39 protein-coding genes, 6 tRNA genes and 1 pseudogene are annotated in these 46,444 nt (G+C 41.0%); 19 read left to right on the top strand and 27 right to left on the bottom strand.

What is annotated here, in order from left to right:
• Window positions 1-1,093: 1,093 nt before the first annotated feature.
• Window positions 1,094-2,734, top strand: coding sequence for a response regulator (locus tag MTF64_RS04400; RefSeq protein WP_248450700.1), 1,641 nt, complete (start codon window positions 1,094-1,096; stop codon window positions 2,732-2,734).
• 55 nt (window positions 2,735-2,789) lie between these two features.
• Here the strand turns inward: MTF64_RS04400 and msrB are convergent, their stop codons facing one another.
• The 7 genes from msrB to MTF64_RS04365 all read right to left on the bottom strand — a co-directional run bounded on the left by msrB (window position 2,790) and on the right by MTF64_RS04365 (window position 11,653).
• Entirely contained in the window at window positions 2,790-3,230 is a 441-nt protein-coding gene (gene msrB, locus MTF64_RS04395) for a peptide-methionine (R)-S-oxide reductase MsrB (RefSeq protein WP_064384881.1), read from the bottom strand.
• 341 nt (window positions 3,231-3,571) lie between these two features.
• On the bottom strand, window positions 3,572-4,012 hold the full coding sequence (locus MTF64_RS04390) for a hypothetical protein (RefSeq protein WP_004588867.1): 441 nt from the start codon (window positions 4,010-4,012) through the stop codon (window positions 3,572-3,574).
• Between the two features lie 11 nt (window positions 4,013-4,023).
• Entirely contained in the window at window positions 4,024-4,530 is a 507-nt protein-coding gene (locus MTF64_RS04385) for a DUF2919 domain-containing protein (protein WP_248450699.1), read from the bottom strand.
• Between the two features lie 9 nt (window positions 4,531-4,539).
• On the bottom strand, window positions 4,540-6,558 hold the full coding sequence (ligA, locus tag MTF64_RS04380) for an NAD-dependent DNA ligase LigA (protein ID WP_248450697.1): 2,019 nt from the start codon (window positions 6,556-6,558) through the stop codon (window positions 4,540-4,542).
• Window positions 6,559-6,630: 72 nt separating this feature from the next.
• Window positions 6,631-7,386, bottom strand: coding sequence for a cell division protein ZipA (gene zipA, locus MTF64_RS04375; RefSeq protein ID WP_004588864.1), 756 nt, complete (start codon window positions 7,384-7,386; stop codon window positions 6,631-6,633).
• 72 nt (window positions 7,387-7,458) lie between these two features.
• Window positions 7,459-10,854, bottom strand: coding sequence for an AAA family ATPase (locus MTF64_RS04370; protein WP_248450695.1), 3,396 nt, complete (start codon window positions 10,852-10,854; stop codon window positions 7,459-7,461).
• A gap of 67 nt (window positions 10,855-10,921) precedes the next feature.
• Entirely contained in the window at window positions 10,922-11,653 is a 732-nt protein-coding gene (locus tag MTF64_RS04365) for an RNA methyltransferase (protein ID WP_248450694.1), read from the bottom strand.
• A 162-nt stretch (window positions 11,654-11,815) separates the two neighbouring features.
• On the opposite strand from MTF64_RS04365, the gene MTF64_RS04360 reads away from it, so the two are divergent.
• The 3 genes from MTF64_RS04360 to MTF64_RS04350 are packed head-to-tail and all read left to right on the top strand — an operon-like array spanning window position 11,816 to window position 14,342.
• Window positions 11,816-12,925, top strand: coding sequence for a YjgN family protein (locus tag MTF64_RS04360; protein ID WP_024034168.1), 1,110 nt, complete (start codon window positions 11,816-11,818; stop codon window positions 12,923-12,925).
• Between the two features lie 9 nt (window positions 12,926-12,934).
• Window positions 12,935-13,957 (top strand): M48 family metallopeptidase, encoded by a 1,023-nt coding sequence (locus tag MTF64_RS04355; RefSeq protein WP_248450693.1) that lies wholly within the window; start codon window positions 12,935-12,937, stop codon window positions 13,955-13,957.
• Window positions 13,944-14,342, top strand: coding sequence for a DoxX-like family protein (locus MTF64_RS04350; RefSeq protein ID WP_121637721.1), 399 nt, complete (start codon window positions 13,944-13,946; stop codon window positions 14,340-14,342). Before MTF64_RS04355 ends, MTF64_RS04350 begins: the two co-directional genes overlap by 14 nt.
• Window positions 14,343-14,394: 52 nt before the next feature.
• Here the strand turns inward: MTF64_RS04350 and speB are convergent, their stop codons facing one another.
• Window positions 14,395-15,318: an agmatinase gene (speB, locus tag MTF64_RS04345; RefSeq protein ID WP_029772730.1), complete on the bottom strand. Its 924-nt coding sequence runs from the start codon at window positions 15,316-15,318 to the stop codon at window positions 14,395-14,397.
• 3 nt (window positions 15,319-15,321) lie between these two features.
• Window positions 15,322-17,235 (bottom strand): biosynthetic arginine decarboxylase, encoded by a 1,914-nt coding sequence (gene speA, locus MTF64_RS04340; protein WP_248450692.1) that lies wholly within the window; start codon window positions 17,233-17,235, stop codon window positions 15,322-15,324.
• 252 nt (window positions 17,236-17,487) lie between these two features.
• Here speA and MTF64_RS04335 point away from each other — a divergent pair, with 252 nt between their 5' ends.
• On the top strand, window positions 17,488-18,351 hold the full coding sequence (locus MTF64_RS04335; protein WP_126007632.1) for an alpha/beta fold hydrolase: 864 nt from the start codon (window positions 17,488-17,490) through the stop codon (window positions 18,349-18,351).
• 2 nt (window positions 18,352-18,353) lie between these two features.
• The gene (locus MTF64_RS04330; RefSeq protein ID WP_064384866.1) at window positions 18,354-18,959 is read left to right on the top strand and encodes a TetR/AcrR family transcriptional regulator; all 606 of its coding nucleotides are present in this window, start codon (window positions 18,354-18,356) and stop codon (window positions 18,957-18,959) included.
• Between the two features lie 44 nt (window positions 18,960-19,003).
• On the opposite strand, the gene MTF64_RS04325 is transcribed toward MTF64_RS04330, so the two are convergent.
• The 4 genes from MTF64_RS04325 to MTF64_RS04310 all read right to left on the bottom strand — a co-directional run bounded on the left by MTF64_RS04325 (window position 19,004) and on the right by MTF64_RS04310 (window position 23,490).
• On the bottom strand, window positions 19,004-19,336 hold the full coding sequence (locus MTF64_RS04325) for a YnfA family protein (protein ID WP_029772735.1): 333 nt from the start codon (window positions 19,334-19,336) through the stop codon (window positions 19,004-19,006).
• Window positions 19,337-19,458: 122 nt separating this feature from the next.
• Window positions 19,459-20,328, bottom strand: coding sequence for an MYG1 family protein (locus MTF64_RS04320; protein ID WP_054983440.1), 870 nt, complete (start codon window positions 20,326-20,328; stop codon window positions 19,459-19,461).
• A gap of 268 nt (window positions 20,329-20,596) precedes the next feature.
• Window positions 20,597-21,067, bottom strand: a complete 471-nt coding sequence (locus MTF64_RS04315; protein ID WP_004588851.1) for a GNAT family N-acetyltransferase — start codon at window positions 21,065-21,067, stop codon at window positions 20,597-20,599.
• A 158-nt stretch (window positions 21,068-21,225) separates the two neighbouring features.
• The gene (locus MTF64_RS04310) at window positions 21,226-23,490 is read right to left on the bottom strand and encodes an EAL domain-containing protein (RefSeq protein WP_248450690.1); all 2,265 of its coding nucleotides are present in this window, start codon (window positions 23,488-23,490) and stop codon (window positions 21,226-21,228) included.
• A 368-nt stretch (window positions 23,491-23,858) separates the two neighbouring features.
• Between MTF64_RS04310 and cysZ the strand changes: the two genes are divergently transcribed.
• Window positions 23,859-24,590 (top strand): sulfate transporter CysZ, encoded by a 732-nt coding sequence (gene cysZ / locus MTF64_RS04305; RefSeq protein WP_024034179.1) that lies wholly within the window; start codon window positions 23,859-23,861, stop codon window positions 24,588-24,590.
• Between the two features lie 49 nt (window positions 24,591-24,639).
• On the opposite strand, the gene MTF64_RS04300 is transcribed toward cysZ, so the two are convergent.
• The 14 genes and pseudogenes from MTF64_RS04300 to hemA form a co-directional block, all read right to left on the bottom strand.
• A complete protein-coding gene (locus tag MTF64_RS04300; protein WP_248450689.1) occupies window positions 24,640-25,170 on the bottom strand; it encodes a hypothetical protein in 531 nt (176 codons plus the stop codon).
• Window positions 25,171-28,485: an Ig-like domain-containing protein gene (locus MTF64_RS04295; protein WP_248450687.1), complete on the bottom strand. Its 3,315-nt coding sequence runs from the start codon at window positions 28,483-28,485 to the stop codon at window positions 25,171-25,173.
• Between the two features lie 17 nt (window positions 28,486-28,502).
• Window positions 28,503-29,588, bottom strand: coding sequence for a 23S rRNA (cytidine(2498)-2'-O)-methyltransferase RlmM (gene rlmM, locus MTF64_RS04290; RefSeq protein ID WP_248450685.1), 1,086 nt, complete (start codon window positions 29,586-29,588; stop codon window positions 28,503-28,505).
• A 17-nt stretch (window positions 29,589-29,605) separates the two neighbouring features.
• The gene (locus tag MTF64_RS04285; protein WP_198401364.1) at window positions 29,606-29,974 is read right to left on the bottom strand and encodes a DUF423 domain-containing protein; all 369 of its coding nucleotides are present in this window, start codon (window positions 29,972-29,974) and stop codon (window positions 29,606-29,608) included.
• Window positions 29,971-30,606, bottom strand: a complete 636-nt coding sequence (locus MTF64_RS04280) for an alpha/beta family hydrolase (protein WP_024034183.1) — start codon at window positions 30,604-30,606, stop codon at window positions 29,971-29,973. The genes MTF64_RS04285 and MTF64_RS04280 overlap by 4 nt, the downstream gene beginning before the upstream one ends.
• A gap of 2 nt (window positions 30,607-30,608) precedes the next feature.
• Window positions 30,609-31,505, bottom strand: a complete 897-nt coding sequence (locus MTF64_RS04275) for a transcriptional regulator GcvA (protein ID WP_004588843.1) — start codon at window positions 31,503-31,505, stop codon at window positions 30,609-30,611.
• A 128-nt stretch (window positions 31,506-31,633) separates the two neighbouring features.
• Window positions 31,634-32,488, bottom strand: coding sequence for a 3-deoxy-8-phosphooctulonate synthase (gene kdsA, locus MTF64_RS04270; protein ID WP_054983446.1), 855 nt, complete (start codon window positions 32,486-32,488; stop codon window positions 31,634-31,636).
• Between the two features lie 9 nt (window positions 32,489-32,497).
• The gene (locus MTF64_RS04265) at window positions 32,498-33,751 is read right to left on the bottom strand and encodes a DUF819 family protein (protein WP_138579197.1); all 1,254 of its coding nucleotides are present in this window, start codon (window positions 33,749-33,751) and stop codon (window positions 32,498-32,500) included.
• Window positions 33,752-33,765: 14 nt separating this feature from the next.
• Window positions 33,766-34,593: a tetratricopeptide repeat protein gene (locus MTF64_RS04260; protein ID WP_004588840.1), complete on the bottom strand. Its 828-nt coding sequence runs from the start codon at window positions 34,591-34,593 to the stop codon at window positions 33,766-33,768.
• Between the two features lie 283 nt (window positions 34,594-34,876).
• Window positions 34,877-35,251 carry a SirB2 family protein gene (locus tag MTF64_RS04255; RefSeq protein ID WP_248450683.1) on the bottom strand — a complete coding sequence of 125 codons (375 nt, stop codon included), beginning with the start codon at window positions 35,249-35,251 and terminating at the stop codon, window positions 34,877-34,879.
• A gap of 320 nt (window positions 35,252-35,571) precedes the next feature.
• Window positions 35,572-36,507: pseudogene (locus tag MTF64_RS04250) on the bottom strand (DUF3369 domain-containing protein); the annotation flags it as partial.
• Between the two features lie 57 nt (window positions 36,508-36,564).
• Window positions 36,565-37,404 (bottom strand): peptide chain release factor N(5)-glutamine methyltransferase, encoded by an 840-nt coding sequence (prmC, locus tag MTF64_RS04245; protein ID WP_004588837.1) that lies wholly within the window; start codon window positions 37,402-37,404, stop codon window positions 36,565-36,567.
• A 2-nt stretch (window positions 37,405-37,406) separates the two neighbouring features.
• A complete protein-coding gene (gene prfA, locus MTF64_RS04240; RefSeq protein WP_004588836.1) occupies window positions 37,407-38,492 on the bottom strand; it encodes a peptide chain release factor 1 in 1,086 nt (361 codons plus the stop codon).
• A gap of 7 nt (window positions 38,493-38,499) precedes the next feature.
• Window positions 38,500-39,756: a glutamyl-tRNA reductase gene (hemA, locus tag MTF64_RS04235; RefSeq protein ID WP_004588835.1), complete on the bottom strand. Its 1,257-nt coding sequence runs from the start codon at window positions 39,754-39,756 to the stop codon at window positions 38,500-38,502.
• Between the two features lie 83 nt (window positions 39,757-39,839).
• Here hemA and lolB point away from each other — a divergent pair, with 83 nt between their 5' ends.
• The 12 genes from lolB (at window position 39,840) to MTF64_RS04175 (ending at window position 46,302) form a co-directional block, all read left to right on the top strand.
• Window positions 39,840-40,427, top strand: a complete 588-nt coding sequence (gene lolB, locus MTF64_RS04230; RefSeq protein WP_004588834.1) for a lipoprotein insertase outer membrane protein LolB — start codon at window positions 39,840-39,842, stop codon at window positions 40,425-40,427.
• A 2-nt stretch (window positions 40,428-40,429) separates the two neighbouring features.
• The gene (gene ispE / locus MTF64_RS04225; RefSeq protein ID WP_054983449.1) at window positions 40,430-41,287 is read left to right on the top strand and encodes a 4-(cytidine 5'-diphospho)-2-C-methyl-D-erythritol kinase; all 858 of its coding nucleotides are present in this window, start codon (window positions 40,430-40,432) and stop codon (window positions 41,285-41,287) included.
• Window positions 41,288-41,377: 90 nt separating this feature from the next.
• Complete coding sequence (locus MTF64_RS04220; protein ID WP_004588832.1) at window positions 41,378-42,325, top strand: ribose-phosphate pyrophosphokinase; 948 nt, start codon at window positions 41,378-41,380, stop codon at window positions 42,323-42,325.
• Between the two features lie 151 nt (window positions 42,326-42,476).
• A complete protein-coding gene (locus MTF64_RS04215; RefSeq protein ID WP_004588831.1) occupies window positions 42,477-43,091 on the top strand; it encodes a 50S ribosomal protein L25/general stress protein Ctc in 615 nt (204 codons plus the stop codon).
• Window positions 43,092-43,109: 18 nt separating this feature from the next.
• Complete coding sequence (gene pth, locus MTF64_RS04210; RefSeq protein WP_024033868.1) at window positions 43,110-43,694, top strand: aminoacyl-tRNA hydrolase; 585 nt, start codon at window positions 43,110-43,112, stop codon at window positions 43,692-43,694.
• A gap of 33 nt (window positions 43,695-43,727) precedes the next feature.
• The gene (ychF, locus tag MTF64_RS04205) at window positions 43,728-44,819 is read left to right on the top strand and encodes a redox-regulated ATPase YchF (protein WP_248450681.1); all 1,092 of its coding nucleotides are present in this window, start codon (window positions 43,728-43,730) and stop codon (window positions 44,817-44,819) included.
• Between the two features lie 763 nt (window positions 44,820-45,582).
• Window positions 45,583-45,659: transfer RNA gene (locus tag MTF64_RS04200), tRNA-Met, on the top strand.
• A gap of 67 nt (window positions 45,660-45,726) precedes the next feature.
• Window positions 45,727-45,811 (top strand) — tRNA-Leu (locus MTF64_RS04195).
• 40 nt (window positions 45,812-45,851) lie between these two features.
• Window positions 45,852-45,926, top strand: a tRNA-Gln gene (locus MTF64_RS04190).
• 5 nt (window positions 45,927-45,931) lie between these two features.
• Window positions 45,932-46,008 (top strand) — tRNA-Met (locus tag MTF64_RS04185).
• A 94-nt stretch (window positions 46,009-46,102) separates the two neighbouring features.
• Window positions 46,103-46,187 (top strand) — tRNA-Leu (locus tag MTF64_RS04180).
• A gap of 40 nt (window positions 46,188-46,227) precedes the next feature.
• Window positions 46,228-46,302: transfer RNA gene (locus MTF64_RS04175), tRNA-Gln, on the top strand.
• The last annotated feature ends 142 nt before the right edge of the window (window positions 46,303-46,444 follow it).

Raw genomic sequence — 46,444 nt, 5'->3', positions numbered from 1 at the left:
TAGCTCAGTTGGGAGAGCATCGCCCTTACAAGGCGAGGGTCACTGGTTCAAGTCCAGTATCACCCACCACATATAAACACTTCTTAATAATTATTATAAAATCCTATTTGGGTAATTAACTCAGTTATAAGAAAAAGAGAGCATCGCCGCCCTTTACAAATAATGGCGAGAGTCACTGGTTCAAGCCAAGTAATCACCTACCACATATAAACACTTCTAAAGCATCTAAACTCTTCTTAATAATTATTATAAAATCCTATTTGGGTAATTAATCCAGTTGTAACAAAAAAGAAAGCATCGCCGCCCTTTACAAATAATGGCGAGGGTTACTGGTATCTAGCCAAGTAACCACCCACCACATATAAACACTTCAAAATACCTAAGTTAAAAACTTCCAAAAATATCACTCTTAATTTGTCTTGTGCAAAACGATTAATCTATACGCTATAAAATTATATAAAGGTAATTAACTCAGTTATAAGAAAAAGAGAGCATCGCCACCCTTTACAAATAAAGGCGAGGGTTACCGGTATCAAGCCAAGTAATCACCCACCACATATAAACACTTCTAAAGCATCTAAACTCTTCTTAATAATTATTATAAAAATCCTATTTGGGTAATTAACTCAGTTATAAGAAAAAGAGAGCATCGCCGCCTTTTATAAATAATGGCGAGGGTTAACGGTATCAAGCCAAGTAATCACCCACCACATATAAACAATTCTAAAGCATCTAAACTCTTCTTAATAATTATTATAAAAATCCTATTTGGATAATTAACTCAGTTATAAGAAAAAGAGAGCATCGCCGTCCTTTACAAATAAAGGCGAGGGTCACTGGTTCAAGCCAAGTAATCACCCACCACATATAAACACTCCACAAAAACCTAGATTATTTTAACTATTATTTAGAGCTGCTTTTTACCTATTAATTAAGCAATGGTTTTAAATCGCTAAGGCCAAGATAATATGAAGCCATCTAAACGTATGAAAATAACTTAATCTTCTAATAACCTCGGCTAATAGTTAAATTCCCTTGTAAGCAGCTAAACTGTTGATTATAGTCTGTGATAAATCAAACAACATGTAAGCCAATGCCAACTAAGATCTACGCCAAAGCCAAAATACTGATAGTGGAAGAGCAGCCCCTCGCTCAAAGCTATATGAAACAGTCGCTAGAAAGGCTTGGCTTTCGGCAGTTGCACTTTGCCGATCATGCAATTGCAGCAAAAGAGCAATGTTTGGCTGAGCAATTTGATTTAATTGTATGTTCGTTTAATTTAAGCAAACACCAAGACGGCTACCAACTCTACGAAGAACTCCGTGTTAAGCAACTGATAAAAAACTCCACTGCGTTTATTTTTATTTCTGCAGAAACCAGCGGTGCGCTAGTGCATAGCGTTTTAGAGCTTCAACCCGACGACTTTTTGGTAAAGCCATTTACGGTACAAGAGTTAAAAACGCGGATTGAGCGTATTCTAAAACGTAAAAATGAGCTACAGAGCATTTATACCTTAGTAGATGATGGCAACGACTCTAAAGCAATAAAAGTAATCGATGCCACTTTAAATAAAAAAAACAATATATACAGCCCTATCCTCCTTCGCTTAAAAGGAGATGCATTGCTTAGGCTAAACCGCAGTGAAGAAGCTAAAGACTTTTTTACCTCGGTGCTAGACATACAAAAATTTGCCTGGGCCAAAGTTGGTTTAGTAGAAGCGCTGATTGCTAATAATGAGCATATTCTTGCTCAGCGCATGTTAAAAACCATGCTTGAACGCCATGAAACACGTTTAGTTGCACTGGATTTACTCGGCCGATTAGAAATAAAACTAAACCAATTTGAATTGGCGCAAGATTTTTTAAGCCAAGCAGTCGATATTGCGCCACGTAATATCCAAAGACAAAAGTCGTTAAGCAATGTTTCGTTAATAAACCACGATTACGAAAAAAGCTATTTAACCCAAAAAGACATAGCCAGCTATGCGCGTCATTCTATTCATGACAGCCCCGACATCTATCTCAATGCAGCCCGTGCCGGTATAGACTTTGCTTTAACCACAGATCAAACAGACCAAATACAACGTATTTCGCGTCAAACTAATAAATACATAAATGATTTAAAAAAGCAGTTTCCTAACAACGCAAACCAATCTCAAATTGATGTACTTAATGCGCGTTTGCACTATTTAAAAGACGAGCACCAAAAAGCCAAGCGCTTGATAGAGCAACTCGACGATGACGATACGTTAATACGCTCTGTAGATGGGGCGCTTGATAAAGCAAAAGCGTTTCACGAGCTTGGTTTTCATCAAAAAGCACAAACATTATTTAGCCAAATAATTAGCCATTGTGAGCGCCACCCCAATATGAGTGATACAACTTACCTGCGTTACATTCAACAGCAGCAAAGTGAGCGCCGCGACATTAAAATGGGCCCTAAAGAGCTTAACAACCATGCAGTAACTCAATTTAATAGAGGGCAATTAAATACGGCGTTAGAGGCGTTTACACAAGCATTTAGAGTTATGCCGCGTAACCCAAGCATTGCGCTTAATTTATTACAGTGTTTGTTTGATTCGACAAAACAAAAAGGCGGCACTTTTAACTTGGTTATTGCTAAAAAGTGTTACGCCCTTTTGAGTAACTCTACACTGCAGCCAGATCAGTCGCAGCGATTAGATAAAATTTTGCATATGGCAAAAGAAATGAAACTCGATATTCAATCCCCCTAGCGCTAACTAGCGGCTAGAAATAGCTGTTTATCTTGATTGAAAGCTAACTATATAATTAAAGCTTTTTCATTGCAGCGGCATTTACACAATAGCGCAAACCCGACGGTGCTGGCCCATCAGGAAAAATATGCCCTAAGTGTGCATCACACACATTACACACCACTTCAACGCGCTGCATACCATGGCTTAAATCGTTCACATAACCAATTGCATCGACAGTTGCAGGCTGCGTGAATGATGGCCAGCCTGTGCCGCTATCAAACTTTTCATCGGCATCAAAAAGTAAATTATCGCAGCATACACACGCGTATTTACCCGGTTCTAGTAATGTGCAACTTTGTGAGCTGTGAGGGCGTTCTGTGCCCTTTTTACGTGCCACATAATATTGCTCATCACTTAGCATTGCCTGCCATTGCGCGTCTGTTTTTACAACCTTTTCGCGTGGCGTAGGATTGCCATTATTGGCAAAATTTATAACATCATTCCAAGTAAGCATAATAGCCTCCTTCGGTATTAATAAGTGATTAGGGTCTGTTGATCTTTTAAGGTTAAATTTGCAGCAGTCTGTTTGGTATTTAGGCAAGGCAGAGCCTATGCAGTGTGGTTATTCCCCATAATTGGGCGATAACGTAGCATTAATGCCAAACAGGCGCTGCCCAACGGGTTCTTCCTAGGGGCTATTTACTCTTTGTTGCCTACATGGATGTAGGTAAAGGGCGTGAGCAGGACGCGGAAGCTTTGCTCAGCTTTTACTTAGCCCACTAGGTTACAAACTTCGCGCCGCGATTAAATAGCCCCTAGTTTGAACAAACTTTAATCCGCAAAGTTCAACAGCCCCTAACTAAAGCGAATAGTTTGCTTTTCTTGATCTGAAAGTATGCGCTTCATGTAGGCGTCTATGTCATTTTTTTGTGCGGGTAAACTTACACTAAATTGTCGCTCGTTATTGCTATGAATAATAAGCTCATCGTTCTTACTTTCTATATGTTCAATGTTGCCAATAACAAGCCATTGCGGGCCAAATTTTTTATCAAAAAAACCTGCCAAGCTAAATAACATTAAGTGCTGTGCATCGCGCTGAATAAAATTATCAAGCGTATTGCGCTTTTTAAAGGCGGGTGTCAGCCTGTAACAACACGAACAAAACACAAATAACCATAATCCTATTACGGCAGAAAACCAAATATGATCAGTTAACGATGTAAACAACACCAAAGCGCCTAAAATAATGCCAATACCAAGCACTACAATGGCAATTTTTTTATTAATGTTATCCATTTAGCTCCCTTTTATTTAGCGTTTTTATCATCTGCTTTTTCGGTAGGCTCTGGCCAATCGTTAAAAAACACCTGCAAATAACGACTCTTTGCCAAGTACCACATTACCCAAAACACAATCACCATTTGCACAGCTAAAAATAGTGAAAACCTGTAATGACTATGTGCAGCTTGTATTGTTAACCAGCTTAAGTCAGTTATTGCGCACACCAGTAACGGCCAGCGCATGTAGCGCCACACCATCGCTAAACGCGCACTTTGCTTATGAGAGTCGCGCGGTCGTCTTAAGCAAAATAAAAAAGTGGGCACTATCGCAATAGCGCCAATCGAAATTGCGATAAAAAAATCGTTTTTAGATTTAAAAAATAGCGACATTAAATCAAGCTCAGGGCGACGACTCAGCGCCGCTATAACCCAAATAAAATACGCACGTAGTAACACCAATAAACTTAGATGAAATGCAATTGGCGTACGGTAGCTTCCGTATTTATCCCAGTACTCGGGTCCATATCGGCTCATTTTATTACCCTAAGCATTGTACTTATCAAACAGTGCAATTAAGTCGTCTTCGCTAAGTATGTCTATACCTAAATCTTGTGCTTTAGTTAATTTAGAGCCGGCTTTTTCGCCCGCCACCAATGCATCTGTTTTAGCCGACACACTACCGGCTACTTTTGCACCTAACTGTTGTAAGCGTGCTTTAGCATCGTTTCGGTTTAAAGTATTAAGAGTGCCAGTTAATACATAGGTTAGCCCAGCTAAGGGTTGCTCATCCTCTGAAGGCGGCGTTAGTGCTGGCCAATTAATGCCTTGTTCAATTAAAGCATTAACCACATCTACATTATGTTGCTCATCAAAAAAGCCACGAACATGAGTTGCTACAATAACCCCTACATCACTCACTTGCGTAAGGCTTTCAATACTGGCTTGGGTTACCTTTTCAAGTGTTAAAAAATGATTTGCTAAGTTTTGCGCTGTGGCCTCGCCAACCTCACGAATACCCAGCGAATATAAAAACTTTGCAAGCGTCGTTGTTTTTGAAGCTTCAAGCGCATCTACTAAGTTTTTAGCCGACTTAGGACCCATACGCTCAAGTGACTCAAAGTGACCTTGTTTTAATATAAATAAATCTGCGGGGGTTTTTACCAGCTCTCTATCAACCAGCTGATCAACTATTTTGTCGCCTAAGCCATCTATATCAAGCGCTTTGCGTGATGCAAAATGCTTTATCGCTTGTTTACGCTGAGCTTGGCACACTAAGCCACCGGTACAACGAGCCACGGCCTCGCCTTCTACTTTTTCAACGTGTGAGTCACAAATGGGGCAACTGGCAGGAAATACAATGTCGCGTGCATCATCTGGGCGTCGCTCAAGTACTACTTGTGTAATTTGCGGAATAACATCGCCGGCGCGGCGTATAATTACTGTATCGCCTACCTTTACGCCTAAACGGGCTATTTCATCGCCATTGTGCAGCGTTGCGTTTGATACCGTAACACCGCCTACAAATACAGGCTCTAAACGCGCTACCGGCGTTATTGCGCCTGTGCGGCCAACCTGAAATTCTACATCAAGTAACTGGGTTATTTCTTCTTGCGCAGGAAACTTATAAGCAATTGCCCAGCGCGGTGCACGTGCAACAAACCCTAAACGCTCTTGTAAGGCTTTTTGGTTTATTTTAATTACTACGCCATCAATTTCATATTTAAGCTCGCTTCTGCGCGTTAAAATATCACTGTAGTAATCTAAAGCCGCTTGCGTACCTTCAACTAACTTTGTTTCTGGGCACAGCGGTAAACCCCAATCGGTTAATTTTGCCAATTGTTGGTAGTGATCCTCAGGGATTGTGCCATCGGCCACCAGCCCTGTGCTATACGCATAAAACATTAGCGGGCGCTTAGCAGTAATTTTTGAATCAAGCTGGCGTAGGCTACCTGCGGCTGCATTTCGAGGATTTACAAATACTTTTTCGCCACGTTTTTCGGCTTCGCTGTTTAGCTTTTCGAACCCTGCGCTATCCATAAATACTTCGCCACGTACTTCAAGTTCTGCGGGGTAATCGCCACGCAGCTTAAGGGGCACGTTACGGATTGTTTTTACATTTTGTGTAATATTCTCGCCAGTAAAACCATCGCCACGAGTTGCGGCCTGCACAAGCACACCATTACGGTAAATAATCGACACAGCCAAGCCATCTAACTTAGGCTCACAACAAAAAGTGAGCTCATCTTGGCTCATTAAACGCTCTTTAATACGGCGGTTAAAGGCGCTAAACTCTTCTTCACTAAAGGCGTTATCAAGCGATAACATAGGCACTTGGTGAGCAACTTGTTCAAATTTACTCAGCGCAGCGCCTCCGACCTTTTGAGTGGGTGAGTCAGGCGTTAAAAATTCTGGGTTTTCTCTTTCAAGGGCGCTTAACTCGCGCAATAGTCTATCGTATTCTGCATCAGGAATACTGGGTGTATCAAGGACATAATAATTGTAGTTGTGTTGCTCTAACGTACTACGAAGATGATTAATTTGCTCACTAATGCTGCTAGACATTTAAACCTCAAAAAACATAAAAAAAGCCACTTTTAGGTAAGTGGCTTAATAAAAATAATGTGTGCGTATAAATTACGCAGAAAATGCACGAACCTGCTCAACATATTGACGAACGCGCTCAACGGTCATTTCTTCACGCTCGGCATCTAAAATTTGTGCACCAAATTCATCGGCAATTTTCTTAGCTGCGCTATGTAACATATTAAAGGCAGCTAGCCCGTCGCCTTCACAAGGTAAAGTCATAAATAAGCTAACCCCTGCGGTGCTAAACTGTTCCATATTATCAATATCAAACGTACCTGGGTTATACATATTTACTAATCTAAATAACACTGGACCTTGCCCTGCAGGGTCTATGTGGCGATTAAAAAAGCCTTCTTCTGAATATTTAAATCCTAAGGTATTTACTGCAGGCAATAACTTACTGCCTTGCATGCTTAGCCCCTCAGGCATTTGAATATGCACAATAACAAAGTCAGACACATCTGCTGGCGCTTCTTTTTCGCTCTCTGGCTCTGGTTCTAGCTCTGGCTCTTGAACTACTTGCAGGTCGTCTTCAATGGGTGTTTGCGCCACGCTAGTATCTATTTGCGGCTCGTTTGCATCAAAGTTTAGCTCACCAAATTGCGGCTCATCTCGCTGGGCAACAACCGGCTCTTTAGGTTCAACTGGTGTATGCGAAGGTGTATCTTGCATTGGTTCAACCCGCTCTGAAGGCGCTACCTCTGGGCTGTCTTTTTTTCTAACTGACCATAAACCATGTACTAATAAGCCACCTATGACAAGTACACTGATCACAATTAAAACCAATCTTAGTTCTTCGGCCATCCCCTCACCTTTTATTATTTGTTATGCCTAAACCCGTGTATTAATTAACACTAATACGCTTAAAATAAACTGTTATGTGTGTGCAAGTTGCACTGCTTGTTCTATATCTACTGCTACCATGCGTGATACGCCTGGCTCTGCCATAGTAACGCCAGTTAAACGCCCTGCCATTTCCATCGCAATTTTATTATGACTAATATAAATAAACTGCACCGATTGTGACATTTCTTCAACCAAACGGCAAAAGCGTACCACGTTAGCATCATCAAGCGGCGCATCTACTTCATCCAGCATACAGAATGGAGCTGGATTGAGCCTGAATATAGAAAACACCAATGATAATGCGCTCAGCGCTTTTTCTCCACCACTTAACAGATGAATTGTCGAATTTTTCTTGCCTGGTGGCTGTGCCATTATACTAACACCACTTTCGAGTAAATCGTCACTGGTTAATTCTAAATACGCGCTACCACCGCCAAATACTTTTGGAAATAGCTCGGCAAAGTCGTTGTTCACTTGATCGAAGGTAGCTTTAAAGCGTGTTTTGGTTTCGCTGTCAATTTTACGAATCGCCCCTTCAAGCGTATTTAGCGCTTTGGTTAAATCCTCAAGTTGATTATTAAGATAATCACTGCGCTCTTTAGCTTGTTCAAACTCATCTATTGCGGCTAAATTAACTGGACCTAGCTTATCTAATTGATGCACAAGCCCACTGATCTGATTTTGCGCTGCATTTAAACTCAGTGAATCAGGCAGTGTATCTAAAACACTTTTTAAACTTTGCTTTAATTCTTCAAGCGGCTCAAGTGCTGCCTGCGCTTTTATAATTAGGCTTTGCTCTTCAATGCTTAGCTTTTGATGTTGTTCTTGCAAACCTGTCAGCTCACCTTGAGAGTGCTTAAGGCTGGCTTGTTTACTTATAAGTGTTTGCTTTGCCTCGTTAAGCTTTTTTTGTAACGCGACCAAGCTAGCTTCGCCCTGTTGATGCTTTATTAAAAGCTGTGCTATTTGCTCAGTGAGCTCTTGCTCGGGTATAAGCAACGCTTCCATTTGCGATTGCAGCTCTTGCGCTTCTTCTTGCGCACTAATGAGCTCTTGCTCAGCATGATTAAGCTTTGTTTGACTAAGCTGCCACTCACTGTGTGCTTTTTGCTCTTTTAACGTGGCCTGATGCGCTTGTGTTTTATATTGCTCAAGTGTAGCTGCAGCTTGGCTGTATGCTTTATTACTGCGTGTGCAGGCGGCGTCGGCGCTTGCCAGTTCGTCAGCTAAATTATGTTGCTGTTGATGTAACACTTCAAGCGCACTGTTGTGCTCATCGCGCGTTTTTAATAATTGTGATTGTTCAGTGGTTAATGCACGCTTTTGTTGCTGGTACTTTTCTAGTTGCTGTAAAAATTGTGCTACTTGCTCTTTTAACATGTCGCTGCGCGTAGTGGCCACGGCAATGTTTTGTGCTAATTGATGAATTGCGTTTTTAAGTACCGCTAACTCATCACTCAGCTTTTGCTGCTGTGTTTTTAGCGCATTAAGATTCTCAAAATCCCTTGCAAGGGTATTTTCGGCCTCTACTAAACTCGCTGTTTTTTGCTTTAACTGTGTGTGTTTTAAAAGTTGTGAGTTTTCGGCGTTTTTGTCTGCGCTACGGTGCCAGTTTCGAGCATGTAAAGCACCGCTTTTATCCATAACCGCAATATAAAACGTATCATTTAACGCAGCGAGTTCGGCGTTTTCGCTGTACGCAATACGGGTCAATAAATCGGGATAAACACCCTCAGTAATCAACGCCGCAACGCTATTTACTGGTATTTCACTTTTGTGAGGCCACACACTATTGTTGCTTTGCACATCAGCTACGTTTAGGTGCTCAAGCGTTTGCAGTGCCTGTTCAACTATATGTTCAAACCCTGGCTTTACTTTTAATTGATTAAATAAAGTGTGCTGCTTATTGTCATCTTCAATCCCTAAACTGCTTTTAAGTCCAGCAATGCGAGCTTTTAGCTCATTAACGTGCTGTAAGCTTTGCTGATGCTGTTGCTCAGCGTCATTTACTAAATCGGTTTGCTCTTTAAGCGCTGCGGTGCATTGTGTTTGCGCCGTTTGCATACTGGCAAGCTCTTGAGTTAGGGTTTGTTTGTATTTTTGTTGCTCGGCTAGTTGCTGCTCTAATTGGCTACTTTTAATATCGTCAATTTGGCTATTTAGTTGGCTAAGCTGTGCGTTTACATGGGCTAAGGCTTGCTCTGTTTGCTTAACACTATTTTGCTGAGCCTGTACTTTATTATTAAGCGCGTGCTGTTGTTGATTAAGGCTTTGCCATGCGTTTGTGTGCTTATTTTTTTCATCAGCTAAATCTGCAAGTTTAAGGGTAAGCTCTTCAACTTGTTCGCTGCACTCTAAACTGTACTCGCTTATCTCTTGGTGGCTCACAGATAACTGCTCACACACATTTTGTTGCTGTGTTTTTAGCGCTTCACTTTGCAGCTTTCGCTGCTCAAGCTTAACCACACTTTGTTTAAGTGTTTGCGTTTGCTGTTTAATATTAATGTGTTGTTGTTCGGCGCGGGTCAACTCTGTGTGGGTAACGTGTTGCTGATGCTGCGCATCGTTAAGCGCATCTTGCTCTGCATTTACTTGAGCCTCTAGGCTTGCAAGCACATCGTCGTGGCCTGAGTGAGCCGTTTTAAAAAAGGCGATTTGCTCATTAAGCTTTTTGATTTGCTCACTTTTTTCAAGCTGTTGTTGATGCAGCTTTTGCCATTTTAATACAGCCACTTGGCCTTTTAAGGTACGCTCTTGCGCTTTTAAATCGCGGTATTTTTTCGCATCAACCGACTGCACAGCCAGTTTATCTAGTTGCGCTTGTAACTCTTTACGCACATCAAGTAAACGCTCAAGGTTTTCGCGGGTACTTTTAATTCGGGTTTGCGTTTCGCGGCGGCGTTCTTTGTATTTAGACACACCCGCGGCTTCTTCTAAAAATACGCGTAGCTCTTGAGGTTTGCTCTCAATTAAACGCGAGATCATCCCTTGCTCTATAATTGCGTAACTACGCGGGCCAAGCCCAGTACCTAAAAATATATCGGTAATATCGCGCTTACGGCATTTGCTCCCATTTAAAAAGTACAACGATTGGCCATCGCGTGTTACTAAACGCTTAATCGCTATTTGGTTTCTGTCGGCAAATGTATTAGGTAAATCACCTTGGGTGTTATCAAAAATAAGCTCTACTGAGGCTTGCGAGATTGGTTTACGATTAGTTGAGCCATTAAAAATAACATCGGTCATGGCATCGCCACGCAAGTTTTTAGCTGAGCTTTCACCAAGCACCCATCGCACAGCGTCAATCACGTTTGATTTGCCACAGCCGTTAGGCCCAACAACACACGTCATTTGATCAGGGAATGGAATTTTAGTGGGCTCTACAAACGATTTAAAGCCCGCTAATTTAATAGTGCTTAAGCGCATCTTATTGTTATTACCGATTATTATTGTTATTACTTACAAACAATTTAACTCATAAACAGTTAAAAAGTTAAGCTTGGCGTTTAAAGTTATCTAAAATAATACCTGTAGCCATTGCCACATTAAGTGACTCTGCCTCACCAAAAGCCGGTATGGTTATTTTGTCGCTTACTAATTTTGCACACTGCTCGCGTATGCCATGCGACTCACTGCCCATAAGCAATACACCCTTTGCGCTAAAATCCGTTGTATGTACGCTTTGCCCATCTAAAAATGCCCCGTAAATAGGCATATTTAATGTTTGTAAGTATTCAGGTAGCTCTACTTGGCTTACCGACACTCTGACAAATGAGCCCATGGTAGCGCTAATTGTTTTAGGGTTGTAAGCATCGGCGCTGTCGGTACTTGTTACTATATGTTTAATGCCATACCAGTCGGCAACTCTGATAATAGTGCCTAAATTGCCCGGATCAGAAACCCCATCAAGCGCCAGTATTAAGCCGGTATTATTAGGTAAATCAGCCTTTGGCATATCAACCACTGCAATGGCCGCGTTATTACTCACTAAGGTACTGACTTTAGTCAGCGACTCTTCTTCTGCTGGCGTAAAATCTACTTCTGGAAACTGGTTTTGGTGAGTATTTATAAACGCCTGTGTTGCAAATATATCAACCGCCTTTAATGGGCTGTTTAACAACTCAAGTGCGTTTTTTTCACCTTGTACAAGGTATTGATTATATTGCTTTCGGTACTTTTTTTGGCCAAGTTGGCGAATAAGCTTGAGTTGGTTTTTTGAAATCATAACAGCCCCATAAAATTATCGCCCTAGTATACCAGAGATGATTTAAAGTGCAGCACCACATATATTAAAAGCAGCGCCATTATAGGCTGTAAGGCTTTTAAAGATTGAGCTTTGCACCAGATTTAGGTAAATTAACAAAAAAACAACATGGATATAATTTTAATGGAATCAATACACCCTACTCCCCCAGAAACCACCCCTGCAGTAAATGAACCTGCTGCCCCTATTTTTAGCGGTAAAGTACAGTTTAGCGGTAAAGGCGGTGAGTTTTTTGGTATTTGGATAGTCAATATTTTACTGAGCGTACTTACTTTAGGTATTTACTCGGCTTGGGCAAAAGTGCGCACAATGCGATACTTTTATGGCCACACCCGCATTGACGGACACAGCTTTGACTACTTAGCCACCCCTATGCAAATTTTAAAAGGCCGTATTTTAGCGGTTATTGTATTTTTAATTTACTCCTTTGGTAGCAGCTTTTTTCCTCTTGTAGGTTTACTATTTGCGGTTGCTTTTATCTTTTTAATGCCGTGGATTATTAACCAAGGCCTGCGCTTTAATATGCGTATGACCCGTCATCGAAATGTACGCTTTGCATTTAAAGGCGATTACGGCGAAGCCTTCATTAACTTTATTCTTTTACCTATTGCCAGTATTTTTACCCTTTATTTATTAATGCCGTATGTTTTAAAACGTATCGACACGTACATACATAGCAATATTAGCTACGGTGACACGCCATTAACCGTAAACCTTAAAGGTGAAACCTACTACTTAACCGCCCTTATTTGCTTTGTGGTGAGCTCTATCACTATGGTGATATTTATGGCTGTATTAGGCTTATTTGGGCTTGATTTAATGAATGTAGAAAACCAACAAGCTGCACAAGATCCAGCCAAAATGGGCATTATGTTTGGTGGATTAATGATTGCTTACGTATTTATGATTGCGATAGTAACCGCTGTGTGGGCTGCGGCTATTCGTAACCATATTTTTGATAACAGTCAATTTGAAGACGTAGCATCATTTAAATCAGAGCTTAAGCCTATTCCTTTTGCCATATTACTATTAACCAATATGCTGGCAATCGTGTTTTCTTTAGGGCTTGCCTACCCGTGGACCAAAGTGCGTACATCGAGAATGCTTGCCGAGGTTACTACCGTTAATATTTACCCTAGTGCGCTAAATTTAGTGGATACCGCGCAACAAGAGCAGTCATCGTTTGCTGAAGAAGCAGCCAATGTATTTGATATTGACCTATCGCTAACCTAAGAGCTTATTATGCACGTACAGGGACATTACTTCCCCAAAGCATCAAGCAATTACCAGCAAGGTGTCGCTAACATTAGCGACACCTGTGTTGAGATTAGCTACGATGACCAGCTTATTTCAAGCCATGCAATAAGCGATATAACACTCACTTCTGGTCTAGCTGGGCTTGCTGATGAACTAAATTTTAATGATGGCAGCCGCTTTATTCCTACTGATGTAAATTATCGCTGGCCTTTTAAAGCAAATAAGCATGACCTACTAGAGCGCCTTGAAAAAAGTAAATGGGCTATTATCGCGGCCATTATTTTTACACCGCTTTTTATGTGGCTAATGCTTTATAAAGTTGTGCCCGCTATTGCTGTTTACAGTGTTGATACCCTGCCGCGCAGTGTAGTAGAGCAAATGGGTGAACAAAGCTTTACCCTAATTGAAAAGCTCGCGCTTGATGACAGTGAGCTGCCTAATGAGCAACAAACTAAAGTACAACAACATTTTAATACCATGCTTAATGCGCTCTCGCTTGAGCCATCGGTTTATAGGTTATCGTTTTATAAATCAGAGGCCTTTGGAGCGAATGCGTTTGCAATGCCCCATGGACGTATTGTCGTAACCGATGAGTTAGCAAATTTATTAGCCGATAAACCCAACGCACTAAAAGCCGTATTACTTCACGAAATTGGCCACGTAGTCCAGCAGCATAGCGTACGCATGACCGCGCAATCGGCAGCCAGTACCATTGTACTTGCGGTTATATTTGGTGATTTAGAAGGCATAGCAGAAGTGGTACTAGGTACGGGGGCATCTTTTGCACAGCAAGGGTTTTCTCGTGATATGGAGCGCGAGGCAGATAGCTATGCACTCATTAAACTTGAAAACTTAGGGTATTCAAGCAACGACTTTGCCGATGCCATTGAAGCATTACAAGGTGCGCACACCAGCGAAAACGAACATCTTGAAAAGGTAAATAATTTGCTCGAATATTTATCTAGCCACCCAAGCGCACAAGAGCGAATAGACAATGCGAGGAAATAACCCCGGTTATATACAAATTGCTCGCTATATTGTGGGGCTGAGTTGGATATACCACGGCTTTTTTCCAAAGCTTTATCATATTGCCCCGCTTGAAAAACTAATGACTGGCAGTGCGGGTTTTTCAGCAGAAGTGTCTGACTTAATTACACGTTCGGCGGGTATTGGCGAAATTATATTTGGCGTGTGCTTATTAGTGTTTTATAAAAATAAGCACATCGTTATTTTAAATGTTTTAGCGCTTTTAGGGCTTTTGTTAGCGGTTGTAGTAATGCAGCCACAATTACTCATTGAAGCATTTAATCCAGTAACAACTAACCTGCCGCTTATTGGCTTAAGTTTTATTTGGTTAAAAGAAATTAAGCTGCAAAATAATCGACACCTCTAAAATAAAAAAGGTATGCCAGTGCATACCTTTTTGTAGTGCTTAACTTATAGCGTTAATACTTATTTTTATGTGTCCACAGGTGCAATAATTCACTGGCAATTGTTGCTGCGGCAATAGCGGTAAGCTCACTTTGGTCGTACGACGGTGAAACCTCTACCACATCCATACCCACCATATTTATGCCTTTTAGTGCGCGCAGTATTTTAAGCACTTTATCAGATGTTAAACCACCGCATACAGGTGTGCCTGTACCTGGTGCAAATGCTGGGTCTAAACAATCTATATCAAACGTTAAGTAAACGGGTAAGTCGCCTACTCGCTCACGTATTTGCGCTGCTATTTCATTGGCGTGCAAATCGTTAGCTTGCATTGCATCAATCACTGCAAACTCATGTTTGCTTTGATCAAAGTCGGTACGAATACCAATTTGGATACTGTGCTCTACATCAATCAGCCCTTCCATGGGTGCATGATAAAACATAGTGCCGTGATCAAAGCGCGAGCCATTGCTGTATGTATCAGTGTGCGCATCAAAATGAACCAGTGCCATTTTGCCATGAATCTTTGCATGCGCGCGCAATAGCGGAAGCGTTACAAAGTGATCGCCACCAAGGCCTAACAGCGTTGCCCCTTGGCGAAGTATTTGCTCTGCAGCCATTTCTAGCTGTGCCGTAAAATACTCAGGATCGCCTACCGGATAAGTAAAGTCCCCCGCATCAGCAACCGTTAAACGCTCAAACAAAGGAAATGTCCACGGGTATTTAGTGTCTTCCCAGGCTAAATGTACCGACGCTCTGCGAATAGCATCGGGCCCTAAGCGTGCACCGGGGCGGCCCGATGTTGCTAAATCAAAGGGTAAGCCTAGTACAACGACATCTGCATCAATGGCATTAATGTTTTGCACCATAGGACGACGTAAAAACGTCATCCCGTTTGAATACAATGAGTGGTCAACATGACCAAACAAGCTAGACATTGCTTATAACTCTTCTAAATAAGTGTAGCCATTCAGGCCGCTTTGCAACTCGTCTAAAACGCTTTGCTGTTCATTTTTATCTATTTTTGCAGACACTAACTGCGCGTACGAATGTTGAAAGCTCTCAACATCTAAATGTACATAGCGCATCATATCGGCTACCGTATCACCTTGGTTTATCTCACTAATACTGGCAACGCCTTGCTCATCCATATTGATAATAGCGCTGTGCGTATCGCCAAATAAATTGTGCATATCACCTAAAATTTCTTGGTACGCACCCACTAAGAAAAAGCCCATTAAGTAAGGCTTATCTGCACTGTACTCAGGCACGGGTAATGTGCTTTCAATGCCTTGGCCATCAACATAGTGCTCAAGCGCGCCGTCTGAATCACAGGTAATATCAAGTAATACAGCACGTTTTTTTGGTGCTTCGGTTAAACCACTTAATGGCAATACCGGAAACACTTGATCAATCCCCCACGCATCAGGCAATGATTGAAAAAGCGAAAAGTTTACAAAAAACTTATCGGCGAAACGCGCGTTCAACTCGTCAATAATCGGGCGATGAAAACGGTTTTTGTTATCCATGTGTTTGTTAAGCTCATAACAAATACGTAAGTTAACTTGCTCTGCCCACGCACGCTGCGTTAAATCTAAAAGCCCAAGTGCAAACTGGTTATGCGCCTCTGCTAAATCCCCTTGGCTGTCGTGGTAAATTTCAATCAGTGCGCGGTCATCCGTTAAATCGGTTAACTGCACAAACGATGCCCACATATTATTTAATAAAAGCGGTGCATCGCCAGCAGGCGCTACTAACTCTTCTGGTGTGTAACTTTCAGTACCAATAACATTAGAAATAAGCACGGCATGGTGCGCCGTTAGTGCACGCCCCGACTCAGAAATAATCGTCGGCATGGGCTGCGCGTATTGCTTACATGTATCACCTATGGTGTACACAATATTATTTGCATACTCAGCTAAACTGTAGTTCATTGAATTATGTGATTGGCTGCGGGTACCATCGTAATCAATAGCTAAACCGCCCCCTACATCTAAGCACTCAATGTTTGCACCTAATTTGCGTAGCTCACAGTAAAAACGCGCGGCCTCACTTACACCTAAACGCACATCACGAATGTTTGCCATTTGCGAGCCTAAGTGAAAATGCACAAGTTGCATTAAATCAAGTTGGCCTGCCTCTTTTAAACGATTCACTACATGCAAAACTTGCGACGCTGATAAACCAAATTTTGATTTTTCGCCGCCACTTGCTTGCCACTTACCTTTGCCTTGCGATGCTAAACGAACGCGAATACCAATACGTGGTTTAACATTTAGCGCTTTTGCTTGGCTAAGTACCATGTCGAGCTCAGAAAGTTTTTCAAGCACTATGTATACTTTGTGGCCTAGCCTTTCGCCAATCAGTGCTAAACGCACATACTCTTTGTCTTTGTAGCCATTACATACAATTACTGCACTGGTTTTTTCTGCCATTGCCAAAACAGTTAATAGCTCCGGTTTGCTGCCCGCCTCAAGGCCTAATTGTTTTTTTTCTAATTCGGCTTGGCTTGCTACTATTTCTTCAACCACTTCGCGTTGTTGGTTTACTTTAATTGGGTAAACTAATAAGTAATCTTTTGGGTAACCATAGTTTTCAATCGCGGTATTAAACGCGTCACATAAACTGTGCACACGATGATGTAAAATTTGTGGAAAGCGCACTAAAGCCGGTAAGCTTAAGCCTTTTTCTTGAAGTTGTTTTGCAATATCTGTAAGTGCAATAGTTTGCTCTGGGGCGTGAGCCTTTGGCGCAACATACACATCACCTTGATCATTAATACCAAAAAAACCTTGGCTCCAATGACGAACATTGTAACTCGTGCGAGCTTGTTCTAGTGATGTTGTCTCTTTCATTTATCTTTCTCTTGTATTTAATGAATGCCGGTTCGGCTAGTTGCGCGCATTAAAAGAAAAATAGACTTTTAAGTCCAACAAGTATTTTTACTCGTAACGAGTGATTTTTAGTGTTGAGAGAAAAAACCCCTACACCTTAGCTTTTACAGCTAACCGCCTTTAGTAAAGCAAGCTGGTTATGCGGCTAAAAAAATAAGTACAGCTGTTCTTTTTTAAGATAAAATAGAACAACTGTACTTATTTGGTATAAACATGAAACAAATTTATTTTAATCAAAACAAGCCACCTAAATTTTCTAAAATAACAAAGGCTGCCACTTTTGGTTTGACCAAAACATTTCCTAAACTCAGTGCCCGCCTTGCCATGAAGGTATTTTGTAATCCGCATAGCCGACGCCAATACGAATTTAGAACATGTATACAGCCAATTAATATTAAACTTACTACCGAGCTTGGCGCTGTAAACCTGTACTATTTTAGCCTAGCGGAAAACACTAAAACGGTATTTTTATCTCATGGCTGGGCCGATAGCACTAATCGGTTTACTGCTTTAATAGATGAATTGCTTGAAAAAGGCTTTAATGTTTACTCAATTGATCACATAGGCCATGGCTATTCGCACGGCAATACCTCGCACTTATACGGGTATATGCAGGGGCTAACAGCGGCTTTTGAGTACTTTAATGGGCAAAATATTACAATTAATAGAGTCGTTACACACTCTATGGGCGGTGTTGCTTTGTTAAACTTAGCGCCTCATTATTTAGAGAATAAAAAAATTGTGATGATCTCTGCCCCTGCACAAATATTTGAAGCCATGTTTGCTAAGGTCAGGCAAGTGGGTATTTCTGAGCTCATGCTAGAAAATATGCTTAATAGGGTGTCAGACAAATATGGTATTAGCTGGCAAAACCTTCACCCTGATCATTCTAAAAATAAAATTAACGAAAACATGTTGTTTATTCATGATAAAAATGACTCAGTGGCAAGCTTTGAGGCAATAAAATTATTAACTGAGAACACACCCGCAACACTTGTGGCCACACAAGAGCTGGGGCACGTGCGCATTTTAAAAAGCCAATACGTGTACGACCAAATAACACGCTTTATGGATTAACGATGAAAAAAAGTGAGAGCACAAAACGCAATATTTTGCACAAAGGAATGGCCTATGCGGCTGCACATGGTTTATATAGCTTGTCGATAGGAAAAATAGCGGCAGTGACTAACATGTCGCGTACTGGGGTGATCTCACACTTTGCCAATAAAGAAGATATGCAAGTGGCTATTTTGGCCTACACCGAAGAAGAATTTAGAAAACAGGTTGTTGATATATCTGTTGATGAAGATGCGTTAATTCATTTAAATAATTTTCAGCAACGTTGGCTTGAGTGGCTCAATTTTTTAGATACGGTATCGCCTGGTAAGCAGGCAAGTTGCCCGCTCATTAAAGCGTCGGTAGAGTTTAAAGCAAGCCCGAACTGTTTGGTAAGGCAGTTTATGCAAGACCAACACTTAAAAATGATTAACTACCTCACTAAACTTGCAGTTAACTGCCAAGCACAAGGCTACTTTAGCCAAGACAAAGAGCCGAGCATTTTTGCGTATGAGTTTTATGGCTTATATACCGGGCATGTTGTACAAACAAGCTTAATAGATAATCCAGCTTTAACGCTTACTTATAAAAAAGTAGTTGGCAATTTAATTGCACGATATATGCGTTAACAGTGGCCTGTAAGGCGTTTTTTACCTTTAATATGGCTTAATTTTTATGCGCTTTTAGGTGCAAAAATAATAATAGCCATGCCCAGTAAGGCAACCGCCCCGCCCACTACATCCCACATTGTAAGCTTTACGCCATCAACTGCCCATAACCACAGTAAAGCCACGCATATGTACACACCGCCATACGCGGCATACACCCGTCCAGCGGCTGCTGGGTGTAACGTTAGCAACCACGCGAATAGCGCTAAACTGATTGCTGCAGGTATTAATAGGAATATGGATTTATCTTCTTTAAGCCAAAGATAAGGTAAGTAACAGCCAATAATTTCTGCCAGTGCGGTAATAATAAATAGCGCGATAGTTTTTACTTCAAACATAAAACCTCACGTGATTTAAATAACGAGAGCATAATAAAGCTAAGTAACTGCAAACTAGTTACTTAGCTAAAATAGTGCGAATTCTGGGTAAAAAATTTTTACCCATATTTAAGTAAAACAGGTTACTCAGCTAGGGCCGCGTCGGCCAGCTTCATTGTACTTTCGAACGATTTAGTACCGGCTATAAATAAACCATTGTGGCAAAATACAGCGTCGTCTAAGCCTGTTTCAGCTTGAAACTCTTCATCAGATAAACCAGCCCACGCTTTAGGCAGTGACTTTCTATCTTCAAACGAGCCTGGCTCTACTGGTACAGTTTGAATAATCCATTGGCCGTTTTGCGAAGGGTAAACCATAAATAAAGCGTCGCTTGATAAATGGTGTACTGTTTTTTTCCATGGTGTGTATTTTTCTAAAATAATCACGCGGGGATCTTTTGCCTCTTCTATTGCTTTTGCAACAATATCTTTGGCGTTAATGCTTCCTTTTGCTGAGGCAATAAAACGGGTTAATAAACGCGCTGCAAACTCAACGGCTTCATCAAAGCATTCATCAAAGTTGCCTTCCTCTTCCCATGTTGGATTAAACATAGAAAGCGTTTGGCTAAGCGTTATGCCCTCAACCACACCCTTAACGTAACCACAATCTATGGCATCAATTGTAGAGACTAAACCAGCGTCAACTCTATCAGCCACCGCTTGGTTATTATCACACAGTGCTAAACCATACTTTTTCCAAATTAAGCCAAATGACGAGTATGGCGTGCCATTTTCGCGCTCGCCTGCGCCGCCGCGTTGGTGGTGATCAAAGCGTCCTGTGTCAGGGTTGTATTCGCCACCTACATCAACAACAATATCGGCACTTTCTATTACTGCTTTATCGCGGGTTCGTACCAAGTTAAAGGCAGGCAATACATGCTTAAGTACCGCAATACTAAACACGTCATCGGCATGGAAATTACCACTGTGGGTTACTACTGTTAAATCGCTCATTGGTTTTGGGCTACTTTTAAAAAAGATAAAATTCTCACTTATGAAGTGCTAAATAAAGGTTTATACCCGTTTGCTTAATCAAGTAATTTATTTTGAAGCAAAAAAGCTTGTTTATAGCCAGGTTTTGCCTCTTAAAATCATTAAGTATTACTGTGCACAGGTATTAAATATACGTGGCGAATTTTATACGAAGATAGCAGTGAAAAACAGTGAAGTATTTTTTGCGCCTACAGAGTCAGCTATAGGCACACAGTAGTAAATAGCTTATTTATTCTGGCTCAGGGCTCAGGGCAAGCTCCATAAATACACTTTGTGGGTTATCTTGATACGAGCCAAAGCTTGCACAGCGCGCAAAACCTAAATCTTCATATAAACTAATTGATTCGGTTTGCTTTGGGCCTGTTTCTAATCGGATAAGTGGAATTTTTGTTTCGCCGGCGTAATGCAGGAGGTTTTGCATTATGCGTCTTGAAAAACCTCTACCACGGTAACTTGGTTTTACGTATAAACGCCTTATTTCGCCATATAGCGCGCCGTCATTTTGCTTAACAATAGCGCCACAGGCAATAATGCCATCTTCGTTTTTTAAACCAATTGCGTAAACGTTGTCTTTGCTTAATTCTTCTAATTTGAGAGATTGGGCTGTAGCCACGGGGTATAAGGAGTTTATCAGTCTATCTATATCTGCAAACACATTAACTACATCAGGATCCTTAGGGGTTAATTCGACTAACTGCATCTCTTGTCGTCCATTTTATTATTTTGAATCGTTATAGTGGCTTCATAATATATACTTAATACGCGTGTTCCTAGTGTTGTTTAAACAAAATGTTTTAATAAGGTAAAAATAGCTTTATTAAAACGTTAGCTTAATTTACAAAAACGACGCACAGCCTGCTAAGCACTTAGGCTTTGCTTTTTTAATTGATGGGCATGCCACTTAATATAGTTACTGGCATTCATAGGTTTTGCGACTAAATAGCCTTGTATACAATCTGCATTGAGAAAGTTTAGTAACTCAAATTGCGCCTCTTGCTCTACACCTTCAGCAACAACAGTAATGTCTAAACTTTTGCCCAGGCTTATAATCGTATTAACAATATTAAAGCCTTTGCCTTTATCTAAAATCTTATCGATAAAACTTTTATCAATTTTTATTTCCTGTACGGGGAAAGCATTTAAATGGGCTAAACAGGAATACCCTGTACCAAAGTCGTCTATAGAAAACACAAAACCTTGTTCTTGTAGCTCCGTCATTTGCTTTATTGTGCTGTCAATATCGCCCGATAGCATGGTTTCGGTGATCTCAAGTTTAATATGCTGCGGTTTTATGTTGAACTCTTTAATTGTAGAGCAGAGCTCACGGGTAAGCTGCGCAGAATTAAACTGTATATGACTAATATTTATAGATACGCTAAAGTGCTCATCTATCATGTTTTTTTCATTAAGTTGATTAATAAGGCTGCATATATTGCGAAGCACTATGTTTTGCAGTTTTTGAATCAGCCCATATTGCTCTGCAATAGGAATAAACTGATTAGGCGCAATAACCCCTTTATTAGGGTGTATCCACCTTATCAGAGCTTCTGCACCTACTATCTTCCCTTGCATACTAATTTGCGGCTGAAAATACGCACAAAACTCGTTATTTGCGATTGCTCTTACAATATCCGTTTCTAATTCGGCTTGGTTTTCGAGTAAAGTTTGCAGTTTAGGGTCATAAAAGCTGCAGCTATTGCCACCTTTTGCCTTAGAGCGGTACATAGCTGTATCTGCAAATTTTAATATGTTATCGGTGGCTGTGTGCTCTTCGTTAATTAAGCAAATACCTATACTGCAGCTAACTTGAAATGCCAGCTCCCCTATTGCAAACTTATCATTAAACACGCCTTGTACTTTTTTAGCGACTATTTCGGATTCAATACAGGCTTGGTGGTTATGCTCGCCAATGTATTCGAGTAAAATAATAAATTCATCACCGCCCACTCTAGCTAAAGTATCAGATGATCGTATTACGCCACCTAAGCGTTTTGCTAATTCTATTAATACTTGATCTCCGGCGCCGTGGCCTAATGAATCATTTATTCTTTTAAAGTTATCAACATCTAAAAACAGCAATGCGCCCGTTTTTTTGGTGCGTTTAATACGCTCCACACACTTTGCTAGGCTGTCGCTGAGCATTCGTCTATTAGGGAGCCCTGTTAGTGGATCAAAAAACGCAAGCCGTTGAACTTCTTGCTCGGCTTTTTTGCGAAGGGTTACATCTCTTGCCATCCACACTACGTGCTTAAGTTCTGGTTTTTCTGGCTGGTAGTTAGTAAGTGCAGCCGCTCTTCCTTCAAAGGTTATGTGGCCTTTGGGCACGGCTAAATCGTACTCAAATATTTGCATTTCATTGGTGAGAATGGTTTTTTTAATAATCCCCATGATCATGTCGGCATCTTTTTCTGGGAACAAGTCTTGCACATTTTGACCAATTAAATCGGTGGGCGATTCAAGTAATAAGTCACTCGAGGTACCGTAAATATCAGTATAGACGCCCTCTTCGTTCAAAATCAAAATAAGATCGGGCATCACTTGCGTAAATGCTTTAAATTTTTCATTACTTTTTTGCAGGTCTGCCACTAGCTGCCTAGCTTTGAGCGACTCTGCGTTTTTTTCTAGTGCTATGCTAGAAAAGTGTACAAAATAATCAATGAGTTCTAAATCTTGCTGTGTAGGTGCTTTAGGGGTGCCGTGGTAAATAGCAAAAGTGCCTAATATTTCATTGGTGGTTGAAATAATCGGGGTTGACCAACAAGAATATAAACCGTACCTGTGCGCTAAATCTTTGTAATCTTCCCACAAGGGCGATAGGTCAATATTTTGCGCAATAACTCGCTCATTTTTATAGGCTGCGGTGCCACAAGACCCTACATTAGGGCCTATAAACACACCATTAATGGCCTTTAAATATTCATCGTCAATATTTGGGGCAGCACGATGAAATAACTGATTACCTGTTAAAGACAGTATTGAGCATCTTGCAGAGCTGTCTTCAATAACTTGCTCTATAGCTAAACAAATATCTTGTAAAATATCGTCTAAGGCAATGCCTAACGCGATTTTAGATAATATATCCTGCTGGTGAGATAACAATTGTTTTAGTTTTGCAGTATTCATACTTCACCATGCATCTAGGTACTTTTATGTTGCTACGCACTTTAAAAAAGTGCAGTGCATCAACAAATTCCTGCTCTTAGTTCATATATTTAAAATGAGTATAGTTAATAAACTTACAGCGCGAGTTTTATTATTACGATTATGGAAATTGTTTTTTAATAAAATAGGTAAAAAACAACTTTAGTATGCGTTAAGCCTACATTATTTTGCAACAAAAAATAAACATCCATAACAAAAACAATCCAGCCAACACACTCTAAAACTTTTTAAAAATTTTGCAGGTTTAACACTTTGTTACTTAAAAAGGCTGTTCAAAATTATCAGTCTAATTATACTGCATGCAGATATGAGTATTTTTTGAGGTTACTGTGCAGATCATACAAGGTATGGAATATTTTTTTTCAGGCTTTAAATTAATTAGCCAAAAAGGCCTTAAGCGCTTTGTGCTTATTCCACTTTTACTTAATATTTTATTGTTTGGTAGTTCATTATTCTTTTTATTTGGTTGGTTAAGCGACAGCTTTAATTATATAAACAACATGTTACCTGAGTGGCTAAGCTGGCTTGAATGGTTAATGTGGCCCATTGCCGTGCTTGTAGTGCTATTTAGCTACAGCATGCTATTTACGGTAATAACTAACTTTATTGCGGCCCCTTTTAACGGACTACTCAGCGAAAAAGTAGAGCTTTATTTAACGGGTCAAAAAATAAATGACGACGGTTTTGCTGATTTAGTAAAAGACATCCCACGCATGGTAGGCAGAGAGTGGACAAAGCTTTGCTATTACTTACCCCGCGCTATTGGCTTTTTTATTTTGCTGTGGATTTTACCCGTTATTGGACAAGTGTTATGGGTTTTATTTACATGTTGGATGTATGCTGTGCAATACAAAGATTTTGCCTTCGATAACCATAAAGTAGGCTTTAAACAAATGAAAGACGATTTAAAGTCTAAACAAGGTTTATCTTATGGTTTTGGCTTTGCTGTTATGCTGCTCACTGCAATCCCATTTATTAACCTAATTGTTATGCCCGTTGCTGTGTGTGGCGCTACTCGTTTGTGGGTAGATAATTACCGCTCTAAATACCGAGCGGGCTAAATAACACTGCGGCAAATAATAAAAGCACCTTTTGGTGCTTTTATTTTATCTATCTCAACTTAAGTGCAGTGTAGTTTAGTCTTGCGCGCCTTGGCAGTGCTGCATTTTTTTCATCTTGTAAAGTAAACGCTGTGATCACTATCGAGAATAACTGCTTTTTAAAAGTAATATTAATGACTTCGCCTATTTTAGTTTTATAAGTGTGTTGCTGATTAAACAGTTTAAGTTCATCGTTTGCTAATTGCTCAACATACAAATAGGGGGTGTGCAAAGGCAGTTTTAACCTTATAACATTTAAACTGCTTTGCTCCTGTACTGCAACCCACTCCCCATCTTTATAAAGCGTATTAAAACGCGTTATGCCCTCGGGCTGAAGTACAGAGTCGTTTTGTATTAAACACGTGCTACACCCGTTTACTCGCCTTTGCTGCCAATTTACTGGCTTGTTATTATAATAAAGCGCATCAGTTAGTAACCATTCACTACTACTGGCTTTATTAATAGCGCCTTGGCTACAGGCAGCAACTAAACAAATAATAGCTCCTTGTAAAAGTGCAGCTTTTATAAATCGGTAGCTCATTTAGCGCTCTTTAATAGCTTTAATTTGGTTAATTATAGCCTCGCTTGGCGCTGCTTCTTTTATATAGCTAGGCAATGAAGTAGAAACAGCTTGAACACGCTGCTGTTGATACAGCTTATGGCTCATCGTATTTGCCACACCAAATCGGTTACCTGCACTTTGTGAGTAAAACTGTAAGTTAATCATGCTCCACTCATCGGTATCCGTTAATACAGTAATTTGCGAGTCTTGGTTTGCATCAAAGTTAGTTAATGTATCGCCTAAAATTGCATTACAATTATAATCGACCGCCTCAGAGCCAGGCCTGTTCAATCCTGCGCTTTCATCAATAGCACTTTCATTTATATTTGCAGCGCTGCCGTTTGAATAATCAATGATAAAATCATCCGTTGATCCTGTTTGATTATTAGTATTTGGCACAAGGTCGCAGTTAATGTTGTTGGTATAAAACCGGTCGTAATAACGGTCACCTTCGTTATTACCTATGCTTGCAAGCCCCGTTAATTGATATAGATAATTCATAGAGCTTAAATGATTTGGCTTAAAGTTCACTTCTTCGTCGCCGCCATGATAAAGCCCTAAATTATGTCCCAACTCATGAAAAATAGTAGACGCTTGGTAATTATTCGTCACATTTTGTGATGTTTGATCATCAACCGATAACCCCCATCCGCCCATAGTCAGCATTAGGTCATTACCATTTATTTCAGCAATGCCCGAGCCACTAATGCTGCCATCTTCGTTACCACTGTTTGCCATTAATAAATAATGAAAAATTGGGCGGCGCGTTGTATCGGCATATTCCATTTTATAGGCAAATAAATTAGCGGTACCTTGGTCATATTCAAAGGGCGTGTAGCTGTTAAACGGTACGGTTGTACCGCCTCCTAAATCAAAGTTAGCGGTGGAAATACCTGTGCTTTGGTCAAACAAATCGCCTACATCAAAATGCACTGTGTAACCGTTACTTGCAAATACGCTCACTACTTTTTCTAATGCTGTACGCTGTGGCGTAATACCTATATCGGTACTGTCCATATAATCAATTTCTATAAATATATCTTTTTGATTTTCCCGTGCGCCCCATTCATATAAAGGCAGCCCGCCAAATGTTGTGCCTTCTTGCTCACTGCAATCAGGGATCCCATCTAAATCTGTATCGGTATCACAGCTAATATCATTTTGCTCTGCCGGCGTATTAAACACTGAGTAAACCCAATCACTTGCTTGATTAGTATCTGTTGCATTAAGCGCACGTTTTAAGCTTGACCCTTGTTCGGCCTGCATTTGAGGTGCGTTATCGCCTTGCCATTGCGTGGCACTAACCGGTTGCTGGGTAGAATTACCAAATTTAACAAAGTCGATTGTTTGTGTGGCGGCGCTATTTAATAACTCTGCAAAGCCATTTATATACCAATAAGGACGTAGGGCATCGCTTTGGTTACCCACCAGCACAATTTTAGGGTTATTAAGTGCCGCACTTGCTAAAAACTCATCACCAAAACGACTTTGCAGTAAAATATAACTGCCGTTTTCTAATACTTTGTTGGGTAATGTAAATACTTGCTCTGCGCTCACTGAGCTATCAAGCATATTAATTGCGCGCGTTTTTAATGAATAGTTTTGTAAATTAACAGCCTCTCCAGTGCCGTTATAAATCTCTACCCAGGGCGTATCATTAGTAAATTGCACCGATATGAGTTCGGTTATTTTTAAATCTTGGGTTGAGGTGGTAAATTCACTCACTTGGCCTGCTGTCGCAGCAGTACCAGAAAAATTAACTAATTGATCATTTACACGCACTTTGTAAAGCGTGTTTTCTGAAAAATCAGCGCTTAAGTTAACGTTTTTAAAATAGTCACTCGTCTCATCAGGCGCTCCAGATACGCTCTCTACATTAAGTGCAACACAGCTTGAAAAATCATCACTTGATACCTGAACACTGCCTTCACAGCTCCCCGCGCTACTATTTACGGTTAACGAACTGCTCAGCATCACATCTGAAAACGTAATACTGATGGGGGTGTCAACCAATACCGGTTCATCTGCCCCATTAGGCGTTATTTCTGTCACCGTTGCAGCGCTGGTATCAATAATTATCGTATTAAGCAAAAAGTTGGTGCTGTCTTCACCATCACTAGCAGTCAGTGTGTAGCTTTTTGCAGAAATACTATTTACAGGCGGTGTATAGCTAAAGCGCAGCGCTTGGGCATCAATAACACTCACCTGCGCCCCTTCTAGGTCATTTGGAAAAGTAATTTGTACCGTATCGCCATCGGCATCATTTACCGTCAAATTAAATTCAGCACTTAAGTTATATTGCACCTCAACGGTTACATCATCTGCCACAGGCGGATTGTTAGGCGGCACCACAATCACCGTTTTTTGGGCGCTATTAGTTGCATCGTCGTTATCTCTAACGGTGGCTAAAAAGGTAATATTGGTATTTTGAGCAACCGTTGGAGCATTAAACGTAATGCTGGAGTCGGTTTGCGTAAATTCGACCACGGGGCCGTTTGTTTGCTGCCAGCTTAGCTCGCTAATGGTGCCATCGCTGTCCTGCGCTGTAGCTGTTATTGTCACTGACTCATTTTGCATTGCCTCGTCAGGCCCAGCTAAGGTAACACTAGGTGCGCTATTTAATTGCGTAATAAGTACCGTGGCACTGCTTTGTACAGTGCCCCCGGCATTGTCGGTTACAGTAACACTAAAACCAAGCGTTTCACTTTCACTTACATTTGGGGCGGTAAAGCTTAATTCACCTTCAGTTTGGCTAAATTCGATGGAGGAGCCAGCAGATTGTACCCACACTATGGTGCTAATTGTGCCATCTATGTCTTGTGCATTAGCAATTAAACTAACTTGGGTATTAGCCAGTGCACTACTTGGGCCTGTAATATTAACTGTGGGAGGCGTATTTTGAACCGTGATAGTCCCAGAGAACACTTGCTCTGTAGTGGCGCCGTCATTATCGGTTACTAGCACCGAAAAGCTAAAATCAGTGTCGCTTTCTACACTGGGGGCCGTTACTGTGAGTATATTGCCATTAGCTGTAAAGGTAAATTCAGGCCCCGACAGCTGCTGCCATTGATAACTAGAGACTTGCCCGTCGCTATCGCTTGCCTGAGCCGTAATAGTAAAGATTTGGTTAGCAACAATAACGCTGCTGCTTACATCAACACTTACAGTAGGGGCGGTATTGCCAGTTGAGCCACTATCGGTGGCGTCACTATCGCTGCCACCGCCGCCGCAACCGGCTATTAAAAGTGATAAAAAAAGTAATCCTAGCCATTTATAAACATTATTTAATACCACTTTTATGCCTCTATGATTTAGCTATACAAATTTTGGGGCACCTTAACAACGTTTAAATGAACGGTAATTTCCTCACGATCATGATACAAATGCTTAGCTTGCAACTCATAGGTTATACCGTACTTAGTAAGCTCTTCTTTGATCATCGTTAGGCATTCATAAACACTATCAAAGCGTTTTTTCATAGGCAGCTTTAAATTAAATATAAGCTCTTTGGCGTATGCGTTTACTGCCCAGTCAATCATTAGATTAGTCACTTTGGTTGGTTTTTCCACCATATCGCACACTAACCAGTTAATATTTCTTTTTTCTGGGCGGTATTTAAAACCATCGGCTCTAAAGTGTTTAACTTGGCCTGTTTCCATCAAACTATCATTCATTGGGCCATTATCTATTGCGCTAACAAACATGCCTCTGCGTACTAATTGATAGGTCCAACCGCCTGGGCATGCGCCTAAATCAACCCCTCGCATGCCTGGTTGTACTCGCGCTTCTCGCTCTTTTTCAGGGATAAAAACATTAAAGGCTTCGTCAAGTTTTAACGTTGAGCGGCTCGGTCCGTCACTTGGCATACGTAAACGTAAAATGCCCATAAAAAACGGCGAATTATTATAACTATACGAATACCCTACATACGCGGCATTGTTTGCTAAAAATAGTACATGCATTACCGGGCGGTTTGCCTTTGGCTCACGTAATACCGTGTTTTGCTTTTCGAGTGCTTTTTTTAACGGCGTTGATATTTTTTTACAAAAGGTCAGTAGCTCTTTGCCTTCGTTAGTATCGGGGGTTTCTACGCGCAATTCACTACACAAAGGAAAATCCTTTGCGGCTTCTTTTAATGCAGTGACCCTATCTTCTACCGGCATATTTTCGATTAACGTGCCAGCAAACCACTGGCGCGCAAATACCATATTTTTAAAGTCGACCTTTTTGATTATTTCGTCGCTGTGTTGCGCTTCAAAACATTCATAAATCACGTAGCCGGTATTTGGTTTGGCTTTTACATAGCCGGCAAAACCTTGCTCGGCAGCATGAAACGTTATTTCAGCAGCCGCATCGTTTTCAAAACTACTACGACAATAAATCACAACACTAGACATATTAACCCTTAAACTCTTTAAAACTTAAATCGTGCAACTTGCACTAAAATAACAACCCAACCAATTATAAAACATAACCCACCTAATGGGGTTATTGGGCCTAACCACTTCATGCCGCTTAGGGCTAGTAAATATAAACTGCCACTAAAAAGCAGTGTACCGGCAATAAAAAAGCCTCCCGCCATGGTTAAATTAATACCCCACTTAATAAGAATCGCCACGGCTATAAGCGCTAAACCATGCACCATTTGATACTCAGCTGCGGTTTTAAATACCCCGAGTGAATACTCAGTTAAACGGCTTTTTAAGCCATGTGCGGCAAATGCCCCTAACATAACCGACAGCATGCAAAAAAAGCTGCCCGTGAGTAAAAATAATTTAATCATAATTGCTCCACTCTATTGGCTATAAATTTACTTGCTTCAAGCGCTGCAGTTTCACGGTTTTGCAGCTCGCTCACACCACTTTTTTTGCGTGGTTTGAGTGAATGGTCGCCATCGCTAAGCCAAACATAGCTTGGCTGCTTTGGCATAGAAAGCGTTTTAAGCTCTTCACGGGTGCCAAAGGTATCTCGCTCGCCTTGTAAGACTAAAAACGGGCAAGGTATGTCTGCAAAATGATCGGTGCGTAGCTTATCTAGCTTACCGGGCGGATGAAACGGATAGCCAAACGCTAATACACCTACAATCGGTTGTGTAGAGCTACAGGCAAGCATAGACGCCATACGCCCGCCCATCGACTTGCCGCCAATAAATAACGGTAAATTAGGCTGCGCATTTGTTAGTACTTGCTCGTAATAAGCTAACAGTTTAGGGGCTCGCTCTGGGGGTCTACGTTTTTGTGTTTGTTTAGCAATTTGCATGTATTCAAAATCAAATAAACCTACATCAATACCCTGCGCACTGATGAGTTTAGCCATATGCTGCATAAAATCAGAATCTGATCCAGCTCCGGCACCATGCGCAAATATAAACTGTGCAATAGCAGGCTGCGTTGCGCTTTTAAACCATTCAATCATTATTAATACTCTTGTTCTTGTTCAACTAAGCTCAGCATCCAATCTTTAAACGAGACTATTTTACCCAGCTCTGTTTGCGACTCTCTAATCACTAAGTAATACGCGTTTTTACTCTCTAAGCTGTGGCTAAATGGGATCACTAAACGGCCCGCGTCAATATCGGGTTTGGCAAGCACACTATTGCCTATTGCTACACCTTGACCGTGCACCGCGGCTTGGAGCACCATCGATGAGTGGCTAAATATAGGACCTTGATTCACTTGTACATTACGTACACCTGCCGTTTTCATCCAGGTTTTCCAGTTACGACGCGTGGTATCGTGTAACAAGGTGTGCTGGGCTAAGTCACTCGGTTGATTAAGCGGTTTATGCCCGCTTAATAACAGTGGGCTACATAAAGGCACTAAATACTCGGTGTGCAATTTGTAAGTTTGAACTCCACTCCAGTGGCCTCGGCCGTAGTAAATAGCAATATCTACATCATCGGTTAACGAGTTTTCGTCTTGGTCTTGCGCTTTTATACGCACATCGATTTCGGGGTGGAGTTCGTTAAATAAACTTAATCGAGGTACCAACCACTGAATTGCAAAACTCGGGGTTAAACTTACGGTAAGCGAGCCTTTTGCACCACGAGCAAGTAGCTTTTCGGTGGCATCTATTAGCTGGGTAAAAATTTCTTTGATATCTAAAAAATAGCCTTGGCCTTCTTCGGTTAATAATAACGAGCGATTTTTACGTAAAAACAATTTTAAGCCTAAATGCTCTTCAAGGGTTTTAATTTGATGGCTCACTGCCGCTTGCGTTACATACAGCTCTTCTGCTGCTTTAGTAAAGCTTAAATGGCGTGCCGCGGCTTCAAAAGCTTTAAGTGCGTTTAATGGGGGGACTCGTCTTGACATAGTAACCAAGCTTAGAATTAGTTTTTCTTATGCGTAAGATTATATACAGCATCGTTGTGTGTGTATATTAATGGAATAAAAAAAGCGACCTAAGTCGCTTTTTAAACATTACCTAAATAGGTGTTAAATTATAAATCGCTTGCGCTTGTATCAAGTGGTGCAAAGCTTTTAATTAAATCATCTACCGCTTTCATTTGCGATAAGTACCCTTCAAGCTTGCTAAGTGCCAATGCACATGGGCCATCACACTTTGCTTCATTAGGGTTAGGGTGCGCTTCAATAAATAGGCCCGCAATGCCCAGTGCCATGCCGCTGCGAGCAAGCTCGGCAGCTTGTGCACGGCGTCCATCAGCAGAGTCAGCTCGCCCGCCTGGGCGCTGTAGTGCATGGGTGGCATCAAAAATAACCGGTGCCATGGCTTTCATGTCATCCATACCTAGCATATCAACAACTAAGTTGTTGTAGCCAAAGCTTGAGCCGCGCTCACACAGTGCAACATTATCATTACCTGCTTCATTAAATTTAGTAATGATATGACGCATTTCGTGCGGTGCTAAAAACTGTGGTTTTTTCACATTAATAATGGCACCCGTTTTAGCCATAGCTACCACTAAATCTGTTTGGCGTGCTAAAAATGCAGGTAACTGAATTACATCAACCACTTCAGCAACAGGCGCTGCTTGGTGTGGTTCGTGCACATCGGTTATAAGCGGAATGTTAAAAGTATTTTTAATCTCTTCAAATATTTTTAAGCCTTCTTCCATACCTGGGCCGCGGTAAGAATTTATTGATGAGCGATTCGCTTTATCAAACGAGGCTTTAAATACATAAGGAATATTTAATTTAGAGGTTACTTCTACATAGTGCTCTGCAATGCGCATTGCTAAATCGCGCGACTCTAAAACATTCATACCACCGAATAATACAAATGGTTTGTCGTTTGCCAGCTCAATATTATTAATATTAATTACTTGGTTGTTCATTTAAATTCCTTAAGGTGCAACTGCTTGCATCATTAATCCACAAATGTAGGCCATATATGTACCTACACCATACCCTAGTACAGCTAATAAAACGCCCACTGGCGCAAGCGAAGGGTGAAACGCAGAAGCCACCACAGGCGCCGACGCAGCGCCGCCAACGTTAGCTTGCGAGCCCACCGCCATATAAAATAACGGGGCTTTTATTACTTTGGCTACAATCAGCATTAAACTTGCGTGTGTTAGCATCCAAATAGCCCCAATTAAAAATAACCCAGGGTTACTAAATATAGCGGTTACGTTCATATGTAAGCCAATTGATGCCACTAAAATATATAAAAAGCTTGAAGCAACTTTTGATGCGCCAAACGCTTCTATTTGCCTTACTTTAGTAAATGATAAACTAATACCAATAGTGGTTGAAATAACAATTAGCCAAAAGAATTTACTGTTTAAGCTGTACTCTTTAGCCCACGCATAATTGTTTGCAAAAAACGGCCCTAAAAAGTCAGCACAAAAATGAGCTAGCCCAGTTATACCAAATGCTATGGCAATAATGGTCATGTAGTCATTGAGTGTCGGCATGCGTGCATGCTCTGCATGGTATTGCTCAACACGGTTTTTTAAATCTTCTATGGCGGTTGTATCAGCCCCTGTTGCGGCATCAATTTTTTTATGGTTTGCGGCCATTAGTAATAAAACAGCCATCCAAATATTCGCCACAATCACATCAACGGTCACCATAACCGAGAATATATCGCCGCCCACTTCAAACATTTCTTTCATTGAGGCTTGGTTTGCGCCGCCGCCAATCCAGCTGCCGGCAACCGTTGTCATACCACGCCAAACAGCATCAGGGCCGTGGCCGCCTACTAAATCAGGGCTAAATACGCTAACCACTAAAATAGATAAAGGCCCACCAATCACAATGCCCAACGTACCCACTAAAAACATAATTAACGCTTTGGGGCCTAAATTAATAATCGCTTTTAAATCAATGCTAATGGTAAGTAAAATTAAACATGCTGGCAGCAAATAGCGCGAAGCAACATAGTAAATATTTGAACTATGTCCATCTACAATGCCAAACGTATTGAGTAAAGAAGGTAAAAAGTAACACAGCAATAATGCTGGTACATATTTATAAAATGCTTTTAGTTTGGGGTTTTCGCTGCTAGAGGTTTTAAAAATGAACCCTAAAATTACAGCAAGCAAACCCAGTACAACAGCATCATTAGTAATTAATGCAGTGTGAGTATCAGCCATATTTGTTCCTATTCTTAATGGTGTGTTTTATTATTATCTTCAAGTTCTTCTAGTTGATGCTGAATAATCTCGATTGCCGGATCGTCCGGGCACTCATCAATAAAAAACTGTAAATCATCGCGTGCCATTTTAGGACAATCTAACTGATTGAGTAAGTAACCTCTGTCGCGTCTCTCGTACGGATCATCGCCTAATAGCTCCATTAGCAACTCAACACATACCAGCGCGTGGCCAAATTTATTTTCGCTAATAAACGACCATTTTTGCTGCGCTAAAAACAATTTATAAACTTCATCGTTATAAATAAGCTCAAGTGGCTCTTGCTCTTGGCCATTTTCTTCATCCGCATTTTCAGGAATGATGTACCAGCTTTGTTGCCCACTGCTAGGCTCAATAATGTAGCCTTCTTCATCACTTATCGCGACATGCACGCTTATATCACCCTGGTTAATACACACACTGGCATCTAATTGCGCTTGCTCAAGCAAATGGCTCAATAAAATACCTAATGTGGTTATAGAACCGCTGCGCATAGTGAGTGTATAGCTTAAGCTATTTATTTTATGCTCTGGCACCTTTAGCCCAGAGGCGCTAAATAGCCATTTGCTATAAAAAATATCAAGAAGGGCTTCTAATCTATCGTGTGGGTCTTTTTGCTTTGCGCACATAGCAGTGATCTGCTGCTCAAAGTCAGTTAATACAGAAAAAGTTGGCGCTAAATCTATTTGAGGGTCCCATTTCGACTCTGCATTAATACACCGATAAAGTGGCGGTGGAGTAAATTCATCATATGCATCATCTAAATAAGATTCGTCGTGTTCGTCATACCCGAGGGTGGTCATCAATACTACAACATTTATTAAAAAACGAAGGCGTAGTTTACCTAATTTTACGGATAGTTACCAATACAGCGAAGCTCCCACCCATAATTATACCCCAGAGGTGTGCTTTATTGTAAAAGGAGCAGGCCAGCCTGGCTGAAAAATGGTGAAGGCTATAAAGCGTGCAGAGGTGTATTAACTGTTACTCAAGTTCCTTGGGGGTTTAAGTCCCTTACTTATAAGTATCGTGCGTGTTTAAAAAGCATATACACGCACCGACACTTAACTTGCAACAAAGTAGGTATTATAAAAGTAGCGGCGATTTTGCCGTTGCCAAATACCCTATCGCTAAAATCACAATCGTGTTAACTACCACATACATAATTTTTGGCAACGTATTAGTTTGTTTAGCACTAATAATACCTATCGCAATATAAATCACTACAAGCACTATTTTTTCTAATAACCATAGTTGCTCAAAGGGGTTTATTTTTGCCATGAACACTAATGTTATTGCAGAAATAAGTAATAAAGTGTCAATGCTGTGACTGCCAATAAAAACCAGTTTATTTTTGGCAAGCTTGCCACTGCTCATACGCGAAAAAGAGCGGATGTAAAATAAGATAACGCTTAGCATAGCAATTGCCATGTGTGAGTGTTTTACTGCTAAATAATCCATAAGCCTCAGTACTTTTTGTTTTGTTAAATTTAGTTAAGTGCGTTTAATACCAATCCGCTTAATTAAGTGATCTATTTTGAGGATGGAAAAACGTGTTGATAGCTAGGCAAAAAATTTGCTATTTAGTTGTTCTAAATGAGAATTTTTTAACGCTGATAGCAACACGTTTAGCCCCCTCAAAATGATTAAGTATTATTGCTGCTTGGTATAATACCAAGCCCTACGCACTGCTTTGGCTATTATGCCTCACAAACTAAAAAGCACATAGTCGCAAGGCTATGTGCTTTTTAAATTTATAGTAACGATTAACGTTGTTGTCGTTGCACGTTCTCAAATGCTAGTTGTACATTTTGCGAAAAAATCTCAATTAAATTACGTTGCGTATCGGTTATATTTTTAGGGATCCCCGATATAAATAACATCGAATTGTGATTGTACTCGCTACTACAATAAGCAAATAAATAGTTATCTTTATAAATTATGCTTTTATCTTTAAGTGCTTGATGACACGCCTCTAGTTGCTCGTTTTGCAGCACCGCATCTAACTCTTTACCTTCGCTTTGCTCAAACTCACCGGTACCAGAGCGCACAATTAGCTTATCGTTACTATTTTCTTGCGTATTTTGCGCCACTAACGTAGTGGCATACACCGCTTGATCAGCAATGCCTAATAACGAGGTAAGTTGCTGCATCACCCCTTCAATAAACTGCTCTATTGAACGTGTGGCAAATATATCGCGCGAGGCAACAATAATTTTTTCAAGCCCTTCGCGAGATTGCTCTATAGAAATAATATCGCGATACGAGCGTAAGCTCGACATAATCACAGTAAACAGCTTTTGCGCTGTCAGCTCTGTTTTCGATTTATAGTCGTTAATATCGTAATTAATAATGACTTGGCGCTCAGGCGCCTGCCCAGGCTGACCGGTTCTTAAAATAATGCGAATATGATTATTATTAGCTTCTTCGCGAATAAATTTAGCAACCTGTAACCCAGCGTCATCTGTTTCCATTACCACATCTAGCAGTACAATAGCGGCATCTGGGTGCGCATTTATTAATTCTTTTGCTTCAGCGCCCGAGTATGCGCTTAAAAATTCTAAACGTTTGTTCTGAAATTCAAAATCACTCAACGCAAGCTTTGTAACAGCATGAACTTCAGGTTCGTCATCAACGATTAATACTTTCCAAGTGCCAAGCTCTACTTCATTTTCTAACTCATCTGGCTCATCTGAAAATAAAAAATCACCCATCATATTAAAGGTTCCTTAATGCATTTATAGAACACACAATCATGGCTGTTTATTATCAAATTAAGGCCACTGTGCGAGCGTTACACGATCGTTATTTCCCAAGTCTTTTACTGTTTTAATATTTATATACGCCATTTGCTTAAACAAATGCCGAACAGCTTCACCCTGTTCAAAACCATGTTCTATTAAAAGATAGCCACTAGGGAGCAAATAGTCACGTGATTGTGTAATTATTTGTTTTATATCAGCCATTCCTGCATCATCGGCCACTAACGCAGAAAGAGGTTCAAAGCGCACATCTCCTTCTTTTAAATGTTTATCGTCGTGTTCAATGTACGGGGGGTTAGTCACAATTAAATTAAACTGCTCATTTTTCAGCGCGCTAAACCAGTTACTTTGCTTAACTTGCACATTATCAATGGCTAAACGCTGCTGATTACGAGTCGCTAAGGCCACCGCATCTGCTACTTTGTCGACTGCTGTAATTTGCCATGTTGGCATTTCACTGCCAAGTGCAAGTGCTATAGCGCCGGTGCCAGTGCCTAAATCAAGCACTTTTGCTTGCTCAGGCACGGTAAGTGCTAAAGCTTGCTCAACGAGTGTTTCGGTATCAGGCCTAGGAATAAGCGTCGTAGCATTCACCTCGAGCGCTAAGCTCCAAAATTCGCGCTGGCCAATAATATGCGCTACGGGTTCACCATTTAAACGCCGTTCACAAAATTCATCATATTGGCGCTGTTCGTCGCTGCTAAGTAGGTTATCTGGCCAGGTAAATAAGTAACTGCGGGGTTTTTGAAGAATATGTAATAGCAGTACTTGTGCGTCTAATTTAGCGCTGTCGCTAGTTGGTGCAAGTTTAGTTGCACCAACCGCTATTGCCTGCTCAAGCGTGTGGCTCACAATTACTCATCGCCCATTGCGGCAAGTAAATCAGCCTGATGCTCTTGCATTAATGGATCGATAATTGCGCCTAAATCGCCAGTTACCACTTCGTTTAAGCGATAAAGCGTTAAATTAATACGGTGATCGGTAATACGCCCTTGCGGGTAGTTGTAAGTACGAATACGCTCAGAGCGATCGCCGCTGCCCACTAAGTTACGACGCTCAGAGGCCTCAGCCGCATGGCGTTTTTCATCTTCGGCTTGCTGTAAACGCGCGGCAAGTACCGACATCGCTTTAGCACGGTTTTTATGTTGCGAACGTTCATCCTGACACTCAACCACAACTCCCGTTGGAATATGAGTAATACGAATTGCCGAGTCGGTTTTATTTACGTGCTGACCACCGGCGCCCGAGGCTCTAAAGGTATCTACTTTTATATCGGCGGTGTTTATTTCAATGGCTTCAGCTTCTGGAATTTCGGCCATTACTGCAACCGTACACGCAGAGGTATGTACACGCCCTTGCGACTCAGTCTCTGGTACACGCTGTACACGGTGAGCGCCCGATTCAAACTTAAGCTTACCGTACACACCTTCACCGCTAATATTTGCGATAACTTCTTTGTAGCCGCCGTGTTCACCTTCGTTGGTGCTCACTACTTCAACTTTCCATTTTTGTGTTTCGGCGTAACGGCTGTACATTCTAAATAAATCGCCTGCAAAAATAGCCGCTTCGTCACCACCGGTACCCGCACGTACTTCTAAAAATACATTGTTGTTATCTTTAGGATCTTTAGGAAGCATAAGCACTTGTAGCTCATCTTCTAATGATAAAATTTGCGCTTTAGCTTCTTTGTATTCTTCTTGCGCCATTTCACGCATATCTGGGTCTGAATCTTTTAGCATTTCTTCAGCAGTCGCTACATCGTCTTGCGCTTGTTGGTATGCTAAAAATGTTTTTACAATTTCTTCAAGCTCAGAGTATTCTTTTGAAAGAGCACGAAAGCGGTTTTGATCACTAATGACCGACGGATCGCTCAGTAGCGCTTGTACTTCTTCGTAGCGCTCTACTAAGGTTTCTAATTTACGATATACAGACTCTTTCATTTAACTGTTATTCCTGATCAATACCTAACATTTTTTTCAACTGAGTTAGTTGTGCCACTTCACCTTTTTTAGCCGCATCTTGAATTGCACGGGTAGGCGCGTGCATTAAGCGGTTGGTTAATTTATTGGCCAACTCTAATATAATTTTTTCTGCGTCTTTACCTGTATTTAGCTGGCTAACCGCCCGCTCAACAAGTTCTGACTTAATGGTTTGTACGTCGTTTCGGTAGTGGCGAATTAAATCAACCGAATCGAGAGAGCGAACCCACATTTCAAATTCTTTTACGCGCTCGCTTATTATTAATTGTGCTTGTTCTGCCGCCTGTTCACGCGCAGCCATATTCTCGCTTACAATGGCTTGTAAGTCATCAACGGAATATAAATAGGCTGCGTCAAGCTCGCCTACTTGGCTTTCTATATCGCGCGGTACGGCAATATCAATAAACAGCATAGGTTTATGGCGGCGCTGTTTTAATGCTTGCTCCACCACCCCTTTACCTATTATTGGTAACGTACTGGCGGTTGAGCTAATAACAATATCGGCTTTGTGTAAACGCTCAGGTAGTTGTGCCAGCGCTATCACATCGGCCGACACTTCCTGCGCTAAACCGCGTGCACGCTCAATGGTTCTGTTGGCAACCGTAATTTGTTGCGGCTCATTTTGATATAAATGTTTAGCTACAAGCTCTATTGTTTCGCCGGCACCAATTAATAACACATTGGTTTTATCAAGCTTGCCATAAATATGTTTTGCTAAATTAACCGCTGCAAACGCCACTGACACAGCACTGGCACCAATATCGGTGTCGGTACGGACCTGCTTAGCTACCGAAAAGGTTTTTTGAAACAACCTATCAAACTTAACGCCTACGGCATCGTGTGTTTTGGCGCTATGATAAGCTTGCTTAATTTGCCCTAAAATTTGCGGCTCGCCCAATACCAACGAATCTAAGCCGCACGCAACACGCATTAAATGATTAATGGCTGCATCACCTTGGTGGCAATATATATTTTTGCTCAGTTCGTGTTCATCCAAACCATGGAAACTGGCAAGCCAGGCTAGCAGTGCTTGGGAATTTGACTGCTCAAGGCTACAATAGATTTCGGTACGGTTACAGGTAGATACAATAACGGCTTCGTTAAAGTCGGCATGACCGCTTAATTGCTGGAGCGCCTCAGACATTTGCTCAGGCGAAAAAGCCACTTTTTCACGTAATTCTACGGATGCGGTTTTGTGATTTATACCAAGTGCTATGATGGTCATATTTGCCAAATATTGCTGCGCCCTACTTTAAAGGCGGCAATTTTACCAAAAATCAGCGGAATATGGAAAGTAAGGAACAACATTTGATTCGACATTATTTAATTTTATTCACTCTTTTTTTGTTTTTAGCGGGCTGCGCCCACCAAATTGATACAAAAACAACGCTTTACGATGATTGGAAACCACGCTTAGCAGCGCAAAAAACCTGGCAAGCACAAGGTAAATTAGCGTTTATAAGCCCTGATGAGCGCCAATCTGCAAACTTAAATTGGCAACAAGACGAAAAACAAAACAACTTAGTGCTCACTACGTTTATTGGTACTCGTATATTGTCGCTTAAACAAACCCGCACAGGTGCGGTGCTTGATTACGACGATAAAACATACACAGATACTAACGCCGCGTTATTATTAAAACGCTTAACCGGTTTTGACCTGCCAGTTGATAACGCCGATAACTGGTTAAAAGGCACATTAACGTCGCAAACATTAAAAGTAGACGAACTTGGCCGTGCACAACAAGTTATTTGGTACGATAACAGCAATAAAAAGTGGCAAATAACGTATTCAAACTATAAACAGCAAGGTGGCTTTTGGGTTCCTGGCAATGTCACGCTAAAACATCAGCAAATTAAAATCAAAATTCAACTCTACAATTGGCAATTTAATTAAGTATGAATACTAAAACAGCTTTTTCGGTCATTGCACCGGCAAAACTTAACTTATTTTTACACATCAATGCGCGCCGTGATGACGGTTATCACGAACTAGAAACCTTATTTACCTTTTTAAATTTTGGCGACACACTCGACTATTCAGTTAACGAAGCGCCCACTATTTTAATAACGGGTGATACGAAAGGCATAGCAGATTGCGATAATCTCATCTATAAAGCCGCGTTATTGCTTAAAAATCACTGTGGCATTTCATCAGGTGTAAAAATAAATCTCACTAAACGTTTACCTATGGGTGGCGGCGTGGGAGGCGGTTCATCTGATGCAGCCACCACGTTACTTGCACTTAATAAAATGTGGAATACACAACTAAATATTGATGAATTAGCAAACTTAGGCCTGCAATTAGGCGCCGACGTGCCGGTATTTATTCGTGGTAAAAGCGCCATAGCACACGGTATTGGCGAACAATTGGTTGACGTAGAGCTTGAACAAAAATGGTATTGCGTTGTGCACCCTAATCAGCATGTCAGTACCGCTAAAATATTCACTCACCCAGATTTAAAACGCGATACACCAAAAATTTCAGGTGATTGGCGAACCCATAAATTAACCAACGATTGTGAGCCTTTAGTTAAAAAGCTCTGCCCCGAGGTTGAAAAAACCCTGCAGTGGTTGCTAAAATACGCCCCGTCGAAGATGACCGGAACAGGTTCATGTTGTTTTGTCGAATTTGCTAGCCAAGTTCAAGCACAAGATGTACTTGATAACCTCCCCCATACTTGGCAGGGTTTTGTTGCTTCTAGCGCAAATGTCTCACCTGCTCATACGGAGCTTGCCGCCATATTCGATCAATGAAGTAACGTACAAGTAATCATAAGTTAACGCGTAGTGGGTTTTACCTATTTACCCGTTAGTCCAAAAATTCAGTGCCTGAGGAACCCTACCGTGCCTGACATGAAGCTCTTCGCTGGTAACGCAACACCTGAGTTAGCTCAAAAAGTTGCAAAACGTTTGTATATTGAATTAGGCGATGCTGTTGTTGGCCGTTTTAGCGACGGTGAGATCAGTGTTCAAATAAATGAAAATGTTCGTGGCTCGGATGTTTTTATCTTGCAATCAACCTGTGCCCCTACTAACGATAACCTAATGGAACTTATCGTTATGGTTGATGCTCTACGTCGTGCATCAGCAGGTCGTATTACTGCCGTCATTCCTTATTTTGGTTATGCACGTCAAGACCGTCGAGTACGTTCTGCGCGCGTTCCAATTACCGCTAAAGTTGTTGCCGATTTCTTATCAAGTGTAGGTGTTGACCGCGTTCTTACGGTTGATTTACACGCTGAGCAAATACAAGGTTTCTTTGACGTACCAGTAGATAACGTATTTGGTAGCCCTGTATTACTTGAAGATATGGAAGAGCGTGAGTTTGAAGACGTTGTTGTAGTATCGCCAGATATTGGTGGTGTAGTACGTGCCCGTGCTATTGCAAAACTACTTCACGACACAGACCTTGCTATCATTGATAAACGTCGCCCTCAAGCTAACGTTTCTCAAGTAATGCATATTATTGGTGATGTTGAAGGCCGCGACTGTATTATCGTAGATGATATGATTGATACCGGTGGTACTTTATGTAAAGCCGCAGAAGCACTTAAAGAACACGGTGCTAAACGCGTATTTGCCTATGCAACGCACCCTATTTTATCTGGCAAAGCTGCAGAGAACATTCGTAACTCAGTAATTGATGAAGTAATTGTAACTGACTCAATTCCGTTATCTGATGAATTAAAAGCGCTTGATAAAGTAAAAGTACTGACTCTTGCTGACATGTTAGCCGAAACAATTCGTCGCATCAGCAATGAAGAATCTATTTCAGCGATGTTTGAACACTAAAATCACACATTCGTTGGAACATATAAGCGCCTTTTGGCGCTTTTTTTGTATGTGTTGTTTATTTTATCGGGGGGCGGTGTTATGATAGCGCGCCTTTTGGGTAGGGACCTTGGTCGCAAAGGCCCTAACACTTTTAATTATTGGAGACATTATGTCTAACGAAACTTATACTTACAACGCTGAACTTCGCGTAGAAACTGGTACTGGTGCGAGCCGCCGCCTACGTCGCGAAGACAAAGTACCTGCTATCCTTTACGGTGCAGATAAAGAAGCGGTATCGCTTACTCTTGCTCATAAAGACATGATCAAAGCACAAGAAAGCGAAGGTTTTTACACGCACATTCTTACGCTAAATGTTGGCGGCGAGTCTGTTGAAGCTATCTTAAAAGATATTCAACGTCACCCATTCAAGCCAAAAATCACTCACCTTGATTTCCAACGTGTAGATGCAACTCACAAATTAGTAACTAAAGTTCCTCTTCACTTCATCGGTGAAGAAGCAGTTACTAAAGCTGGCGCAACTGTTGTTCACCAGTTAACTGAAGTTGAGATTTCTTGTCTTCCTAAAGCACTTCCAGAATTCGTTGAAGTTAACGTTTCTAATTTAGTAGTTGGTGATTCAGTTCACATTTCTGACCTTGAACTTCCTTCAGGTGTTCAGTCTGTTGAACTAGGTAAAGGCGAAGGCCACGACCTGTCAGTAGTTACAATCAAAGCTAACAAAGCAGCTCCTACTGAAGAAGAAGCTTCAGACGCTGCTGAATAATATTTAAGGTCTTGCACCTTGAATTCTATTCAAATGCTTGTGGGCCTGGCTAATCCAGGCCCCGAATACGCAAACACACGCCACAATGCAGGTGCTTGGTTCATTGAAGAACTCGCAGCACGCTACAACTGCACGCTCAAACACGATCCTAAATATCACGGCCTAACAGGCAAAGTGATCATCCAAGGCCAAGAATTCAAATTATTGATCCCCACCACCTACATGAACTTAAGTGGTAAAGCGGTCGGTAGTTTAGCCAATTTTTTCAAAATCCCCGTGGAAAACATACTTGTTGCCCATGACGAAATGGATTTAGACCCAGGCGTTGCCAAACTTAAAAAAGGTGGCGGTCATGGCGGTCATAATGGCTTAAAAGACATTATTGCAAAAATGGCAAACCAAAAAGATTTTATGCGTTTACGCATAGGTATCGGTCATCCAGGGCATCGTGAAATGGTTACCGGTTGGGTGCTTGGAAAAGCAGCCAAAGAAGACCAAGAAAAAATGGATGCAGCGGTTGATGAAGCAGTTCGCTGTATGGAAATACTTGCAAAAGATGGTGTGTTAAAAGCACAAAACAGACTACATTCTTTTAAACCATAATCGTTTAAACGAATCTTAACAAGGTATCTTACTATGGGTTTTAAATGTGGCATCGTTGGCTTGCCTAATGTTGGTAAATCAACGCTTTTTAATGCACTAACTAAAGCGGGTATTGAAGCCGCTAACTTTCCTTTTTGTACCATCGAACCTAACACAGGTGTAGTACCGGTACCCGATCCTCGCTTAGACGAGCTAGCAAAAATTGTAAATCCTCAACGTATTCTACCTACCAGTATGGAATTTGTTGATATTGCTGGTTTAGTAAAAGGCGCATCAAAAGGTGAAGGTTTAGGAAACCAATTTTTAGCAAACATTCGTGAAACGGATGCAATTGGCCATGTAGTTCGCTGTTTTGAAGACGAAAACGTAATTCACGTTGCAGGTACTATTGACCCTGCTGACGATATTGACGTTATCAATACCGAATTAGTACTTGCCGATATGGACAGCGCTGATAAAGCAATTTTCCGTAACGCTAAAAAAGCGAAAGGCGGCGATAAAGACGCTAAAGAGCAAAATACAGTACTTGAAAAAGTTAAAGTACACTTAGACGAAGGGTTAACACTTCGCTCTTTAGAGCTTACTAAAGAAGAAAAAGCAGCAATTAGCTCAATTAACTTCTTAACTATTAAGCCTACTATGTACATTGCTAACGTAGCTGAAGATGGCTTTGAAAATAACCCACACCTTGACCGTGTACGTGCTATTGCAGAGTCTGAAGATGCTGTAGTAATTCCGGTGTGTGCTGCAATCGAATCTGAGCTTTCTGAACTAGATGAAGAAGACAAGCTTGAATTTATGGCAGACCTAGGTTTAGAAGAACCAGGCCTAAACCGTGTTATTCGCGGTGGTTACGAGCTATTGCATTTACAAACCTACTTCACTGCAGGTGTAAAAGAAGTACGCGCGTGGACTATTCCAGTAGGTGCAACTGCGCCGCAAGCGGCTGGTAAAATTCACACCGACTTTGAACGTGGCTTTATTCGCGCACAAACCATTGCTTATGACGACTACATTGCCTTTAATGGCGAAGGTGGCGCTAAAGAAGCCGGTAAAATGCGTCAAGAAGGTAAAGAGTACATTGTTAAAGATGGCGATGTAATGAACTTCTTGTTCAACGTATAATTACGCCTAAACAATCTGTTTATAAAAGCCCGCTTAATGCGGGTTTTTTTATGCCTTTATCTAAATAAGTTTTATCCCAAAAGACAAATGGCCTTAATTACTTTTGGCTTTTTATAGCAATTAGCATAATTAAGTGATTTATTTTGTTGATGGAAAAACCTGTTGATAGCTAGGAAAATTCGCTATTTAGTTGTTCTGAATGAGAATTTTTTAACACAGATAGCGACACGTTTAGTCCCACAAAATGATATAAGTATTATTACGGATTGGTATTATTACGGATTGGTATGATACTAACGAGCTAAGCTAAATACTTTATTTAACGTAAGAAATACGCATCAGTAATAAGCAAATTGCCCTACCAACTGCCTCCACGCGGTGATTAATATGTAATTTTTAACGCAACTAGCGCAAGTTATGCCTACTTAAAATGACTGCATAACCTGGTTGTTAAGTATCATAACTTCATTCAATAGCTAAAATACTCAATAAACTCGGTTTTAATACAACTTGATCGCAAAGCGACTGCTGAAATACTCAGCAGTTTTTATATTAACGGTTTTAAGTTGTTATTACTTAGTGTACTTTGACAGTTGATTTACAGTTAAAAAAACAGCAAATTTATTAAAATTTAGCCTCTTAGCTTAATTTTCCTGCAAACAAACCCTGTTAAGTGTTTTTTTGCAAAAAAGGTGTTGACGGATTTGGGTCATATCAGCATAATACGCCCCGCACTCAGCGATGAAGTGATAACAAAAGAGATGGCTAAGTAGCTCAGCTGGTTAGAGCACATCACTCATAATGATGGGGTCACAGGTTCAAATCCCGTCTTAGCCACCATTTTTCTTTTGTTGCTCAATGAAGAGTTTAAAATAACTACCTTCCTTTGATTATTCAAAGTGAAAATGCGGGAGTGGCGGAATTGGTAGACGCGCTGGATTTAGGTTCCAGTATCTTAGGATGTGAGAGTTCAAGTCTCTCCTTCCGCACCATGTTCTCGATAAGAACTAAAATAATCAGCTAATTCTTTGTTGGGATATCGCCAAGCGGTAAGGCACCAGGTTTTGATCCTGGCATTCCCAGGTTCAAATCCTGGTATCCCAGCCAACAATGGCTAAGTAGCTCAGCTGGTTAGAGCACATCACTCATAATGATGGGGTCACAGGTTCAAATCCCGTCTTAGCCACCATTTCTTTTTTTAGAAGTGGCTCTGCAAGAGTTAAATTGCAGCTCAATGAAGAGTTTAAAATAACTACCTTTCTTTGATTATTCAAAGTAAAAATGCGGGAGTGGCGGAATTGGTAGACGCGCTGGATTTAGGTTCCAGTATCTTAGGATGTGAGAGTTCAAGTCTCTCCTTCCGCACCATGTTCTCGATAAGAACTAAAATAATCAGCTAATTCTTTGTTGGGATATCGCCAAGCGGTAAGGCACCAGGTTTTGATCCTGGCATTCCCAGGTTCAAATCCTGGTATCCCAGCCAATTTCTTCTACCAAAGAAATTGCTATAAAGAATGACAATATACGGGAGTAGCGGAATTGGCAGTAGTCTTGAATTAGACGCTGGATTTAGGTTCCAATACATTAACACCTGTGTATGTTAAATGCGGGAGTGGCGGAATTGG

Source organism: Pseudoalteromonas sp. 2CM41L, from assembly GCF_023161905.1.
GTDB lineage: Bacteria > Pseudomonadota > Gammaproteobacteria > Enterobacterales > Alteromonadaceae > Pseudoalteromonas > Pseudoalteromonas atlantica.
This window is presented reverse-complemented; position numbering and strand designations above follow the sequence as displayed.

Excerpts from the sequence above, each read along its gene's own strand:
- MTF64_RS04400 (WP_248450700.1), top strand. The coding sequence starts at position 1,094 with ATGCCAACTAAGATCTACGCCAAAGCCAAAATACTGATAGTGGAAGAG.
- rlmM (WP_248450685.1), bottom strand. The coding sequence starts at position 29,588 with ATGTCTAGTGTTGTGATTTATTGTCGTAGTAGTTTTGAAAACGATGCG.
- kdsA (WP_054983446.1), bottom strand. The coding sequence starts at position 32,488 with ATGAACAACCAAGTAATTAATATTAATAATATTGAGCTGGCAAACGAC.
- MTF64_RS04390 (WP_004588867.1), bottom strand. The coding sequence starts at position 4,012 with ATGGATAACATTAATAAAAAAATTGCCATTGTAGTGCTTGGTATTGGC.
- MTF64_RS04330 (WP_064384866.1), top strand. The coding sequence starts at position 18,354 with ATGAAAAAAAGTGAGAGCACAAAACGCAATATTTTGCACAAAGGAATG.
- MTF64_RS04370 (WP_248450695.1), bottom strand. The coding sequence starts at position 10,854 with ATGCGCTTAAGCACTATTAAATTAGCGGGCTTTAAATCGTTTGTAGAG.
- MTF64_RS04325 (WP_029772735.1), bottom strand. The coding sequence starts at position 19,336 with ATGTTTGAAGTAAAAACTATCGCGCTATTTATTATTACCGCACTGGCA.
- MTF64_RS04335 (WP_126007632.1), top strand. The coding sequence starts at position 17,488 with ATGAAACAAATTTATTTTAATCAAAACAAGCCACCTAAATTTTCTAAA.
- prfA (WP_004588836.1), bottom strand. The coding sequence starts at position 38,492 with ATGAAAGAGTCTGTATATCGTAAATTAGAAACCTTAGTAGAGCGCTAC.
- MTF64_RS04280 (WP_024034183.1), bottom strand. The coding sequence starts at position 30,606 with ATGATTGAATGGTTTAAAAGCGCAACGCAGCCTGCTATTGCACAGTTT.
- MTF64_RS04255 (WP_248450683.1), bottom strand. The coding sequence starts at position 35,251 with ATGGATTATTTAGCAGTAAAACACTCACACATGGCAATTGCTATGCTA.
- zipA (WP_004588864.1), bottom strand. The coding sequence starts at position 7,386 with ATGGCCGAAGAACTAAGATTGGTTTTAATTGTGATCAGTGTACTTGTC.
- MTF64_RS04315 (WP_004588851.1), bottom strand. The coding sequence starts at position 21,067 with ATGCAGTTAGTCGAATTAACCCCTAAGGATCCTGATGTAGTTAATGTG.
- MTF64_RS04365 (WP_248450694.1), bottom strand. The coding sequence starts at position 11,653 with ATGATTTCAAAAAACCAACTCAAGCTTATTCGCCAACTTGGCCAAAAA.
- MTF64_RS04215 (WP_004588831.1), top strand. The coding sequence starts at position 42,477 with ATGTCTAACGAAACTTATACTTACAACGCTGAACTTCGCGTAGAAACT.
- MTF64_RS04285 (WP_198401364.1), bottom strand. The coding sequence starts at position 29,974 with ATGATTAAATTATTTTTACTCACGGGCAGCTTTTTTTGCATGCTGTCG.
- speB (WP_029772730.1), bottom strand. The coding sequence starts at position 15,318 with ATGTCTAGCTTGTTTGGTCATGTTGACCACTCATTGTATTCAAACGGG.
- MTF64_RS04300 (WP_248450689.1), bottom strand. The coding sequence starts at position 25,170 with ATGAGCTACCGATTTATAAAAGCTGCACTTTTACAAGGAGCTATTATT.
- MTF64_RS04265 (WP_138579197.1), bottom strand. The coding sequence starts at position 33,751 with ATGGCTGATACTCACACTGCATTAATTACTAATGATGCTGTTGTACTG.
- MTF64_RS04385 (WP_248450699.1), bottom strand. The coding sequence starts at position 4,530 with ATGAGCCGATATGGACCCGAGTACTGGGATAAATACGGAAGCTACCGT.
- MTF64_RS04355 (WP_248450693.1), top strand. The coding sequence starts at position 12,935 with ATGCACGTACAGGGACATTACTTCCCCAAAGCATCAAGCAATTACCAG.
- MTF64_RS04320 (WP_054983440.1), bottom strand. The coding sequence starts at position 20,328 with ATGAGCGATTTAACAGTAGTAACCCACAGTGGTAATTTCCATGCCGAT.
- ispE (WP_054983449.1), top strand. The coding sequence starts at position 40,430 with ATGAATACTAAAACAGCTTTTTCGGTCATTGCACCGGCAAAACTTAAC.
- MTF64_RS04350 (WP_121637721.1), top strand. The coding sequence starts at position 13,944 with ATGCGAGGAAATAACCCCGGTTATATACAAATTGCTCGCTATATTGTG.
- MTF64_RS04260 (WP_004588840.1), bottom strand. The coding sequence starts at position 34,593 with ATGACCACCCTCGGGTATGACGAACACGACGAATCTTATTTAGATGAT.
- ychF (WP_248450681.1), top strand. The coding sequence starts at position 43,728 with ATGGGTTTTAAATGTGGCATCGTTGGCTTGCCTAATGTTGGTAAATCA.
- MTF64_RS04310 (WP_248450690.1), bottom strand. The coding sequence starts at position 23,490 with ATGAATACTGCAAAACTAAAACAATTGTTATCTCACCAGCAGGATATA.
- ligA (WP_248450697.1), bottom strand. The coding sequence starts at position 6,558 with ATGTCTAGCAGCATTAGTGAGCAAATTAATCATCTTCGTAGTACGTTA.
- speA (WP_248450692.1), bottom strand. The coding sequence starts at position 17,235 with ATGAAAGAGACAACATCACTAGAACAAGCTCGCACGAGTTACAATGTT.
- msrB (WP_064384881.1), bottom strand. The coding sequence starts at position 3,230 with ATGCTTACTTGGAATGATGTTATAAATTTTGCCAATAATGGCAATCCT.
- MTF64_RS04275 (WP_004588843.1), bottom strand. The coding sequence starts at position 31,505 with ATGTCAAGACGAGTCCCCCCATTAAACGCACTTAAAGCTTTTGAAGCC.
- MTF64_RS04360 (WP_024034168.1), top strand. The coding sequence starts at position 11,816 with ATGGAATCAATACACCCTACTCCCCCAGAAACCACCCCTGCAGTAAAT.
- hemA (WP_004588835.1), bottom strand. The coding sequence starts at position 39,756 with ATGACCATCATAGCACTTGGTATAAATCACAAAACCGCATCCGTAGAA.